Below are 51,343 nucleotides of genomic sequence, written 5' to 3'. Positions count from 1 at the left end.
GGCCAGCTGCCGCAGGCCCTGCGCCGCAGCCTCACCTGGGACCAGGGCAAGGAGATGGCCGAGCACGCGCGCTTCACCATCGACACCGACGTCCAAGTCTATTTCTGCGACCCCCACAGCCCGTGGCAACGCGGCAGCAACGAGAACACCAACGGACTACTGCGCCAGTACTTCCCCAAGGGCCTGGACTTGAGCGGCCTGTCGCGCGCCCAACTCGACGCCGTCGCCCATCAACTCAACACCCGCCCCCGCCAGACACTCGACTGGCGTACCCCCGCAGAGGTATTCGCTCAAAGTGTTGCGATGACCGGCTGAAACCGCCGAGCGAAGGAGCGCTGCTGCCCGTCGGCGAGGGGGTACCGGCCGGTTTCTTCGGAGAAGAGGGTGATGGCCAGGTACGAATAGGTGGCCTGAACCCAGCCGTCGTCAGCTTGTTGTACACGCCTTGGGCGATGGTCTGGTGAAGCTGTTCGATGCCGGGCGTCACGTCTAGAGTCTGGGGTTGGCGAGCAAACGGCTCTTCGTGGTCGTGCCGATCGTCCCGTTAATCCGAAGCTTGCTGGCGCGAAGTATAGGATGGATGGGAGCCCTGTTTGTTGGAGTGGGTCATCGGTACAACGAGCCGTGGACGAGTTTGCTCTCTCGACGCCTGGAGCCAAGACTTCACTGACTCCCATGACTGACTTTGACAACCCAGGACGATGGCTCATCGCGCAGGCGGTCCGGATGCTGATGGCCGACTGGTCGTCACGTGATGAGCGGAGGCGTCCTTGGGGGACCTGGGTTCTGCTGTGGGGGGCTATCGAGAGTGATGAGGAACTTGAACGCCTCAGGATTGCTGTGCCGCTGCTAGGGGCTTGGTTCCTCAGCGACTCCTGTTTCGTTCGTCATGACGTGTGGCGCTATCTGCGCCACCGCTCCATGCAGCATTCTTCCTTGTACTCCCCACTGGCGACAAGGGTCGGAGTGCTTGAAGTCGCTCCGTATCGTCGCGAGCCTGCGGTGTACGCGGCAAGTCACTGCGGACCACGGGATGCGTACGGAGTGCGACTGGAGAGGGATTCATCCGGCCAGTTGACCGAGCATCGCATCTGGGTGGCGTGACCTTTCGCGGACTCCATCAGATCGCTGTTAGAACGCCGCCGCGCGGGTCTGGTAATGGACCTACCCCGCCAAATCAGGCACGACTCGGATTGGCTCACCCTCTTACGCGACAACTTCCCTGACACAGGGGGAAGGTGCTGTGTCCTGGTACGAAGACCAGCGTGCGAGGCCATTGCGGCAGCGTTGAAGCACCGTAAGCGTCCGCCCAACGACGTGCTGAGAGCCCGTACAGGCTCCCCGATTAGAATGGGGACTTCCGCAGGTCCGTGTTGTCTTCAATGAGCATCTGGAATCGCTCCAGCTCCTTGGGACGCTGCATGCCCACGCGAAGGTTGAAGTGGGGGCTGTCAGGAGGGCGGTACAGTCGTGCTGCGGCCCCCTCCCGCTCGAAGAGTAGGCTGTAGCGGGGATAGGGGAGCCGGGCGAAGCCCATCTTCTCGATGAGACGCGCGAGGTCCTCGGCGCTGGGAGTCGAGTGTCCCTCCCTACGTACATAGCTGGCTTGATGAGGGAGGGCGGGCAGGTGGACGTGCTCCACGGCCCAGAGGAAGAGCAGCTCCCGGATGCTGATGGCCTCCCGGTGCAGCTTCGTCTTCCATGCGTCAGCACCAAAGGGCATGCGCACGACCTGACAGTCTCCTTCTTCGGAAGGGGACTCCAGGTCGAGCCAGTAATGATGGGGGCCAGTGGGTCGGGGTCTCCGAAGATGAAGAGAAAACGCCTAGGGGGCATCTCTCCCTTGGGCACGACCCGATAGAGTTCGGCGACATCGAGGATGGGGTCGAAGGAGCGCACATGGGCCAGGAGCGGCCCTCCACGCAACCCGAAGACCTCGGCGAAGAGACGGTAGACGGCTGGGAGCGGACGACCGAAGACGTCCTCCAATTCATCCACGAGAAAGTCTGGGTAGCCTTCGATTTGACCGCTGGAGCCGGGAGCGTAGCGCCCGAGCAGTGCAAGTAGTTCATCCATGGTTCAGGCGCATTCCTTGCCGTTGTCTCACTGCATTTCGGGGGTCAGGACCTGGAATTTCCTGCAAGAAGGAACGGATTCTCCCCTGCTGAACGCCTGCTTGATCTTGCAGGGCTCCGCGTCGCCCTCATCTTGGCGCCTGTGCTCCACGCTCACGGTGAAGTTTCCCCGGTTCCGCAGCCCCGCCTCGCTGCCGTCTTTACCAGCCGCTCGTACTCCTGCGGCTCGTAGAACTCCAGGTGGTGGGGCCACCTCTAACAGTCCGAGGGTGGCGGACATCTGCTCGATATCTCGCACTCCTATACGAGGATCGAGTGCCTGAGGGCGGAGAACAGTTCCAAGAAGGGGAACGACCAAGTGCATGGGTGGCGATTGGTGACCCCGAACCTTGCCAGGGCGCCTGTTCGTCCTTTGCTTCCGCCTTGAGTGGCGGCAGCGGAGGGGGCGCTCGCCAGATGATTTCCCGGCGGTGGGCCTCTACACGCGCTAGGTACGCGCGCCTGGTTGCATCGTTTCGGTTCCCGTGGCCACGGTGCCACATCTGGATGGCCGCACCCTCGCTTCCGTAGCTGCGCGGTGGCGGTGCCCGGAAGCGCTCCTCGACCGTGGGCACCTGTCGTGCCACCCTTCCGGCCGCTCTCAATCCACCGCCCGTCGAGGTGCTCCCCATGCCGAAAACAATGTCGTTGTCCCAGGTAATGAAGCTGCTCGAGAGCCATGGTGACGAGAAGGTGCGCCAGCGCTACGTGCGCGACGGGGTGGTCGATAACGTCTTCGGTGTGCTGCTCGGCAAGATCCGTAGCCTGGCAGCGACGTTGGGGACGAACCACGGGCTCGGACTGGAACTGTGGGGGACCGGCAATCACGATGCGCGCATCCTCGCGTGCATGCTCCTCGACCCCGCGGCGCTCACTGAGAAGGAGGCACGCGGGCTCCTCGAGCCACTCTCGAACCCGAACCTGGTCGACGAACTCGTCGGTCGCGTGCTCGTGCATGCGCCCGTCGCCTCGAGGCTTCAGGAGAAGTGGATGGACGGCAGCAAGGAACTCCCTCGCCGCGCCGGATGGAAGCTTCTTGCCGGGCGCATTGCGCGCGGCCTTGAGAAGGAACTCGACGTAGGCGCGACGCTCGAGCGCATCGAGCGTGAGCTTCCGGATGCACCGTACCGGGTGAAGGAGGGCATCAACTTCTGCCTGGTCTGGATCGGCCTCCACCTGCCCGCGTACACCTCGGAGGCCATCGCTATCGGCGAGCGCCTCGGTCGCTGGGACCCGCGACCGATTCCGAAGGGATGCACTTCGAGCTACGCACCGGAGTGGATCGCCGCGGCGCTCGCGCTGCGGAAAGGTGAGAAGACCGAAGCCCGAAAAGCGATGGAGGCGGCCGCAAAGGCGAAGGCACCGCGCGGCGAAGGGAAGCCGGCAGTCGCGAAGGCGAAGGTCGCTTCGGCCAGGAAGAAGAGCGCCGCGAAGAAGCCCTCCGCCAGAACGCGGGCGCGCTGACGTCCCTGGCCGCCTTGCTTGAGGAGGGCGTTGTGGGGCGTGGCTGCACCAGGCTCGGCACCACGCCTGCTTCACCCGGAGCGCGGCGCTTGGGGATTGCGCCCCTCGGTGAAGAGGTCGGCATGGGCGGCGAGCGGCTCACCGCCCTCGGCGGCCCCCAGTGCTCGCGAAGGTGAGCCCGGTGGCCAGCGCGCTCACGCCCACGCGGCTTTTCGCCTGTGCGATGCGCAGTCGCGGCATCGCCAGCACGGTGGGCGTGGGCTTGGCGAAGTCCAGGAGCCCAGCTCCGCCTGGCCGCGCACGGTGCCCTCCTCGTTGAGCCACAACCCGAAGCGGCTCTGCTTCACCTGGAGGATGAAGCGCTCCTGGTCCGGCTTGTGATTGCCCGCCGCTACTACGGCCACAGGGGGCTGCTGGGAGAAGGACTCCACCGTGGCAGCACTTCCTGAGCAAGGCAGGTCAGCGGCACACGGGAGCGCGTCGCGGCGACTGCGCGATGGACGCGCTATCGTCGCGCCAATGATGAGCTCTCTCGACTTCACTTCCTGGCGTGGCCTCGCGGCGACGCTGGCCAGCCTCGTGCTGGTGTCGCTGGTCGTCGTCAGCATCCGACTGCTCGTGATGCAGACCGTGCAGCGCCGGCGCGAACGCGAGAACCGCCAGATCAACGAGCGGCTGAAGACGCTGATCTCCGCATACAAGACACTCGGCGGCTCATTCACCGGTGAGCTCGTCGTGGACCCGACCCATCTGCGCGACATGCGCCGTCGGCTCGCGGCAGGCGAGCCACTCGAACAGGAGCCCGACCAGGGCCTCGTGCTGGCGTCGTCGCTCGACCACCCGGCGCTCGAACGCCGTCGGCGCACGCGCGACGCGGTCGAGGCGGCGCTGTCGGATGTGATGCTGCTCGGCACCGAGGAGCAGGTGCGGCTCGCCGCGGAGGCTGCCGCGGACATGGTCGCCGGGCGCAAGGTCGGCACCGCGCGGCTGGTCGTATCGCTGCGCGATTTCATCCGCCGGGCGCTCGACCTCGAGCCCATCCCCCACGGACTCGCGATTCCCGACCAGGGCCCATTGCGTCCCAGCGGCGGAGGAGGGGGCAAGGGCGGCGACAAGGGGGGCGGAAGAGGGGGCGGCGGCGGAGGTGCCGGCGGTGGTGGCGCTGGAGGCGTCGGAATGGGCGGAGCAGGCGCCCATGCGGACACCGACGACACAGAAGACGGCCATCGCGTTTGAACCCGGAATCGAGTTTCAATTCTATCCGTAAGGCGTTTCTTCGTGCCGTCGGAACGGATAGGCGAGCTGACCCAGGTAGGTCTCTGGAGGCTGGAACTTCGTCGTTCCATACCGCGACGGCCAGTGCTCGGGCAGATGCGCGGTGCCGAAAATCGCATCAATGAAGGACAGGAAGACAGCGAAGTTCTTGTCGATGCCTTCCTCGTCAGACGTGTGGTGCCAGTGGTGGAATTCAGGCGTCGCGAACACCCAACGGAGATAGGGCCAGCGGTGGCTCACGTTGGCGTGGATGTAGACGGCGTGGAAGGACACGAAAACGAGGTAGCCATAGATGGCGGCTGGGCTGAAGCCCAGCAGGAACACCGGTATGAACCCCGCGAACCGGTTGACGAGCACGTCCACCAGGTGAGAACGCGAGCTGGCCAGCCAGTCCATCTGCTGACTGGAGTGGTGGATGGCGTGGAACTTCCACATCCACGGCACCTGGTGGAAGGCGCGGTGCACCCAGTAACTCACCAGGTCCACCACCAGGAGGACTTCGAAGAATTGCAGCCACACGGGCTGCGCGGCCACATGGGCCTGGAAGTCCATGCGCACCGCCCAGGAGAAGAAGACCTGCACCGGAATCATCACCGCGAAGGAGATGAGCTGTACGCCCACGTGGCTGACAAAGAAGTGCTTGAGGTCTGTCTGCCAGCCTTCGCGGAAGATGCGCTGCGGGTGGAGCCCCCACAGCCGCTCCATGGGGATGAACAGGAGCCCCAACACGAGGAGCTCCAGCGCGAAATAGTCCAGGCCCGCGCTCAGCGCCCGCGGCTGGTGGGTGAGTGGCTCCGCCTGGCTGCCGCCCAGCAGCATGGCCACCAGCGCGAGCAGCATGGCGATGCCGCCATGCGCCTTGGAGCGCAAGGTGAGCACGCTGAATGCGCCCAGCGCGAAGGTGGCGACGATGGCGGCCTGGAGGATGCCCCGGAACACGCCCAGGTGCTCCACGTAGAAGGCCCGGCCGTCGTTGGACACCAGCAAGTGGGGAAACAGAAAACAGAATTCGACGCACACGCACAGCACGCCCAGGAGGCCGCCGGTGACACCAGCGCGCTTGCCCAGGTTGATGCGCAGGGCAGGAGTCAAGGGGAGGTCCAAGAGGAGTCTTCCTGAGGGAGATTGCCTTGGGGCAAGCCTATTCCACTTCCTGTCCGAGGCCAGCATCGGCCTCGTTGGCTCCGGCGGTCGCCTGTACCTTCCACCCGAGGCCAGGCCCCATCACCTGCAACGCACCACTCCATCCAGACAGGAACGAATGTTCCAGGAGATGGCTGAATGTCGCGTGTCGCGCGCCACATCGCGTTGCTGATTCCGGGCGCCTGCAGTTAAAGCCCGCCATGTTCGCCGAGCGCATCGACATCGGGTCGGGGCCCGGCTCTGGCGACAGGGAGCGCACATGCGAGTCGCGGTAGTAGGGTGGACGAGTCTGTGGTGCATCGCGCTGTTCGCCTGTGGTGGTGCCTCCGGAAGCGCGGACAGCGCGGAGCGGGGCGAGGACACGGCCGTCCTCGCGGCTACCCGGACCTTGACGTGCACCAGTCTCCAGGTCGAAAGCGGCTCCATCGGCTCGGGGCAGACCGTCCAGGGGCTGCACACGCAGACGTTGTCGGGCACGCAGGACCGCTGGGCGGAGTACGTCGAGTTCTTCCCCGGCACCTCCGCCACGTGCACGTACGCGCTCCCCGCGGACGTGGGCGCCGCCGACGTCGTCGCCGCCGAGGTGGGCATCAACTATCGAGGGCCCCTCAAGTCGCAGATGCGCTGGCTGTTCGAGGCGTGGGACTACACGGCGGGCGCCTGGGTGCTGGTGGGCGACAACACCTTCGCGCAGTCCTGGAGGTGGACCGCCACGTCGCTCGCGCTGACGTCTCCCCAGCGCTTCGTCAGCGGAGGCCCGGTGCAGCTGCGCTACCGCACGACGTCCACGGCGGATGCGTCGCTGCTGGACCTGCTCGTGGTGCGCATCCAGGTCGCCGCATCGGACGCGGGGACTCCCACGGACGCGGGGACTCCCACGGACGCGGGCACCCCTGGCGACGCGGGCACCTCCTCCGACGCGGGAACGGGGACCGACGCCGGCACGCCCGTGTCGTGGGAGGGCGTCCAAAGCTTCACCTACCAGCTCACGAACTATCCCCAGGGGAAGCTCGACACCATTGCCGACTCGAAGTTCGACCTCGCCATCGTCGAGCTGTCGCGCGACGGCTCCGATGGCTGGTTCACCGCTGCCGAAATCAGCGCGCTCAAGGCCAAGGGCAAGCAGGTGCTCGCGTACTTCGAGATTGGCGCCATCGAGGAGTATCGCCCCGAGTGGCCCCAGGTGCCCGATGACTTGAAGCTCGGCCCCGTGGCCGGCTGGCCCGACGAACAGTACGTGAAGTACTGGGACGAGCGCTGGTGGCCCATCGTCCAGGGCCGCATCGACCAGGCGCTCGCCGCGGGCTTCACCGGGTGCTACCTGGACATGGTGGTGACGTATGAGGAGATTCCCGCGAACGCCGCGGGCACCAACCGCGCCGACCTCGCGCGGAAGATGGTGGCCCTCATCGCGCGCATCAACCAGTACGCCAAGGCACGCAACCCGGCCTTCAAGGTGATGCCCCAGAACTCCCCCGAGCTGGTGGATGACCCCGCCTACCTGCCCGCCATCGACGGACTGGGCATGGAGGACATGTACTGGTCCGACGACAACGCCTGCGACGAGGGCTGGTGCGAGGAGAACCGGACGAACGCCGCCCGGGTCCGCGCGGCTGGCAAGCTGGTGCTCTCCACCGACTACGCCATTCAAGCCGAGCACGTCGCGGACGCCTATACCCGCTCACGCGCGGCGGGCTTCGTCCCCTACGTCTCCGTGCGCGCGCTGGACCGGATGACGGTGAACGCGGGGTGGGATCCGCAGTAGCGGCTCAGGCCGTCCGGCGCTCCTCCGCGAGTGGGAGGGGCGCCGGTGGCGGCTGCGTCTTCACTGCTTGCGTGAGCCGTCCGCCCGCCAGCCCCGCGAGTTCCGTCCTGCTGACTCCATCGACGGCTCAGCTCCGGAACCGCTCCTGGATGTATGCCTGCATTCTCGCCCCTGACAGGTCTTGGGAGGAGGGACCCGCACGAACGTAGAAGCGCTCCACGTTGCCGTCCTTGACGAAGATGGGAGACCTCCCCGGCAGGCAATCCACGGCCAGCACGCGGCCCCCCTGGTAGTCATCGAACCGGGGATGGATGTACATCATGTGGCTGGTCCCCATGCGGTCCTTGATGAGTTCCACCAGGCGCAGGCTCATCTTGTCCTCGCTCTCGAACTTGTCGGGTCCGAGCCCCACCAGCGTGCCGTCATCAGCCACACCGATGAGCAGAGTACCCCCGCCCGTGTTGATGAAGGCCGCCAGTGTCTTCAACACGCTGAGCACCATCTTCGGGTCTTCCTGGCCCGTGTGCAGGTTCACGCGCAGGGTGGACTTGAACTCGACGCTGGAGGACTCCCCGCCCTTGATGAGCTCCCCGGTGCTCAGCACCGGTTCCGGCTTGGCGCCGTCCTTCCCCGCCAGTAGGGAGTAGGCGTCGCGAATCACCTTCGCCATCAGCTCCCTGCGCTGCTGGAGAAACTCGCGGTACTCCATGCGCTCCCACCCATCCGGCAGCGCATGCCAGTAGTGCATCCGCTCCAACTCCTTGGAGGAGAAGGGCTTGCGCAGGACCTGCACGTACTCCTCCGGTGCCCTCTTCGCGAGCTGCGCATTCTCCCCCCACTCCACCACCGTGAAATTGGCGATCTGGGACGTCTCCCGGGGATCTCCGATGCCCTGGCTCTCCAGGAGCCGCTTGGAGAAGAGGGGCTGGCGCTCCAGGGACGTGGTGCCGGACTGGGCCACCACCGCGTCCATCCACTCGCTGACCTTTTGTCTCGAGAAGAGCACCTCTGCGGCATGGAGGTTCAAGGATGCGAAGTAGGCGAACATCGACGGACTGCGCGCTGCCGAGGTGGCGAGGTCCGTCGGCAGGGTGATGGTCCAGTAGTCACTCGTCAGCGTGGCATTGCAGGTGGCCGCCAGCACGGCAACAAACGCGTCCGAGTCTTTCACTTGGCGCAGCCGGGCCAGGTCGAACTCCATCGCTGACTCTGGCGAGCCGGAGTACCGCCCCGTCAGCGCGCTCATGAAGAACCACTGTGCTATCGAGCGCCGCAGCCGCTCCTCTTCGACGCCGTACTCCGTCTTCCCGAGCAGGTACAGGGTGTAGGCGAAGAGCAGGGCATTCTCGGAGCTGATCATCCCCTTGTTGAGGAAGCCCGCCTGCTGGATGGCGCGCAGGAAACCATGCCAGTGCTCCAGGCTCAGGACCTGGGCCTGGGCCTGCCGCAGCACCTGGAACTGGGCGTCACGGCGCTCCGCGCTGATCTCTCCCGTCTCCAGGTCCTTGCCCCGCAGGATGGAGTACACATGCTTCAGCCGGGCGCGCCGGAAGCCGAGCCCCACGCTGGCGCGCAGCAGTTGGTCGGGGTCCGGCTGGATGTATGGGTTGAACGGCGAGGGCTTGCCCGCGGTCTGCGTTCGGGCCTCGCGGCAGAACGTCTCCAATTGGCTACGGCCCTCATCCCAGAAGACGGACATCAAAGTCAGGATGAAGTCCGCCTGGTTGAGCTTCTTTCCCTCGCTGTTGATGCGGACGAACACCTCGGAGACCTGCTCCTCGTCGAGGCTCGAGGACAACTCCAGCGTGGTGAAAGGGAAGCTCAGCAGGTTCTGCAGCTTGGAGAAGGTACTGCCAATCTGTCTCCGCTCCTGCGCCGTCACCTCCCGTACCGTCGCGAGGTCCTTCAGGTAGGTCTCGACCAGTTCGAAGAAGTCGGTCGACTTGTCCCAGAGGATGGAGATGTTGGGGATGAATGCCTTGTCCTGGCGGATGGCCGCATCCGCCACCTCGAACTTCTCCACCAATGGGTTGAAGGCAATCTCGATCTTCTCCGGCTTGTAGTTCTCCCGCACCACCGGGACGCCCTTCACCACGGCGTAGAGCGAGGTCAGTCGCTGCTGCCCATCCACGATGAGCAAGCGGGGAACCTTCTGCTTCTCGTCGGTGCCAATGGCCTTGCTTCCCGCCGCCTCGTTCTCCCAGAACAGGAGGTGGCCTACGGGATAGCCCCGGTACATGGAGTCGAACAGGTTGCGAACCTTGGCGTTCTTCCACACGAAGGGACGCTGGATGTCCGGAAGCCCGATTCTACCCAGTGCAATCGACTCCATGAGACTGCCCAGGGTGTTGTCAACCTTGGTGAAGACGGTCCTGCTCACTTGCCCCCCTCTGTGATCGACCTGCTGAGGATCGTGGTGTCTCTTAGTTTCGCCAAGCTGCCCAGCGAAGTATAGGACGGATGACAGGGCGATTGAGGGGGCGGTGTGGGCTGACGAGACGCCGCCGCACGTACTGGACGTGAAGAAGGCGAAGCTGGGTTACTCCCATTCCAGCCATGGGCCCGCTTCAGGAGCTCTTCACCCTCAGGCCCAGCTCCTTGATGCGCCTGTTGAGCGCCACGCTGATGAAGGGCTCGAGCGGCTGGCGGTCTTCCAGGAGAACGCTCGTCCCCTGGACCCTCCATGCGCCTCGTACTTCTGGGAGGTTCGGACTCTCGGAAAGGGAGCTCAGCTCTCGCTCCAGTGGCCCCGCCTCGACCTCCAAGTGGCGGGCCTCATTGGCGTCGCGGGCTCGGGCGAGACGACGTCGACGAGCAACATCAAGGACGCGAAGGACGAGTGAGAAGCGTCGATGGTTGGAGTGGTGATGAGCGACTTCTGCGCACCGGTCCATGCTTGGGCCGTGCTCGTCGGTAGTGGGCCCGAGCCTCTTCCTCCACTGCGCTCATCGTTCCTGCCTGGGTCGACCCGCACATTGAACTGCTGAGTACGAACTGCCTCCCGAACAGGCCCTGACCTGTACACGATGCGGGTGTGTGATGGGGTTGGTTGGCTCACCAGGCATGGTGGGGGGCAGGGGCGCGAACGCGTCTCCGACGCTTCTCCAGGCCGCGCGCACGCGAGCGCTGGGATGCCCTGCCCGAGCTGCTGTCGGAGCGAGGATGGGGATTTGTGTGATTGCTTTCAATTCTCGATTTGCAGCTTTATGTCTGGTTTGGCTTCATTGTAGGGTGGCGGGCGTGGACAGGACGCGTCCACATGGCAACGCCCTCCTCAGGCGTTTCAATTTCCAAGGAAGAGAGAACAGCAATGAAGAAGCTGCTCCTGGGGTTCATGCTGGCCGTGGTTCCTGCCGTGGGCTGTGGTGTGGGCGCGGAGGATGCGCCGACGGACACTGTGGAGACGGTGACGACCGAGTCCGGTGAGAGCATCAACCTCGACTACAGCCCCCTGACCTCGGAAGAGGAGCCGCTGGCGTCGATGGGTGACGCGGACGGTGAGGTCTCCGCGATGGGCCCGAACTGTTGGGTCACGCTCCTGTACTGCAAGGACCCTCGCTACAATGGCTGGGCGACCTGTAAGCAGAACGGCAAGTGCACAACCAAGCAGTTCGTCGACAACTGCCTCGCGCTCTACAAGAAGACCTGCTAGGCCTTTTCGGAGCCGCGAGCGCGGTGTGAAGAGCCCGGCACCCGCGAGGGGTTGTCGGGCTTTTCCATTTTCGAGGGGCAGGGTGGTGCAAGGGGTTGAATAGGCCGCTGGAGGGGGGCGCCTGGCGCGACGGCGCATGCCCTGACCCTCTGTCTCTTGACCATTATTACCATCCAGTAATAACACCGCCTCCATGGACGCGGATGAAGGGCTCGTGGCCCTTGGGTTCACGGAGGTGGAGGCGCGGGTGTACTGCGAGCTGCTCAAGGGGGCGCCCGCCACCGGCTACCGGCTCGCGCAGGCACTGGGGAAGGCGCCTCCGAGCATCTACCAGGCGCTCGCCTCGCTCGAGCACAAGGGGGCGGTGCTCGTCGATGAGGGGGAGCCCCGCTCCTTCCGGCCCGTTCCTCCGGACGAAGTGCTCACGGCGCTCCAGCGTGGCTTCGAGACGCGCAGGCGCGAGGCCGCGGACGCGCTGCGCAAGCTCCACGCCCCGGTGCAAGACGACCGCATCTACCACCTCAAGAGCCACGCACAGGTGATGGAGCGCGCGCGGGCGATGATTGCCGGCGCCACCGAGCGACTGCTCTTCGACCTCTTCCCGCCGCCCCTCGCGACGCTCACTCCGGCGCTCACGGAAGCGAGCGTCAGGCGCGTGTCCATCGTGGGCCTTGTCTATGACCAACCCCCCAAGGCTCCCTTCGCCTGCGTGCGCTCGTCCAGCGCGGACTTCGTTCGGGAGCGCTGGCCGGGGGCGCAACTCACGCTCGTGGTGGACGCCCGCGAGTTCCTGGTGGCGCTGCTCACGCCGGATGGCACCGGCGTCAAGCAGGCCATCTGGAGTGACAGCGTCTATCTCTCCTGTCTGCAACACAGTGGGCTGGCCGCGGAGATCCAGTTGAGCGCTCCTCCGTCCGCGCGCACGCGGCTGGCGCGGTCCTTCTCCCTCATCAACTCGAGCCCTCCGGGGCTGCGCCAGCTCGTCGGGCGACAGCCCCGTTCCTCTTCCAAGCGCGGAGACACCCCATGAGAGCCCTCATCGCGGTTCTGCTGACCCTGCCCGTCCTGTTTGGCCCCTCTGAAGCCTGGGCAGAGGCGCTGCAGCCGCTCCTCGCGCGTCACCTCGCGTGGCGTGGCGGGGACGCCTTCACGCAGTTGGAGAGTATCCACGCGAAAGGGAAGTCCGTGACAGGCGGGCTCCAGGGTCGGATGGAGTCCTGGAGCCACCGGGACGGGAGGGCACGCCGGGATGAGGACTACGGAGTGATGCGTCAGTCGATGACCATCACCCCAGATGGTGGCTGGAAGCTGAACGCCAGCGGACAGGTCGAAGATGCCTCGTCCACGGACGCGCGCGATGTCCGGCACCAGGTGGCGCTCGACTTCGGGGCGGCGCTGCGGGGGCGCGCCGGCGCGACGCTCGCGCTGCAACCCGACGCGCAGCGCGACGGCCGCTCCTGGAAGGTGGTGCGCGTCACCTTTGGCGATGAAGACCTCTACGACTTGTTCCTCAGTGAGGCCGACGGAGCCCTCCACGGCCTGCGCATCCGCGAGAACAACGTCACCCGTTTCGTGCGACTGGGAGACTGGCGTCAGGTCCAGGGCGTGCGAATCCCCTTCCTGGAGGAGGTGTTCACCGACAACCCGGACTCCGACTCACGAACGGTGGTGGAGGCGCTGGAGCTGAACGTCCCCATTCCGTCCGCGGTCTTCGAACGCCCCCAGGATGTCCGCAAGGCGATCTTCGCGAAAGGTCACCACAGCACCGGCTTCATCCCCTTCGAATTCTTCGACGAGAACCGCGTCTACATTCCAGCGCGGGTGAATGGTCATGCGACGCAGGTGCTCCTGGACAGCGGCGCCGAGATGACGGTGGTCGACACGGCCTATGCGCGTGAACTGGGGCTGAAGACGCAGGGGCAGCTCGCGGCGGTCGGCAGCGGAGGACATGCACAGGCCCAGCTCGCGGGCGGCGTGGACATCACCTTGGGCAACCTGCGACTGACGGGGCTGACGGTCGCCGTCATCGACCTGTCCGAGGTCGCACGGATGATAGGTCACCCGCTGCCCGTCGTCCTGGGCAAGGAGTCCTTCAACCAGCTCGTCGTGGACGTGGACTTCCCCAACCGGCGTGTCGCCTTCCATGAGGCGTCCCGCTTCAAGGCTCCGCCGCGAGCGGTTCGGCTCCCGCTGGTCGAATCCGCGGGCGGGCAGCGCGCCGTCCACATCTCCATTGAGGGCCGTCCCCCCATCCCAGTGCTCTTCGACGTGGGCAATGGCGGAGCACTCTCGCTCTTCCCCGCCTACTGGCAGCAAGCGGGGCTTCTCACGGGAAGGCGCAGCTCCAGGACGCTGTCCGGAGCCGTGGGCGGACTCCGGGAGCGCGATGTGGCGACGCTGAAGGACATTCAACTCGCGGGCATCACCCTGAAAGACGTGCCCACGGTGTTCGACGACGCGGGCAAGAGTATCTCCGCCTCGGACCGGCTCCTCGGCAACTTGGGGCTCGCCGTCCTCGGCCGCTTCCGGATGATAACTGACTATGCGACGGACACGCTGATGCTGGTCCCCGATGCCCGCGCGCTGCGGCAGCCCTTCCGCAAGGACCGGTCCGGCCTGATTGCCCTCCCGGCGGAGGGGCGGCTCGTGGTGAAGCTGGTGGCCCCTGGGAGCCCCGCCGCCGGCTCGGGCTGGAAGGTGGGGGACGAAATCACTGCCATTGATGGCAAGCCCATTGGCCCCGATTACGCGGGCACGGAACTCGCGCGTTGGCGATATCGCGCAGCAGGTCAGACGGTGGTGCTCACTTTGAAAGACGGCAGCGAGCGCCGGCTCACCCTACGCGACTACTACTGAGCCGCAGTCGAGCACGTCACTGCTCCTGGGCGCCGCCCCGCCCAGGACGGCCCCGGGTCCTGCTGGCACTGACCGACCGGCTGAAAAAGCGTCTGACGGGGCTCTTGGGCTGTGCGCCAGGCCGGTGGAGTGGCCTGACAGCCCCCGCTGGGCACACGCCGAAGGCGGCTCATCCATCCATCAAGGGGGCAGCGCGACTGCTTGTGGCGCAACACCCCGCCAGCTTCGCTGGCCCCTGAACCGCGGCCAGCGAAGCGGACTCCCGTGGCTTACTGCTCGGTGATGAGCTCCACGTACTCGTCAGCAGAGATGGAGTTCCTCCACTTGGAAGAGAACCCCAGCGCGTGCTGCGGGTTCACCACGCGGGGCGCGGCCGTCTTCGCCACGTCCAGGCGGGTGATTTCGTTCTGGAATAGATCCAGGACGAGGCCGAACTGCTTCGCGGTGAGGAAGGCTCGGTTCATCACCTTCTCCACCATCTCCTCTCGCGTCAGCTCGTTGCGGGTGCTCTTGAGGGACTGCATGAAGCCGTGGAAGGTCTCCGCGTCCATCGCGAAATGGCCGTTGCGCTGCATGGTGCAGCCCGGGTCCTGGTTCGTCCCACAGTCGCGGAACGCGGGTTCGGAGTGGTGCCGCACATGTCGGACGGGCGTCTCGCGCGGCGCGACTTCCTCGCGATGCTCACGGCGCTCATGTCGCCCCGACGGCGGCGGAGTTCCGGTTCCCGACACGTTCACCTCCATGCGAGCGCCGCCGCCACGAATCTCCATGTTGACGCCCGCTGCGTTGCCATCCGGGGACATGCCCTCCACGGAAATGCTGGTCGACGGCATGCCCATGTCATCGGCATGGATGTTCATCTCGACGTCCTGGGCGAAGGCGGAGGAAGCGGCGAACATGGATGAGGCAAGCACTGCGCGAGCAATCGAGTTCATCGAGCTTTTTCTTTCTATATGAGAAGCCGGTGGGCCGCGTTGGGGCGCGGGGAGTCATTCACCGACTGGCCCACCTGGACGCACCTCAGGGTGGATTATTCACGGCTCATTTGTCGACGAAAAAGCCTCGCTTGCTCGTGATGTCGTGCCCGGCGTAGGGCGCCCCGAGCCATGCGTCCCGGACCTCGATTTTTGCCGACGATTCAATGCAACGGTGCCGCCCGGCTTGTCTCATTCATTCGAGAGGAGGCATTTGAGGTGGTCGGCTCGCTGCGCGCTACGACTTCAGCCACGAGTGTGTCCTCGGTCGTCGCGTTTGAGTGAAGCGCAAGCGCTGGCGTGAACCACAGGCGACCTCGCCCATGAGTCACTGCTCGCGGCACGGCTCGAAGGGAACGAGTTCTACCGGATCCTCGCAGACGGAGTCCCAGCTCCCTGCCAGGTCTTTGAACGTGAACGTCATGGTGCAGATGACTCCACCCCCAGCCCGGCCTCGGGCTCGGAGAGGTAAACCGTTACTTTCGCGTTATCGACGAGTGGAACCGGAAGGTCCTTGGACGAATGCCTGCACCTGCTCAGAAGCTTGTCCATCCACCCGGGTTGCTACATCCCCGGTGGGCGCTGGCGAGGAGCGCGCGTCAGCAAGGCGTTGCGAGGGGACTGGTGCTCAGGGAGACATGGGCATCAGGCGGCCTGCGCCTCCGGCGCTCCGTTGCAGGGCCCTGACGCCGCCGATGTGTATACATTGAACGAGAGGCCGGACTCTCGTGACTCTTGGCCCGAAGAATGAGGGGAGCGCTCTCAATCGACGGGCGCGTGCTGCTGGAGAAACCGACCCACCTGCGCCCGGGCGAGCTGACGACCGAAGCCGCCATCCCAGATGTCGAAGCCGTGCTCCGCGTACGGCAGCGTGAAGAGGGCATGGGAAACGCCAGCCTGGGCCAGTCGAGCGGCCATCGCTTGCGAGGCGTTGAGTGGCACGACGCTGTCGGCCCCGCCATGGAGCAGGAGTGTGGGAGGGGAGCGTGGCCCGACGTGGTTGATGGGGGAGAGCAGCGCGTACAGCTCGCGGTGGCCTTCCCGCGGCACACCCGTGAAGCCCTCGAGCGGAGCAGGGGCGCTCGCGGCGTAGGCCACCAAGTCGCTGGGCGCGTAGAAGCTGATGATGGCCGCCACCGACGTGTCCCCGGGGGCGCAGGAGGACGGAAGGCGTGCATCTCCCTCGGTGTACCCGGCCAGGGTCGCGAGGTGCCCGCCTGCGGACTCTCCGAAGAGGACGAGCCGGTCCGGGTCGATACCGTAGGTGGCCGCGTGGTCCTTGACCCAGCGGATGCCACACTTGACGTCCCCTGGGGCCTTCAGGCCGGTGGCAGGAGGAAAGAGCCGGTAGTCGAAGGAGATGAGCGCATATCCCCGCGCGGTGAGGAAGTCGGCCCAGGCGCGGGCATAGCCGCGCTCTCCGCCACGCCAGCCGCCCCCGTGAAAGTAGAGCACGGCGGGGCGGGCCCGGGAGGCGGAGGCATCGGGAAGGAAGACGTCGGCGTGCAACTCGTGTCCCTCGACCACGGCGAAACGAACGGTGTGGCTCGGGAGGGGGCGGGCTCCGACGAGGGGACGGAAATACTCACGGAGGTGGAGTGGAATGTCGGCCGCCCTGGCCATCCGCCACGCGGAGGTGGCGGGCCACACCGCGAGGATGCCGACGAGCAGTGCGGATGCCGCCGTCCCCCAGCGCAGCCACCTCCCTGCGTCCACGTGGGAAATCCAGACGGCCACCAGCGCGGTGAGGAGCGTCGGCAACAGCATCACCAGGCTGTATTCCCGCACGATGCCCTTGAGCAGGTGGACGAGCGTGGGCACTCCAGCGGGAGCGAAGAAGACGGCCGCGAGCAGCACGCAGCCTGCGATGTGAAGTATCGCCAGGAGGGTCGGCATGGACGGGAGAGGGCAGGGCGCTGACGTCATCCGGCAAGAGGGGCAGACCGTCACATTCCAAGGGACCTGCCCCCGCTGCAACGCGAAACGCGCACGGATGACGGCGGCGCACCGGCTCAGTCGAGGCCCGGCGACGACACGAGCGCTTCGAGCTGCTCCATCGTTTCGCGCAAGCCGTGCTCCATGCCGGACGCGAGGACGGCCTCCCGCACTTCCTTTGACGGATACAGTTCGCGGGAGACCATGTGTGTCTTGCCGTCGCGCTCGTCGAAGGTGACGGTGACGGTGACCGAACCCGCGTCCGCCATCGGTTCGAAGACCTGCGTGTACACGAGCCGCGAGGGCGGAGTGATTTCAGCGTACTGGCCGGAGAAGGCCACTTCACTGCCGTCCGGATTGCGCAGCACATAGCGGTAGCCGCCGCCAACGCGCACGTCCGCCTCGCAGCTCACCATGGTGACACAGTGGGCTTTCGGCGCCCACCAGCGCTTCACCAGGTCCGCGCGAGTCCACGCGTCGAACACGATGCGCGCGGGCGCATTGAACTTGCGAGAAATGACGATGGTGCGGTCCGACTCCAACTCCACTGACGTAAGGCTCATCACTTCATCCCTTCTTCTTTCGAGCATGTCGCTGCGCTGCTTCCATGTCCTGCGTCTTGAGTTCTTCGATGAGCGAGTCGAGCTGTCCCAGCCGCTCGTCCCAGATGTCGCGGTAGCGCTCCAACCACGCGTTCAGCTCGCGCAGTGGCTCGGGCCGAAGGCCGTAGAGACGCTGCTGGGCGCGCGCCTCCACATCCACCAGCCGGGCCTCCTTCAGCACGCGCAGGTGCTTCGACACTTGCGGCTGGTTCAGGTTCAGCGCTTCTCCGATGGCACCCACCGAGCGCGCGCCCCCCAGCAGGTATTCCACGATGCGAAAGCGGTTCGGGTCGGCGAGCGCCGTGAAGGTCTCAATCACGAGGACGTATATTCCTTACGGGGTATATTCCCGTCAAGGAATATTGTGCGGACAGGCCGAGTCGAGCGTTCGAACCGCGGGCCATGAGCTCCGGAGGAGCGGCCGCGTACTCAGAGCGTGTAGCCGCCGTCGCTCAGCAAGGTCGTGCCTGTCATCAGCGCGCAGTCATCCGACAGCAGGAAGCCAATCTGGCGCGCGACCTCCTCCGGCCTGGCATAGCGGCCCAGGGGCGTCGCCAGGGCGGCGAGCTCGGCGAACGCCGCATCGCGCCCGACCTGCGCCACGCGTTCCGCGAACATGGGGACGGCATCCCATACCGGGGTCTCGACGCCCGCGGGCGCAATGGCGTTGACACGGATTCGATCAGCCGCGCCTTCCTTCGCCGCCACCTTCACCAGGTGAATCAACGCCGCCTTCGACGCGCCATACGCCGCGACGCCAGGCTCGGGCTTCACGCCCGCCGCGGACGCCGTCGCGACGATGGAGCCACCACGCCCCCGCATCGCGCGCATCGCAGCGCGCAGCGTCAGGAACGCACCGTCCAGATTGATGGACAGGATGCGCCGCCATTCGTCGAAGCCATGGTCGACGATGGTCGCTGCCCCCGCGACACCCGCGTTGACCACGGCATGGTCAAGCCCCGCCAGCCTTGGCGCCAGCGCCTCCCAGAATGCCTCGTCTCGCACATCCCCCACGGCCCGGTCGACCGCGCATGGAAGCGTCACCGCCTCCAATGCCTCCTGCGCGAGGTCGACCAGAATCAGCCGTGTGGCACCTTCCGCTGCCAGATGTCGCGCCGTCGCCAGCCCGATGCCAGAAGCAGCCCCCGTCACGAGCGCGGTTCGATGTGTGAATGTCCCCATCGCCTCTTCTAGCCGCGCTTTTCGAGCGAAGTCGAGTGACGCTGACCTTCGGCGTGGGCATCGCGGGGGCCGGCCAGTCAGGTGGAGCGCGGCGCCGGTGGAGGGGCCGCGCTCCGTTACCTCAGACGTCACTCTTTCCGCTGCCTCCTCCTGGCTCGCGAACGCGAGAGGGCGAAGAGTCCGCCGACCACCGCGAGAAACAGTTGCCCCGTTCCCCCGCCCTCACATCCCCCGCAGCCACCGCTCGCGCCATTCACCTGCCCGTCACCAAGGTCCTCCTCGGGAGGCTGCTCCCCTGGCGGCTGTTCCCCAGGTGGCGTCTCCACGATGCCCGGCTGCGGGGCCCCTGCCAGGATGCGGAAGGGCGCGCTCGTGCCCGATACCGTTCCATCCTCGGTGCTGGCGACGCGCAGCAGCGCCTCATGGCTCGGCACGTCGGGCACGCGCCAGATGAGGTGCCCCGTGTTCTCCACTGAAGTGGCTACCGGCACCCAACTGGCGCTCGCCTCCGTGGAGTACGCCACGTCCAGCGTCCGCACCTCGCCGAGCGTGGACCACCTCACCTCCACGTCCTGGCCCACGACGAAGTCTTCTCCGCCGGTCGGTGCGTCCAGCACCAGTCGCGCCGCGGGCGCCGTCGCATCCGCCAGCCCGAAGTCGTCCACCAGCGCCCATCCCACCCCTTCCAGGGCGACGCCCACGCTCAGTTCGAACGCGTCGGCCGGCAACGCGATGGGCAGCTCCCACGACGCCTCCGTCCAGGCCTCCGCGGGTGGCAGGCTCGGGCCGCGGTTCCACACCTTCCACGTCCCATCCGTCCCCTTCACGGCCGCCTCCAGGTGCAGCGGCGTACTGGAGCGGTACCAGACGCTCACCCGCGAACCGCCCCCAGGCGTCACGGCCGGTGCGCAGGTGCCGTCGTCGCGCAGCACCTGGAGCGAGGCGGCGCCCCCGGAGGCTTCCACGCGCTCGAGCCGGTAGGACCAGGCGCCGCTGTGCGCCTCGGCGGAGCGCTCGGCGCGCACGGCGCCACCGTGAGTGGGACCCAGCTGCCAGCAGTCGGGCACGCCGTCGGCGTTCGCGTCGTCCTCGAGCGAGGGATTCTTCAGCGTGGCCGTGGGCGGCAGGGACACGGGGTGCACCGCGGGCCGCGCCGCACCGCCCAGGATGTCCTGCATCGTGCGCACCTCTGTCCCCATCGGAGCCCGCTGCGAGAGCCAGCCCATGAACTCCCGGAGGACGTCGGGCTTCACGCAGTAGGTGTGCTTGGTGCAGTCCGGCTCCACGAAGTGGAAGACGACAACCACCCAGCCGCCCCCCGCGGCCTCCGTCGAGGTGACCCACGCCTGCAACTGCTCCAGTCCGTCGTCGCGCGTCACCGTCGCTGGCGTGCGGATTTCGTAGGGATCGAGCGGAGGAATTGTCTCGGCCGTGGGGCAGGAGCCACACGTGTCCACCAGGCCCCGCACGTCGCGCGCGGCGTTGTATCCGCACGCCGCTGCCGTCTGGTTCACCACCGCGTCGTTCGAGCCGAAGGGGAAGGCGAGGGATGTGGGCGAGAAGCCCCAACTGAGCAGCCGCAAGCGGTCCTCGCAAATCTCCTGTCGTTGGTTCTCGGGCGACAGCACCGCCAACTCCGAGTGTTGCAGCGTGTGTCCCCCGATGTCGTGTCCGGCCGCGGCCAGGCGGCGCAGGTCATCGAGGTTCAAGTATCCCGTCTGGCCGACCCGCCCGCTGATGATGAAGAAGGTCGCCTTCAGCCCCGAAGCCGAAAGCATATCCAGCACCTGGCGCTGCTCCTCGAGTCCGTCGTCGAAGGCCAGCGTGACGACCGTCCGCGCCCCTGGCGCCCCGGCCCACGCCCCTCCGCTCCACACTCCCAGCACCATTGCGAGGAGGCAGGTGCCCGCCCGCGCGTTGAGCCTTGCTCGCATGTTCCCCCCTGTCTCAGCCCACGACGCTCCCCTTCGCGATGGGCCCCCTGCGCCCCGTCCCCTCACGTTTTGAGGCTGGGCGGACCCAGGCGCAACCGGAGTGCTCCCTCGCGGACGAGGGGGATGGCGACAGCAGTGCTGCCACACACCCTCACGTCGCAACTGGAGGCAGGCAGGGGGAGGCGGGCATGGGCCCTGCCAGGGGAGGGCAGGGGGGCACGCGGGGAGGCGGCGGGAGCGTGGGCTCGCCCGGTGGACTGGTCGAGTCCATGCCGCCGTGACTCGGCAGCCCACCGACGCGCGTGCAACTGAAGCACGAACGTGGCCTCGTGCCTGAATCAGAAGCGAACGAGGAAGGCGTCGTAGCCGCCGGCGTTGGTGTTGCCGCCGAGGCTTCCGAAGGTGTTGCCAGCCACGTAGGCGTTGCCAGAGGCGTCCACGGCCACGCCGCGCGCGATGTCCTGGAATGGGGTGCCCAGGGTGCGGGTGCCCAGCTTGGTGCCCAGCGCGTCGTAGCGGGTGAGGAAGGCGTCGAGTGAGCCAGTGGCCGGGTTGCCGTCGAGCGCGTCGGAGGTGTAGCCGACGAGCTGCACGACGTTGTTCGCGGTGACGGAGACGCCGAACGCGGAGTCGGTCTGCGCGCCACCGAGCATGCGGCTCCACTGGCGGTTTCCGGCGCTGTCGTAGCGGGCGAGTAGCACGTCGACCGTGCCGTTATTGGCGTTGCCGTCGAGGCTGCCGAACGTCTCGCCAGCGAGGTAGACGCCGCCGTCGGGGCCCACGGCGACGCTCTTGGCATCATCGAGCTCGCCCGCGTCGATTTGCCGGACCCACTGCTGGGCGCCGAGGATGTTGAGCTTGAGCAGGAAGATGTCGCTGCTCACCGGCGTGGTGGCGCCGTCGAGGCTGCCGTAGGTGTTGCCGACGACGTAGACCTCGTGGGTGGGCGTGACGGCGATGCCGCGCGCCATGTCGCTCGCGGAAGTGCCGTACTGCTGGAGCCAGTACGGGTTGCCCGCGGTGTCGTAGAGGGCGACGACGATGTCGTAGTTGTTGGGGTTGCCGCCGTTGGCGAAGCTGCCGCCGGTGTAGCCGGTGAAGAAGAGCTTGTCGGGTGCGTTGACGGCGAGGCCGGTGGCGAAGTCGTCCATCTGCGTGCCGTTCTGGCGCAGCCACTGACGGTTGCCGGCGGCGTCGTACTTGGCGATGAAGTAATCGATGCCGCCCGCGTTGGTGTAGAAGTCGAGGCTGCCGAAGGTGGTGCCGGCCACGTACACGTTGCCGGCCTCGTCGGTGGCCACCGCGGTGGCGCGGTCCGTCCGCGCGGTGCCGAACTGGCGGACCCACTGGAGGTTGCCGGCGGTGTCGTACCGGGCGATGAAGGCGTCCTGGCCGCCCGCTTGCGGGTCGGCACCGAGCTGGCTGGTCGTCTGGCCTGCCACGTAGACGCTCGCGCCCGAGACGGCCACGGCGTGGGCCTGCTCGTCGTGGTGGGCGCCGAGCTGGCGCACCCAGGACGGAGGGGGGACCTGTGCCTCGGCGATGGAAGGCGCACCCGAGGCGCAGACAATGCCGACGAGCCCGAACATGCTCAAGAGAGGGTGTTTCATCACGAACTCCGTTGCTCAGTGGGGGAACTGAGCCGTGGCGCCGGGAGGACGCCTGTCGTCCGCTCCGGGGGGAGAAGTCTGTTGCCACGGCATCCCCGCAAGACCACGAGAGACGGGCGCGCGGAAGATGGGTAACGAAAGACACGCATGAGACAGTGTCTGACCCGGGTCTGAGGTGTCATGGACCCGGATGCCAATGGTGCACTGTGGCAGCTTCAACGCCGTTGCGGCTGTGACATGAGTGTTTCACCCAGGACGTGCGCCAGGCGAGGACGTTCAGAGCGCGTGTCCAGCTTCGCAGCACAGCTTTGGTCAGGGAATTCCTGCGGCAGTGCTTGTTACCCGCCAGCGGGCGCGCGACAATCTCCGGCAGCCGGACGTCCATCACGCGCAAGGGGGCCCAGGTGCCGGCGGCCTGCGGATGAACTGCCATGTACATTCCTTGCAGGGACCCTGTCGGCCACCGGGACGAATTTGACGCTTGCAGGCGCTGTGACGTCATTATCTGCACCGTCTGCAATGCCGAAGGCGAGTGCGGTGAGGGGTGTGGGGAGGACTTTGCGATGGAGCTGTCCTCCAACCACCCGCATGAGGTCCAGGTCTTCGAGGTGAACAACCACGGGGATCTCGACGCACTGGTTGTCTACGACGAATACCTGTACGGGTACATTCGCGACATCGAACGAGAGGACTCAAAGGGAGTTCCCTACTTCCATGTCATCTTCGAGTGCATCGATCAGCAGTGGTTCGCCCGGCTCCATGAGGATCTCCGCGACATGCCGCGCTGGAACACGGTGGGGCAGGACAGCAAGTTCTGCATCATGGACCTGACCGTTTCGGCCGACGTGCTGCAGGACATCGTCACCACGGTCGACGGCGACACGCCCTACTTCTTTCCAGGCAACTGGGTGGAGATGGTGGTCAATCGCAACGATGACCCTCGCGACAATCGCCCCCTGGCGGCAGTCGACATCCATTTCGTGCCGCGAGGCGCCACCAACCCGGCCCTGGCTGGGTTGTCCGGCGTCATCGACTCCCGGTGGTTCATGCGCGGCATCGGCCGGGTTCCCGACACGCCCTGGGCGCTGCGGAAGCTGAAGCGCTTGAGCCGAATCTGGCAGGAGGGCTGAACCGTGCCGCTCATCAATCTCAATCAAGGGACCGCCGACGCCCTGCTCCAGCACTGGTTCCCCGTCGGGGCAGCAACCAGACCGCGCTTCGTGGTGGTCGTCGATGTGGGCCAGGGCAACTGCAACGTCGTCTTCAACGACAACTGGCGCCCGTTCATCTACTACGACCTGGGGGGCGGGATGAGCGGTAGTCAGTTCACCTATCCCCGCCCAGCGCCCACGTACTGCGTCGACGTCGCCTACTCCCGCGTGATCCAGTCGCACTGGGACGAGGACCACTACCGCGCGCTGCTCGAGCTGTCGAACGCGAATGCCATCAACAACCTTCACATCCTGGCGCCAGCGCAAGAACGGTCGAACATCGCCTGGCGCGCCGCCATCCAGAAGAGCATGACCGCGGACGCGCTGGAGCAGACGCTCGATGGTGCTGGGTGCACCATCCACAAGTGGCCCGACGAGGACTGGCGCAATGCCCCGGTCATGCGCAGGTCCACGCATTCTCACTTCCAAGTCATCAAGTGCTCGGGCAGAGACCCGAACAACGTGGGGCTCGCGCTGCGGATCGAGAACCCCGGGGTGGCTGGGCAATACATGCTGCTCACGGGAGATGCGACGTTCGAGCAATTACCCCACATGGCCAATCAGCGGGTCTTCCGCCACGGAGTGGACCAGCGGTGCGTGGGACTCGTCGCTGGACACCACGGTTCGCCCGTGGGCCATCCCCCGTACGTTCCGCGTCCCAATCGCGCGGCGGAGTACCTGATTGTCTATTCGTTCGGCTGGGGCAATGCGTTCGGCCACCCGAACATCGACGATGGCGTGACGGCGTACGAGAGCCGCGAGTGGGACGACGACCACCGGATGGACACCGGGGGGGCGGAGTTCGCAGCGAAGTACGCGGGGCCTCGGGGCAACGTGGGCATCCTGTGGCCGGGCGCGGCCCGTGGGCCGTGCTACGCGGACGTCGCCAATACGCCGGAGGAGATCAACGGCGCGGCCGTGTCACTCCTCGCCACGGCCGCAGCGGAAATCGATGTCTACCAGAACGTGCTGGGCACGCGGGCCCAGGTCGCGGTAGGCGCTGCATACCAGGCGGCAATCGAGAGCAACATTCCGCTCGTGGCCAACGCCATGCTTGTCCCCGTGGCGCAGGTGCCTCCGCGCACGCTCGCGCAGCGGGCGGCCGACATGGCGGGAATGGCGGCCACGCATGCCTCGCTCACTGGGGCCCTGGCGACCGTCGTGGCGACGGCGACCGTCGCGTCGCATCCCAATGTCCAGGCCCTGGCCGCCGCGGTCGTTCATTGCGTGATGCACGCCGCCGCGAAGTGCGCCCAGGAGGTCACGAACTTCGTCGAAATCGTGATCGCGGACATGCTGAGTGACCCGTTGAACATTCCGACGCTGCCGAGCCAGGCGAAAGAGGCAGCGGCGCAGGCGCACGCCTGTGCGGCGCACGCCTACACCATCGAACTGGTACACGACGCCATCCCCACCGACTTCGCGATGCGCGTCGTTCTCGCGGCCCACGCGCGCAACGGGGCCAACGTGCCGACCGCCGCGGAAATCAAGACGGCGGTGACCGCGGCCGTGTGCGCCGCGTCCCAGGCGCGAATCGGCCAGCCGGGTGGCAATTGCTCACAAGGGCCGGCGGAGGCAGCGGCGACCGCGGTGGCCGCGATGGCGGCCATCCGTGCTGACGTCCGCGTGGCAATCGCGGCGGCCGCCGCGCTGGCACCCGCGATTCCCATCAACCCACGGGCGTTCGCACCCGCGATGCTCATCGACAACGTGAACGCCAAGCTCCTGCCGCGCATCGCCGCCGTGGCCGCCATTTGTGGCACGCCCAGCCCGGCGCTGGCGGAGGTCGCGCGCGCCGCCGTGGCGGCCGCCCGCGTCGCGTTCGCCGGTGCTTGCGGTGCCCCGCAGATTGGGTGCCATCGTCACCCGCGCGTCTGTCCGAACGGGCCTTGCTCGCTCTCCATCCACTACTTCTTCGGCATGTTCCCGGCGTCTGTCTCGACCTTCGCGGGCACGGGCGTGAACGGCGACGTGGGCGACGCAGGACAGGCGGCCGCCGCGCAGTTCAACACGCCGACGCACCTGGAGTACGACGCGGATTGGAACGTGTACGTCTCGGACCCCGGACATCACCGTGTGCGCGTCATCGACGCTTCGGGGGTCATTCGCGCGTTCGCAGGAGACGGCAACCAGGGGTACTTGGGCGACTCTGACGCGCTGGCCATGAACGCCCGGCTCCGCACGCCGGCGGGCCTCGCGGTGGACCCATCACGCAACCGCCTCTTCATCGCGGATTCGGCGTCGCACCGGGTCCGCGAAGTCAACCTGTCCACGGGAATCATCACCACCATCGCGGGGACTGGAGCCCCAGGCTACGGGGGCGACAGGGCGCTCGCCACCGCGGCCCTTCTCAACGCCCCCAGCGGCCTGGCGCTCGCGGTGGCAGACAACCTGCTTTACATCGCGGATACAGGCAACCACCGTATCCGCTGCGTCAACCTGACGACGGGGAAGATCCGGACCTTCGCGGGCACGGGGGTCGCGGGCAATACGGGCGACGACGGCCCACCTGCCGCCGCGACACTGAACGCGCCGACCGCGGTGGCGGTGGACGCGCGTGGTGGGCTCTACATCGCGGATACAGGAAACCACTGCGTGCGCCTGGTTTCGGCGGGACTCATCACGGCCTTCGCTGGCGATGGGACGCAAGGATTCTTGGGGGACGGCGCAGATGCGGACTCAGCCCATCTCAACGCCCCTTGTGGCGTGGCGGTCGACTCCGCGGGCAACGTGTACATCGCCGACCGGGGCAACCGCCGCGTGCGGAGAGTGAACGAGGCGGACGGCACGATCAGCACGTTCGCGGGGACCGGCGCCAACGGTAACGGGGGCGACGGCGGGCTCGCCACCGCGGCGACGTTCAACACCGTCTGTGCCGTCGCGGTCGACTCCACGGGCGATGTCTACATCGTCGACAGGGGGCACCACCGGGTTCGCAAGGCCACGGTGGCCGATGGCACCATCGACGCGTTCGCGGGGAACGGCACGCAAGGGTTCGATGGCGACGACTTTGATGCCAGCGGTGCTGAACTCGACACCCCGCTGGCGGTTGCCTGTGGGCGTGAGGACGTCTTCATCGCGGACTCCGTCAATCACCGCGTCCGGAGGGTGGACGGCGCGGTCGACATCCACACGTGTGCGGGTGATGGCAACAACGCGCACGCGGGCGACGCGAATCATCCCGCTGCGGCGGCGCAGTTGGACACTCCGGGCGGGCTGTCTTACGACCGCGACAACCATGTCCTCTACGTGGCGGACAGCGGGAATCACCGAGTGCGCCGCGTCGACCTCAGGTCCCGCAACATCTCGCTCGTCGCGGGCAATGGGACCCAGGGGTTCGGCGGTGACAATGGTGACGCCCTGCTCGCGCAGCTCGACACCCCCACTGACGTGGCCTATGACTTCAAGGGCGACGTGCTGTACATCTGCGACGAAGGCAACAACTGCATCCGCGCGCTCTCCATCGCTACCGGGACAATCACTACCTTCGCGGGTGACGGCAACGCGGCGTTCGCGGGCGATGGTGGGGCGCCCGCCGCGGCATCGCTCCACAGACCGGTCGCTGTCGCAGTCGACAACTCACGCAACGTCTACGTGGCAACCGTCGGCGACCACCGTGTCCGCATGATTGAGTATGACGACACCACGGACACCTTCACGGTGAGCACGCTGGCGGGCACGGGCGTGCAGGGCAACACGGGGGATGGTGCCGCGGCGAACGCGGCGCAGCTCGACACCCCGCAGGGGCTCGCCGTGGATGGCGCGGGCGTGGTCTACATCACATGCACGCCGCAAGCGCGTGTGCGCAAGGTGGAGGAAGGCATCATCACCACGCTGGTGGGTACGGGCGCAGCCGGCTTCGCGGGTGACGGCGGTCTGCCGGGGGCCGCTCAGCTGGATGGGCCTCGCGGCCTGGCGGTGGACCAGGCCGGGCGCAGCCTATTTATCGCGGACACCGGGAACCGGCGGATTCGCCGTGCGATCCTTTGAGCGCTTGAAACGCTTGCCTGGTTTCGGACGCCAGATGCCCTCGAGTGAGGGCGCCTCCTGGCGCGACCGGTAGACGGCGTCGATGCGCGACCGGGTACCGTCGTCAATCTCGCCACTGGGCTCAAGGCCGAAGTCCGCTTGGAAGGCCATGAGGGCCTGCCGCGTTTCGGCGCCCGCGTCGCCGTCAACGGGGCCCTGTTCGAACCCGAGGTTGCTCAATCGTGCCTGTACGCCTTGGACGGTGGACGGGGGCTTGAGCTTGCCCAGCTCCAGGTTCCACGTACGCGGCGGGAGCCCTTCGGTGAGCCACACCTTGAGGGCCGCCTTGCGCGCCTCCTTGGGGACCAGCTGGTCGACCATGCCGCGGTCGCCCGTGTTTCCGTCGACGGATACCGAGTCGATGGTCAGCCGGTACTTCTTGTGGGTGTACACGCCAAAGTCGTGATTCCGCACCACCAGGCGGATTCGCACCTTTTGTTGGAGAGGGCAGGGCTCCACCGCCGAGTCCACGGGGCGGTCCGGGAAGGACTGCGTCTGGGCTTGGAGGCGGGAATAGTTCTCTCGAGCGCTCATCGCAGGGCTCCGGCGGTGAGTTCGCAGAGTTGGTCAACGCGTGTGGACGCGGGGACGCCAGAGGCCTTGAGCACGTCGGCGGCCCAAGCATAGCGGGGATTGGTGTCGAACCCGGCGCCGAGCGCGAACTGGACGTTGACGAAGCGCGCGAGGTCTCTCTCAGAGGTGAGGCCGTAGTTCCGGCCGCGCGCGATGCCTTCCTCTACGAACTTGTGGAGGTCGGACGGCGACATCGCCTCGCACGTCTCCCGCCAGTGCTGGCGCACAAGGTCGCAGAGCCGCGATTCGAACCGATGGAGAGAAGCCTCTCCGAAGGTTGCCAACTGCGCCTGGCGGATGACGAGCGTCATGGAAGAGAGGATACCCATGCGCTGCCCGGAGGATCCATAGGTCGGATGGATGCGCCGCCGCGGGGGAGGGCCGGTGCTGCGCGGCGCGAGGCAGGTCGCCCTCTCGAGGGCACCAGGCGGGGGCGAGGCGGACCGCGGGCTTGGAGGCCCGCGGTCCTTCGCCGCGGCTCGCTAGTCCTTCGTGCAGACGACGTCGTCGACCTGGAGGTGGTCGCGGTCGGCTTCGCTGCGGCTCGGATAGAAGAACAGGCGCCAGTCACGCACGTTGCCCGTGACACGGAAGAACACCGGCTGCCACTCGTCGCTGTCGACGGTGAGGAAGTCGGTGGCCGGGCTCCAGCCGGCGCTCGAGTAGCTGCGATGCCGGAGGGTGCCGTGGCCCCGCACCCGGTACGAGCAGGAGTAGTTGCCGCTCGGGATGTTGAACTTCTCGAGCGTGAAGCGCTCGGCGACCTGGATGGGGACCACGAACTGCAGCGCCGACGAACCGCCATGCACCGCCGTCGTGTAGCGCACGAGTCGCGACGGCCTGATCTCCGTGCCCGGGTCGGCGACGCCGTTGTCGAGCCCGTACCAGTAGTCCGGGAGGAGATGGTTGCCGTGGTAGGGGATGTAGGTGGTGCTCCAGCTTTCGAATCCACCGTTGAGGATGATGTTCGCGGGGTGGTCGGCGGACACGCAGCGTCCGGTCGCCGTGTCGCAGGCCGGCAGCTCACCCACGCAGTCGTACGTGGTGAAGCAGGCTCCCGCGGACAGCTCGCACACGCCGCTCGTGGGGTTGCAGCTCGTCGCCGGGTGGTTGCACACGACGCCGGCGCAAGGGTCGCCCTCGACGCAGAGGTGGCTGGCCGTATCGCAGACCGGCGTCTCCGGCGTCCCCGCGCAATCCGCGTGGCGGGTGCAGCGGCCGGCGGCGACCACGCACGTGTTCGTCTCGTCGCAGGCTTGCCACTCGCTGCAGTCCTCGGCGGCGTTGCACCGGCCGGCGAGCGGCTCGCAGGTCGCGGTGGCATTCACGCAGCGCTCCCAGGACTCGCAGCTGACCGCGTCACACGGCTCGGCGGCCCGCGTGCAGCGCACGTCATCGATGCTCAGGTGCTCGCCGCTGGTGTTGCGGATGCTGAAGATGAGCTCGAAGGTGTCGAAGACGTCGTTGGCGAGGTTGAAGCTGTACGCCACCTGCGTCCACGTCGCGCTGTCGACGGCCGTGTAGGACGAGTAGCTGGAGTAGTCGTCGTCGAAGAAGGCGTTTCGAACTTCGCCGGTGCCCCGCGCCTGGAAGGTGCAGGCGTAACGGCCCGCGGGCATCGACTTCGCTCCGGTGGTGAAGCGCCGGTGCGTCCCCGAGGTGTTGGTCAGGCGGACCGCGTTCACGCCCTCGTAGGCGTTCGTGGTCACCTTCTGCACGCTGTCCGACGTGATGTTCGACTTGCTCCCGAGCCACATCTCCGGAAGCGCACCGGGCCACTCTTCGAAGCCCCAGTTGTCGATGACGCTCACCTCGGGCTCCACACCCGCGTCAGGTGTCTCACTCCCGGCGTCGGGCGTCTCGCTGCCGCCGTCCGGGATTTCCTCACCCGCGTCCGGCGTCTCGCTGCCGGCGTCCGGGATTTCCTCGCCCGCGTCCGGCGTCTCGCTGCCGGCGTCCGGGGCTTCCTCGCCCGCGTCCGGCGCTTCTTCACCCGCGTCCGGCGTTTCCTCACCGGCGTCAGGCGTCTCCTCGCCCGCGTCCGGCGTTCCGCCGCCCGCGTCTGGTCGCGTCTGGCCGGCGTCAGGAGTCACTACGGGATCCGAATCCCCCCCGCAGGCGGCCACGAAGACCAGCAGCGAAGTCAGACACACTCGAAACAACGTCAAAGCAATCCTCCGGTTCGCGGGAACTGGCTTCTCGTACCACACTTCCCGCAAGCGGGACCGAGCCGGCCCCCACGGAGGCACTGTGTCTGCCTCATGGCGTGGAAGAATTCTGAGAGTCCGATGCTTTCTTGGTTATTCCGCGCTGCGTGGGCGCGTGCTTCCCCGGAAAGCCCCACATGGCGCAGCTGGAGACCAAGGTGCGCGCGACCGCGAGCGGGCTGCGCGCGCGACTTCAGCAGCTTCGGCGACACGCGATGTTCACGCCGTGTTTCCACAGGATGGGCTGGAGTTCCTTGTGGATGTCCGCCGCATCGCTGACCAGATTCACCTTCGCCTATCTGGTCATGCAACGGGTCGACGAGGGCGTGGCATGCGCGGAGAGGTCCTGTCGCGAGCAGGCGGCACCCGCTCCGCCCCGGCGCAAGTGAGCTTCGCGCCGGAGACCGGGCGCACCTGAACGGCGCGCGCCCGGCCCCGCGTGAAATCAGCGTGTGCCTACTCCACGGTCTCCACGGTCAGGCACTTCGCCGGGCCGAACGTGGCCGCGTAGTACGGCGTGTAGAGGTCGGGCCCGAGCGTGAAGTTGCAGGTGTTCACCGCGTCCGGCGACAGCCCCTGGTTCTCCTGCAGGTAGCGCGCGACGTAGTCCCGCACGCCATCCGCGGACGTCCACAGCACGCGGCCTTCCTTGAACATGCTGTACCCGCCACCACCACCCGCGCGGTAGTTGTTGATGGCGACGATGAAGACCTGGTCGTCAGTGACTTCATTGCCCTTGAAGCGCAGGTGCGTGGTCCGCGAACCCGCGGGCTTCGTCAAGTCATAGCCGTATTCGATGTGCGAGTAGAGGTCCCAGTTGTAGTCCGCGATGGAGGGCGAGGTGGCCTTCGCCTCCGCGGGCGTCGGGGGCAGGTTGGCCGGGTCAATGGTGGTGAAGTAGTTGGCGTTCATCTCCACCGCGCGCCGGAGGATGGAGCCGTTGATTTCCATGACGTACAGCGTGTTGTCGTAGATGTAGACGCTGTAGGCGTCGCGCAGGGTGACGTCTCCCTCGGGCAGCGAGACATCGTTGGTGAAGATGGCGCCCAGGGACAGGTCCACGGCGAAACCGGCTTCGAGCGCGGCCTGCTCCTGCACGATGTTGATGAGGTCCCCCAGCGGGCCGTCCACGTAGCGCCCGGCGAAGCCGCCCGGGAACACGCCGGTGGTGGTGCCAATCTTCTGGTTCACGTAGGCGACCGTCGTGTCGTGGTGGACCTGGGTGCTCTGGGTGACGGCGGCATCCGCCGCCACCGTGTCGTCCACGACGTGGAGTTGGGCGTCATGGGTGTTCACGCCCCATCGCTCGCCATCCCAGGTGACCTGGAGCTGGACGTCGGCCAGGTGGCTGCCCCAGCGGTTGGGCTGCGTGAGGAGGACCTCGCTACCGTCCACGTTTCGCAGCAGCATCTTCGGAATGGGCTGGTGCGTGTGGCCCGTGAGGAGGACATCCACGCCGGGGACCTGCTGGGCAATCTGGACGGCCTGGTTCTCTCCAGGGAGGTTGCCTCGGTCCGCCCACTTTGAATCATCCGCGTAGTCGGCCAGCCAGGACTCGGGGTTGCTCGCGCTGCCGGTCGGCTGCCGGTCGGGACCGCTGTGGATGGCCACCACCACCACGTCCGCGCCGGCTTCCTTCATCCGCGGCACGTAGTCCTTCGCCGTCTGCAGCGGGTCATCGAAGCGCAGGCCGGCGATGTTCTCCGCGCGCTCCCACGTCGTCACGCCAGGCGTCACCAGGCCGAGGATGCCGACCTTCACGTCACACACCGTCTTGATGACGTAGGGCGTGAAGGCCTCGGAGCCGTCCGCGCTGTTGCGCACGTTGGCGCCGAGCAGCGGGAAGTTGACCTCGTTCTTGAACTTGTTGAGGACGTCCAGGCCGAAGTTGAACTCGTGGTTGCCCAGGGCCATGGCGGCATAGCCCATCTCGTTCATGGCGGCGGCCATGGGATGCTGGGGCGTGTTGTCCACCAGGGCATAGTAGGTGCCCAGCGGCGAGCCCTGGATGGTGTCGCCCGTGTCGACGAGCAGCGTGCAGTCCGGGTTCTTCTCCCGCTCCTGCTTGACGAGCGTGGCCACCTTGGCGACGCCGCGCTTCGCGTCGGGCTTCCCGGAGAAGTAGTCCCACGGGAAGATGTTCGTGTGCAGGTCGCTCGTCTGCAGCAGCGTCAGCGTACGAGGGGTGGTGTCGGGCGGGGGCTCGTTGCCGGGCCCTGGATCTTCGCTGGAATCGCAAGCCGTCAACAGCGAGCAGGCACCCACGAGGCAGAATGAAGTCGTGCGCAACGCGCGCGCCCAGGCAGGAAAACGCATCAGGAAACCTCTACAAAGTTGAATGCCGGGAAGAATCTCCCAGCAGGGTGAGACCCTAACTCATGGCTCTGTCATTCCCGGTGTGTCCCGCCCGTGTCTCTGTGATTCTCGGGATTCGGGAGCGCGACGTTGCAGAATGCCATGCCCGATGAGTTGGAGTCTCACGGAGTGAGAATTGACGCAGGCCGTCCTTGGAGCAGTCGAACACGAGCCGGGCACCCCATGCCTCACCTCAGGCGAGGGCCGTCCCACTCACGCGGACACGCACTGGGGTTCGCGCCAGCGGTCGACGTCCGTGAATTCCATTCGGATTCATAGAACGCTGTTAGCCATTGTCTCAGGCACTCTGTAGGAGCCGGCTGACGACTTGTCGGCGTGTCATGTCGCGCCTGAAATGACATTGTTCCTGGGGGCGCCGAGAAGCGCCCCTTGAATCGCGCTGCTGTCAGGGAGAGACGTTCGGTCCTGGAGGGGCTGGTCGTTCCGGGTGGGGCGTTCGTAGACTCTTGCTGCCTGAGGCTGACATGGCGGGGGACTGACATGGCCGACGAGGTGCGCACCACGCAGTGTTGTGTCGTGGGAGGAGGCCCGGCGGGGATGATGCTGGGCTTGTTGCTGGCGCGGGCGGGGGTGGAGGTGACGGTGTTGGAGAAGCACGCGGACTTCCTGCGTGACTTCCGCGGCGACACCATCCACCCCTCCACCCTGGAGCTGATGCACGAGCTGGGGTGGCTGGATGAGCTCCTGGCCCTGCCGCATCAAAAGGCGCCGGTGTTGCGCTTCCAGCGCGGTGCCCATGACGTGGTCGTCGGAGACTTCTCTCACCTGCCCACGCGCGCGCGTTACATCGCGTTCATGCCGCAGTGGGACCTGCTCGACTTCCTCGCGCGGAAGGCCGCCGAGTACCCGGGCTTCCACCTGCGCCGGTGTGCTGAAGTGACGGATGTGTTGCGTGAGAAGGGGTGTGTCGTCGGCGTCCAGGCCCGGACGCCGGAGGGCTCATTGGAGGTTCGTGCGTCGCTGGTGGTGGCGGCGGATGGCCGGACCTCCGTCATGCGTCAGCGCGCCGGCCTGGAGGTGGAGGTCCTGGGCGCGCCCATGGACGTCCTCTGGTTCCGTGTCTCGCGCAAGCCCGAAGACCCCGAGGACCCCATGGGCCGCTTCGAGAAGGGACAGATTTTCGTCCTCATCAACCGGGGCGACTCGTGGCAGTGCGGGCGTGTCATCGCGAAGGGCAGCTTCGACGCCTTGCGCGAGGCCGGGCTGGCGGCCTTCCGCGAGGACTTCGCCCGGATGGCGCCCTTTCTGGCGGACCGGACCCACGAACTGGCGACGTGGGACGACGTGAAGCTGCTCACCGTGCGAGTGGATCGGCTGCGCACCTGGTACCAGGCGGGCCTGCTCTGCATTGGCGACGCGGCGCATGCCATGTCACCGGTGGGCGGGGTCGGCATCAACCTGGCGGTGCAGGACGCGGTGGCCGCCGCCAACATCCTCGCGGGGCCACTGCTCGCCCGGCACGTGACGCCCATGGACCTGCGGCGTGTCCAGGAGCGCCGGGAGTGGCCCACGCGTGTCACCCAGCGGGCTCAGGTCCTCATCCAGAATCGCGTGCTCGGGCCCGCGCTGCGAGGCCCGGCGGCGTCCACCGCGCTTCCCTTGCCGCTGTGGCTGGTCCAGCACGTCCCGTTCCTGCGGCGCATTCCGGCGCGCCTGGTGGGCATGGGTGTACGGCCCGAACACGTGCGCACGCCAGCGGCGCCTCCCAGGGCTTGAGCGATTCAGGCGGGCGTCAAGCCTTGCCCGCCACCTTCGCGGCCCACCACCGCAGGCCCACGAAGAGGAAGCGCCAGTCCTTGAGGAACTCAGGGGGCTTGCGCTCGAAGGCATGGCCCACGAACTGGAAGCTCCACCCGGCGACGAAGAGGGCGGCGGGCACCTTCCAGAGGCGAGGGACGAACGGGGATGCGGCGGCCAGGGGGACCGAGGCCGCAATCATCGGAATGCCTACCGTATGACACAGACGGTTGACAGCATGGGTGTGGCTTTTCGAGTACTCCGAAATCCACTCCTCCCAGGAACGGTCGCCGAGCATGACGCCACGGTATGCATCTTGCGCCTCAGGTGGAAGGTGTCGGGTGCGTGCTCGCCTGGCCAGGGAGGCGCCACGGGCGTGTGATGCTGGAAGTCACAAGCTTTGCATGACCGCTTCGACTGACGCCGAGCGGAGGGCGCTCATCGAGGCCGCGAACCGGGCCCAGGTTCCCATCCGCTTCGAGCAGATTGTGACGGCAATGTCCGACAACGTCGCAGCCGTCGCCCGGCTGCCGTCGGATATTGAGCCCACGTCGCTGCGGGTTCGACGCCTGCCAGGACCACTTTTTCAACTCAGTCATGACGCATGGTTGGCCACGTCCTCTGCCTGTGTCGCACGCGGGCGCAAGCGAGAGGTCCAGCACTCGCACCGCGTGACGACGCGTGTCGGGACTGAGGTGGGCATACCGCTCCGTCATGTCGATGGTGGCGCGCCCCATCAGCTCTTTGATGGCCTTCAGGGAACGCCCTTCATCGCGAGATGGCTCCCGTAGGTGTGGCGCAGGTCATGCCAGCCGATGATGCCTTCCTCTCGCGTGATGCCAACTCGGCGGAGTGAGCGCACGAGGGCAGGTCCATCTTGCCCGGCGTGAGCGGCTTCCCATTCTCCTGGCAGTACACGTAGCGCCCACGAAGGAGTCGATGCTCCTCCAGAGCGTCCACCGCAGAGGAGGGCAGCTCCAACGTTCACTCGCGTCCGCCCTTGGGGAGGTCCGTCACTCCACGCGAGATGGTGGTGCGACGGACGTGGAGAAGACCGCGCTTCAAGTCCACGTCAGGCTACTGGCGCCCGCAAGCGCCCCCCTGACGCAGGACCGTCTTGATGGCGACCAGCAGCACCGGCCTCCACTCCGGATCGGCCCTGGAGACAAGCCGCTCGGCCTCCTCGAACGTGAGGAAGTCGAACGACGGCTTGGGGAGGTTCTGAAGCGCTGCACGTGCGGAGCCTGCGGAATCACCTCTTGCTCCGCGGCGACGTGCCGCATCTTGCTTCGCACCGTGAGGACGTTGTTGATGGTCTTCACGCTCAACACCTTGGGGCCGTCTGATTTGACGGGGGCAAGTCCAGGTGCGGCGCGCCGCGTGTTCAGGATGGGAGCGAGCCCCTGGGCCGTGTGCTAAGCCCCTGGCGCGCCAGCGCAGGTTTTCGGTGACGAAAAAGTCACGCTCTAGGACAACGCGGCATGAAGATGACTTCGGAAAAAATCTCCCGGTGGGCAATCAATGCTCTCTCGCTACGGGGCCCTATGTTCGTGGCGTTTTTCGCCGTGCTCATCGTGCAAGCCGTATGGACGAACACGTTCCTCGGAATCGACCTGGATTTCCTGGTGCAGAACGAGGGGCTTTTCCTACTCGTTCTAGTCGGAGTGCTCTTCGTCCTGGAGGGCGTCAGGATAGGCCTCCGCAAGTTCCTCTCGTCACGCGCCCAGGGGAGCGACAGCGATGCGAAGGACGAGCAGGAACATGTCACCGCGATATTCTCTCTTGATAAAGCTGACCCGGCGAAGCCAGGGGCGCTCGCGGCCATGGAACACCTGCAAGAGAAGCACAACTTCGACGCGCTGGACTGCCCGGAGTGCGACGGAGAGGGGTGCAAAGGCTGCGACGACGGTGGCCTCATCCTCGTCTGGGAGAGGGAGCCCTGCGGCCCAGACTGTCCCATCCTGGCTACCAAGCAGTGATACGGGGCGCGGGTCCGCCGAGGGGGGAGCTGGAGTTGCCTCCGTCAATTCGGACAGCTCAGGGTTGGGAATCCGCAGTACGGAATTCGCGGGATGCCATCCTGAAGCGCGTCGCTAATGTCTTGTGCGCGATGTGCTCGTGCGCGAGCGCGAGCTGTCCGACGATCTCCCCGAAGGCTGGCCGACCGTGCTGGACGACGAAACCCGCATGGATGTTGCCCCCATCTCCACGTGGGTTGAAGACCGTCTCCGCCTGACCCCCGCCATGTTGCACGTACGTCGCATGACCCTGCGGAACGCGCTGGAACATGGCGGGACGTCGAGGACCCTGACGGGAGTCGAATCTGGGGTTTCCAGAGCGGATGCGAGGTGAGGGCGCGACGCGGCTGGGTCTACGCACCGCCCGGCCGCAGGTTCCCAACCCGCGGACGCTGGTGGATGCCTCTGGATTCCAAGCGTCTGACGCTGACGTGGACCCTCCGCGTTCGCTTCCAAGGGCATGCGCCCGGGGCGGGAGGCCAGCCACTGGGGCCTCCCGCCGCGTGGCGGCTACGACTGCGCGGACGGCTCGTCCCACGGGAAGTGGGTGGCGCCCATCGCGGGCTTGAGGTCGAACAGCCAGGAGGCCTTCTCGTCGTACTTCGCGAAGAAGGGCCGGCCAACGAGCTCCGGGTCGCGCGCCTGGATGAAGTGGAGGACGAAGACCTTCTCGCCGGCAATCTCCGCCACACCGTCCACGCACACCTTGCCGGGCGTGGCGGACATCGACGGGCCGCGCACCGTGCGCGCCAGTCCGGACACGCTCTGGTAGGCGTTGCGGAAGATGTCGTAGGCCTCGGCGAGCGGTACCGCGAAGTAGTCCTGCGGACCCGTATCCCGCTCGACGAACATGTAATACGGCACCATGCCGTGGCGCAGGTGCGTGCGCCACATGCTCTCCCAGGTGCCCGGCGTGTCGTTGATGGTGCGGATGAGCGGCGCCTGGGTGCGGATGACCGCGCCGGTGCTCCGGATGCGGCGCACCGCCTCCTGGACAATCTCGGGGACCATCTCGTTGGGATGAGAGAAATGCGCCATGAAGGCCAGGCTCTTGCCGGAGGCGACCACCTTCTCGAACAGGCGCAGGATGTCGTCCGCGTCCGAATCCGTGACGAAGCGCTGCGGCCAGTAGGCCAGCGCCTTGGTGCCGATGCGGATGGCCTCCAGGTGCTCGATGTCGAGCAGCGGCTCGATATACTTGGCCAGCACGGCCTCGGTCATGATCATCGGGTCGCCACCGGTGAACAGCACGTTGGTGACCTCGGGGTGCGCGCGGATGTAGTTCACCAGCGGCTCGATTTCCCGCGAGGCGAACTTCAGGTCCGCGTCCCCGACGAACTGCGCCCAGCGGAAGCAGTACGTGCAGTAGGCGTGGCACGTCTGTCCCTGCTTGGGGAAGATGAGCACCGTCTCCTTGTACTTGTGCTGGAGGCCCGGGACGGGCTCTTCGTTGGCCTGCTTGGGAACGTTGAGCTGCATCTGCCCGGCGGGGTGCGGATTGAGCCGCGCGCGAATCTCGTTGGCGGCGGCGTTCAGCTCCAGGGGGGATGCACCGGAGCTCAGCAGGTCCGCCATGCGAGCCACGTCGTCCGTGGGCAGCATGTCCGCCTGCGGGAAGACGAGCCGGTAGATGGGGTCGGCGGGCGCGGCGGCCCAGTCAATCAGCTCGTCCACGACGTAGCTGTTGGTCCGGAAGGGCAGCACGTGCGCCACCGCTTGCACCGCCAGCCGTTCATCCGCTGAGAGCCCGGCCCGAGTCGTCAGCTCGTCCAGGTGTCGCGTGGTGTAGGCACGGTACCGGCGACCCGTGGACAGAGCCAGTGCTGCGTTTGACATAACGCTCATGTCTCGTTTCTCCTGCGGTAGTCAGGGCGGCCACGAGGTCCACAGCGGCCACTCTGGCTGGTGGCCGGGCGTGAGCGCACACCGTTTGACCACCAACGAGGGAGAGTCCGGTTACCACGCCGAGGGGCGAAGTGTCATCTCTCAGGGGCGAGCGGGCAGGCTAGATTCCACCTTGCGTTGCAATTTCCAGTGACTTTGCGTCTGAAGTGGCATGACGCAAGGTGTCGAAGGTCGGGGATTCTGCTGTCTCCTGGTTCCGGGCCGGGGAGTCCCTGCCGCCGCAGCGGGCCGGAAGATACCTGACATACCCCTGTCATGCGGGCTGCCTAAGTCATGGGCGTCGTTTCGCTCGTTCGAGGAGATTCCGTCATGTCGAAGGACAGCAAGCTGAAGCAGTACACCGGAGGATGTCTTTGCGGAGCGGTGCGTTTCGAGGCCGAGATGGATCTGTCGGAGCCCGTGAGCCGCTGCAATTGCAGCATCTGCACCAAGGTCGGCGGCACGCAGGCCTACCCGAAGCCGAGCGCCTTCCGCGTCACCGCGGGCGCGGAGCACCTGGGTGAGTTCCGGAAGGGCTCGAGCCCGAACTTCCGCTCGTTCTGCAAGCACTGCGGCATCCATTGCTTCTCCGCCGGGTTCGTCGAGGAGCTCGGTGGAGAGTTCCGGTCCGTCAATATCCAGTGCCTGGACGACGTCGACCCCGGTGAGCTGAAGGTCGTGTACTGGGACGGCCGCCATGACAACTGGGAGGCCGGGACGCGCGACAGGCCCTGGCCCATCCGGAGCTGAGCCCTCGCTCACGTCCCGCGCGGCTTGCGCCGGCGCGCGAGCCGCTCCGCCTGCTCCGGGTTGAGCATCTTCACGTAGGCCAGGAGGCCGTCGAGGCGCGCGCGGTGTGCCTCGCCGTCCTCCGACCGCCCCTCCTGGTGCAGCATCGCCCGGAGCCGCCGCCGCTCCTCGCGTGACAAGCCCAGCGTCGTATTCACGGTGACGCCAGTGACGCGCTGGGCGCCGCCCCGGCGTTGCACGCGGGTCTTCTCGCGGTTGACCTCGAAGCCTTCCTCCTGCACGTACCGCGCGGCCAGCGCGCGGACTCGCTCCAGCGCCGTGACGTCGTCGCCGGAGAAGGTGAGGTCATCCGCGTAGCGCGTGTACGTGTAGCCGTACCGACGCGCCAGTCCCGCCAGCCGCCGGTCCAGTCGCAGCAGCACCGCGTTGCACAGGGCGGGGCTCGTGGGGGCGCCCTGCACGCAGACGCGCGGGCCCACTGGAACGTGGAAGAGGGTGCCCTCCAGCTCCACGGGCTGGCGCTCGGACTCCGTCATCAGCACCGCGAGCGTGGCCGCCACGGGATAGCCATAGCCCAGGGCGATGAGCAGCCCTCGCACCCGCGCGAAGGTGACGGAGGGGAAGAAGTCCTTCAGGTCCAGCTTCAGGACCACCCGCCGGCCCACGTGCGGCGCGGCGCCCGTCTTGATGGAGCGGCCGGGCACGAAGCCATGGGCCTGTGGACTCACGGGGAGCTTCGACACCAGGAGCGCCAGCATCCGGCGTTGCAGGGCCTTCAGGCGCCGCTTGGGCGCATGCAGCAGCCGGACGCCGCCGGAGCGCTTGGGCACGGCGAAGGTCACATAGTGTCGCACCCGCTCGCGTGGACGGTGGATGCTGTAGTGGCGGAGCACGCCCACCGAGACGCCCAGGGCCGCTGCCACGTCCTCCTCCGTGCGCCAGACCGGCAGGCCGTAGCGCGCCAGCTGGGCCTCATCGGGCAGCAAGTCCCTCAGGTTCCGGTTCCGCGTGCGCAGCGTGGCGGAGAACAGCCGCCGGGCCTCGGCGGCCTCCATCCACTTCTTCCGGCCCGGGGTGTAGCGGCGGACGCCCTTGGGGAGCAGCCGTGCATCCCGGCGGATCTGTCGCAGGTGCCCGGGCTTCAGGGGGCCCGACGTGGAGACCGTCTCCGTCACGACGTCCTGGGGACGGCCGTGGGCATCCAGCGGCACGTCCAGCCCGGTGGTGCTTCGCGTGACGGGACGGCTGAACAACCCCTTGAGCCAGGAGAGGGTGGTGTCGAACCAGCTCATGGTGCTCCGGAAGAGGCCAGGGGACGACCTGCGAGGCGTTGGACCCGGGGCTCCCTGCGTTGCGTACGCTGGGACCCTGGCGAAGAGATGGGGACAGAACACCCCCGCGGCGAAACACCGCGGTACTCATGGCTCATCTGCGAGCCCTGGCCTCTCCCGAGAGCACCTGCCGTTATCGTCATTCGTCGTCTCCCGGGTCAAGCGTCTCCGTGGGCCGCCGCCGCGCGTCCGCCTCCGCCGCCCGGGCCGCGAGTGCGTCCGCGGAGGCGGGCTCGGAGCTGCGGAGTTCGCGGCGCTGCGCTCGCGCCAGGCGGCTGAGCGCGAGCAGGTGTGCGCAGGGGCCCTGGTTCAGCAGGTGCTCGCTGAAGTACTCGCAGCCGCACCGGCCGAAGAGGAGACGGTCCTCGTCGTTCATCACCAGCTCGACGCCCGACTGCGGGCCCGCGCGGCCATGGACCACCCAGTCCCGGTGAACCACCTCGCGCGTAACGGGCCCCTCCGGCGTGGACAGCGTGCGTATGCTGCGCTTCTCTCGCGGCGCCGCGGAGGTCACCTCCACCTCGCCCGCGGCCTCCAGGCGCTCTGCTTCCTCACGGCGGGCGTCAGGCGGGTACAGACGGCCCAGGTCCACCGGCGTGGCGAACAGCTCGCGGTGGCGCCAGCGCCGCGCCTCCACGTCGAAGATGGCGCGCCCGGCCGCGCATTGCGCCGCCAGGGCGCCCGCGGCCCGCGCCGTGTCCACGCCCAGGGCGGTGGCCACATCCTCGGTCGAGGCATGAACGCGCTCGCGCAGCACGCCGAGCACCCGCTCCGCCAGCGCGCTGTCACGCGCCGGCTCCAGCAGCAGGTCCATGCCCGCGGTGTTCGTCCAATGATTCGCCGTCCACCCGGACAGGCCCAGCAGGAAGCGCACGCCGCCGGGCAGGTGCGCGACGTAGAAGTGCGGCAGCGCGCGGCCCTTCAGGTAGATGTCCACCCGCTCCGCGTAGGGCAGCAGCGGCTCCAGCAGCCGCAGCCGCCGGCGGCCCCAGGCCCGGATGATGCGAGGCGCCGTGTACCCGTGGGCCGCGCCCTTCAAGGGCACGGGGTGCTCCCAAGGCTCCAGCATCAGCCGCGCGTCCTCGCCCGGGTGGAGTTCGTAACGCAGCGCGCGCGGTGACACCTTGGCCTTGGTGTGGCTGAGGAAGCGCACCGCGGCGAGCAGGTCCACCGGCCGCGCGGTCAGGCGGGTGCCGGGCATCGCCATGCCGCCCTGGAGTTGGAGCAGGCCCCGCACCCAGGGCTCCGGGACGTCCACCTTCTGCTCGAAGCGACCGCCCGCGCCGGTGGTGCGCACGTCGAGTCCCTCCGGGCCGATGCGGAGGTGTGTCTCCCGGGTGGAGCGCATCTCGGCCAGCGCCGCCCACAGCCAGGCGGTGAAGTCCACGTTGGTGGTGCCGCAGCGCACCTCGCCCTCGGGCTCGAAGAGGCCGCGGTCCACGGTGACGAGCCCGTAGGCGCTCTGGTCCTGGCTGAAGGCCTCGAAGAAGACGCGGTCGGGGTGCACGGTGATGAGCGGGTCCAGCAGCCCGCCGCCCCACGTCTCGTTCCACGCGTCCGATTGCCAGATGAGCCCGCCGAGCGCCTGGAGCGCCATCCGGAGAGACAGGACGTCCCGGGCCACGCGCGCGTGGAAACGCACGGGGCGGTGCGCGTCCGCGGACAGGCTGAGCTGCGCGCGCTCCCGGGTGGACTCGAACACGGAGGGCGTGGCGTAGAGGAAGCTGGAGGCCGTCACGCGCCGTCTCCTTTCGCGGGCAGGCCGAAGACGTGGGGGACTTCGGTGGCGTCTCGCAGCTCGGGCCAGCGCGCCAGCATGCGGGCCAGCAGCGCCATCAGCGACTCCTTGGGATAGCGCGAGTCCGGCAGCGCGAAGGCGTCACGCACGCGCGGCACCAGCACGCGGGCGGCCTCCACACCGTGGGCGGCGGCGTTGGCCAGCGCGTCGAAGGCGGCGTGACGCGTGCGCCGGTGCAGGGGTCTCAGCAGGGTGGCCTGGAGCAGGTCCAGGTTCTGTGCGGCCACCTCGCGGGCGTTCGCGGAGTCGCGGCCGAGCAGCCGGAAGGCCAGCGCCTGGACGTGAATCTGCGGCGCCTCCAGCAGGTCGCGCACGGCGCGGGGCTCGGCCAGGTAGAAGTCATCCGAGCGGAGGAAGAACAGCCGCGCCAGCCGGTTCTTCTCCATCAGCGCGTCGAAGGTCCACATGGAGTAGGCGGGCAGGGCGCCCAGCGCGTTGGCGGCGCGGCGGGCGAAGACGCCGCCCTCCTTCGGCAGGGCCTCGTAGTGCGCGGCCATCGCGTTGAGCACCTTCTCCCACTCCTTCGCGCTCCCCGTCGCCGGGAGGTGCATGGCGGCGCGGCTGGCGAGGTAGTCCAGCAGGTCCTCGTCGTTCGCTTCCAGCGCGCGCATCACCAGCTTGGGGTACGCGGCGTGCCAGCTCAAAGCGACGTGCATGCGGAAGGGGCCGCGTACCAGCTCCGGAAAGCGCGCGTACAGGGCGGTGGCGGTGGCGTCCGTCAGCGGCTGCACCCGGGCCAGGCCCAGGCCGGGGAGATTCCATTCGCCGCCCGCGCCCGCCAGTTGGAGCAGCCGGCGCCGAGTCCGGGCCGGGAGCGATGCGTCGTCCTGCACCAGCCGCAGCACCTCCGCGTCATACGTCTCCGCCATGGCCGAGGTGCGCAGGAGCGCGCCCCAGACATCATCCCAGTCCCGCGCCCGCGCGAGCGCCAGCAGCTCCGGGAAGCCCTTCGCGTCCTTTCGTCCCAGCGCGCCCCAGCGAGGTGCCACCGCTTGCAGGTGGCCGAGGAGGTAGGGCACCACGTCACGTCCGCGCGCCTCCGCCAGCTCCACGAAGAGCTGCGCCGCGCCGGGCATGGGCATCTCCGGGTGGTGCGCCTTCAGCGCGGCGACCAGCTCGGCCGGGGACTGGACGGTGCGTGCGAGCGCCAGGGCATCACGGCACCAGGTGGGCTCATCCACGCATCGCCGGTAGAGCGCGGAGGCCAGGGCCGCGTCCCCCCGCGCCTGGGCCCGCTCGCGCAGCGTGTTCCACATGGGCTGGCGCTCGCGGTGCCCTCTCCATGGCAGATGCTCCAGGATGAAGGGCCGGGCGGCCTCCGCGTCCAGCGCGTCCAGGGCCAGGGCGGTGGGCTCGTCCAGCCGGCCCCAGCCGATGTCCATCTTGGCGAGCTCGGTGTGCCGCGCCGCGCGCGTGGGCGCTTTCTGGACACGCCGCACCACCTCGGTCCGCCAGAACTCCGTCTGCCGGGGGGCGCGCAGGCCCGCGAGCTTCCAGTCCAGGAGGCGGCGGAACATCTCCACGTCGTCGGCGCGGTCCGCGTCGAAGAGCCAGACCTCCAGCGCGGAGGCATTCTCCCCGAGCCAGGGGTTCCCCCACTTCCCGTCGGCGGTGACGCTGCCGGGCGAGAAGCAGGACAGCATGAGGGGGCGGAAGCGGACGCGGTCCCTGGCGTGGAGGGCGGGCCCCCACAGCCAGGTGAAGGACCGGAAGGCGGGGCGGCGTGCCAGTTCCTCGAGGGCGGCACGGAGTTCTTCGTCAGACTGTGTCCGGGACAGGACGCCACGCAGGGCGGCGTCCATCTCTTTGACCTCTCGGCGGAAGCGCCGCTCCCAGCTTTCGTTCACGCTCTCCGGTTTACACCGGCCGCTCCGGGAGACCCAGCGGCGAAGCGGTCAACCCATGTAGGAAGGCGGGTCGCTGGCGGGAAACGAAGACATGGAGCCTTCGGCGACGATGTCGCGATTGCCCGCCGCGTCGCGTGACTCGCCAGGGAGGATGTTCCACCGTCCGTGCTCGCCCGCGCCGTACCGCGACGGGTCGCGAAGGCTGGAGGCGCGTGCGTCGATGACCACCGGCATGCGGCTGTGCGCGCGCCACTGCGCCGCGAGCAGCGCGGCCTGAACGGCGGCGTCGGCCAGGAAGACGGCGGAGCGCCGCTTCCGGTTCGTGGCGTACGTGGAGACGTCGACCACCAGGAGCGTGAGCGCGCTCCAGATGCCCAGCTTCCTGAGCTCCGGTGTGACGCGGCCATGGCGGTGCGCGGACAGGAGCGTCGCGCCCACCGTGCCGGCGAGTCCGCCCACCGTCATCATCAGCCAGCCTTCGCGGATGGGCCCGGTGAGCCGGGTGACCCGCTTCGACTGGAGCCAGGGCAACAGGCCCTTGAGCAGGTAATACGCGCCCTGGACTTCTGCCGGGTCTCTTCGGAAAAACGAAGCGAGTCGTCTGTTCATCCGCTCTCTGCCTCCCGCGCTCAAGGTGCTTCCTGGCGCGGGGAAGGGCACCTGGACCGGGAGGGCGGGCAGGCGTCACCCTGGAGGACAGGCGGGCGGGCGGCGGCGCTCAGGCAGTTCGGGCCAGGGACATCAGTCCAACTGCGTGGAGACGATGGGGTCCTGCGCCGCCGTGTTCCACGGCAGCGAGGGCCACCAGCGTTCGAGGGAGGACGGCGCACCGGGTTCGACACGCTCACCCGGCTTCGGGACGATGACGCTCACACCCGTGGCCTCGCCCGCCGCGAGCACGCGTTCAATGGGCTCCGTCCAACCGTGGAGCGCGAGGGTGAACAGGCCCCAATGTACCGGCAGCAACACGCGCCCCCGAACCCACTGGTGCGCGGTGACGGCCTGCTCGGGGCCGATGTGCCAGTCGGGCCACGCGCTGTGGTACTGGCCCACCTCAATCATCGTCAGGTCGAAGGGCCCCAGCCGCTCGCCAATGTCCTTCATGGCGGGGAACAGGCCCGTGTCGCCCGAGTAGTACACGCGGTGCTTGGGGCCCAGGAACGCGAAGCCCGCCCACAGCGTCGCGTCCTTGTCGATGCCCGTTCGGCCCGAGGCATGCCGGGCGGGGGTGCAGACGACCTCCAGCGCTCCCACGCGCGCACGCTCCCACCAGTCGAGCTCGATGATGCGCGACTCGGGGATACCCCAGCCCACCAGGTGTGCGCCGACGCCGAGCGGCACGATGAAGGAGGTGTCCCAGTCCTTCATCGCCAACAGCGTGCGATGGTCCAGGTGGTCGTAGTGGTCATGGGAGATGGCGACCGCGTCGACGGCGGGTAGCTCCGTCAGCGCCAGGGGTGGGGCGTACCAGCGGCGCGGTCCTATCCAGCTCAGGGGCGACGCGCGCTCACTCCATACCGGGTCGACGAGAATCCGCTGGCCGTCCAGCTCCACGAGCGACGTCGAGTGCCCGAACCATGTGACGCGAAGGCCCGTGGCGGGTGGTGCTCCGAACGCGCTCCCGTCCAGCGTCACCGAGGGCAGCGCTCCCTGGGCAGGGCTCACGTCGGGGCTGGCGCTGAACATGCTCGCGATGGAGCCCCAGGTGTCGTTGCGCAGGGGCTGCGGGTTGTCGAAGTGCCCGTCCTGCCACTGGGGCGAGCGCTCCATGCGTGCCCGCCGCGCGCCGTCCGCGGCCTGACCCAGCGCCGGCCAGGCCTGGATGGCGACCACTGTCAGCAGCAGGGCCAGCAGCGCCGCCGTTCCCATTGCCGCATACGCCAGCCTCCTGCGCCACGTCATGCCGTCCACCCGCGCTCGTCGTGATGAAGTTCAAGAACAAGGAGGACATCTTCGCGGCCGGGCGCCGCGGGCGACAAACTGCTCCAGGTGTACGAAATCATCCTCCTGGAGCCGTGGGAGTTGATGGCCGGGGCGCGCATGGCCTCCGAGTTCTACACCGCCTGCGAGCGGCTGTTGCCGGAGGTGGAGGCGAAACACCGCCGACGCTGGCTCAAGTACACGCAGGCCGTTCTGGAGTCGCGGCCGCTCGCCGAGGTGTTCATGCTGGCCGTCGACGGGCTCCAGTCCGACCTGCCCACGACGCGGGTGTTGCGTCAGCGGCTGGCGTTGCTCGTCGAGCGCTTCACGGATTGAGGGGGGCATCACCCCGCTACCGCTGGCCGGACGCCCCCGGTCTCTCCCCAGGGGCGTTCCCGACGTGGCGCCGTGCCAGCCTTCATGCCGGCGCGGTGCCAGGTTTCTGGCTACGCCCGTGCGGGGGCCAGCGCCGCGCGCTTGCTGTAGGTATCGCAGAGCTCCAGGTATTCGTCGCTGTCGATGTCGAGCGCCGCCACCCGCATCTTCTTCGTCTTGGGCTTGTCCAGCGTGGTCTTGATTTGAATCATCTTGAGCGTGGGGATGCCCATGTAGGACTGGCTGTAATACATATTCTCGGTCATGTCGGCCCATTCAATCAGCAGGCCATCCTCGAAGCGGATGCCGTCCCGACCGATAATCAGCGCGGGCTTGTCCAGGTTGCCCAGCGGCCTGATGCAGTTGTAGAGCATCCAGACCATGCAGAGGTTGACCGCCCCGCAGAGCGCCATCACGCCGGGACTGTTCGCCAGCCGGAAGGTGAGGATGCCACAGAGGCCCGAGGCCACCGTCCAGATGACTGCACCGATGATGAGCTTCGTGCGCGAGTAGTAGACCTCGCGCGGCTTCAGCGTCTTCTGCTTGTTCTGCGAGGAACTGTAGATTTCCATGACGTGTGACCTGTGAGGGGAATGGGAGTCAGGTGGCCAGCCGTTGCGACAGGTAGGCCAGGAGGACGGGCGCGTTGATGATGCGGGCCTCGTCAATCTTGAGCGGCTTGCCCTGGGCGGCGATGATCAGTTCGCGGGTGGAGACACCGTCGCCGAACTCGTCCTGGAAGCGGATGCTCTCGATGTCGTCCCAGCGCATCAGCCGCTTCTTGTGTGTCAGCCCGGCGCCACTGAGCGTGAGGGGCCCGAACTGCACCGCCTTGCCGGCGTTGACCTGCCGGTGCACGCCGTCAATCAGCGCATCGACGACATGGTCCGTTACGTGGGCGTACAGCTCGTCCGCGTCGCTCCACAGGTTCAGCCTCAGCCGGTAGGTGCCGCCGCGGTGGCGCAGGATGAGCCGGTCGTGGTTCTGCACCGTGATGATGGCGCTCACGTTCCGCCAGGCGATGCGCGTGTCACCCGCGCGCAGGCACTCTTCATCCACCACCAGCTTCGGCGGCGCGGCCAACCATGCGAACAAGTCGCTGGCCCGCCAGAAGATGAAATACAGGCCGCAGGGGATGCCCGCCAGCAGGACGATGGGCGCGGAGTTGTAGCGGAGGAGCCCTTTGATGAAGTCCTGCGGGAGCAGGTAAATCTTGCCGAACGAGAGAAACGCCGCGGCCACCACGTAAATCAGGGCGAAGCCAGCGGCGAGCCAGTACAGGACGTGCGTGGGGAATTCCCGGGTGTGCGAGCGCTTCAGTGAAGACTCCGGAGCCGTGTCGAAAAGTGCACGCATCTATAAACAATCGCGTGTGTCTTTTCGATGAGATTCGCCAGTGCGCTCAGGGTGAAGTCAGAGGGGCGTATTTTGCCGGTGTCTCATACTCCGTGTGGTGCTTCGGGGTTGCTCAGGTGCGGCGAATTCGAGAAACAATCCGCGTTCTCAGGGCGTGAGAAGTCATTGGATGAGGTTGCGTGAAACACAGCCTTTCCGTGTCTGGCGTGCCTGCGGCATGGCGGAGCGGGGGCCTCAGGTGGCACGGCGCCCTCCGCCGCGCGTGGTGTCCAGGCCTGCGTCGATGCGGGCGGTGAGCATCCGGTCGAAGCGGATGCCGCTGGCCGTGGGGCATACCCGTCAGGTCGTGCGACTCGTCAAGGCGAACCCGGCCACTCCCACCTCCGTGAACAGGATTGGGGGGACGAGCAGGCAGGTGCGGGGACGGGAACGCCGAGGCCCTTGGGGACCTGGACGCCGATGGCTCGGCCCCGCTTCGGTGAAGTCTCCTCCACCACCGGCGAGCAGGATGGGCTTTGGCGCCTGAGCGCGAAGAGGTGGCGCTGGCGCGTGCGGAACGGGTTGGCGCGAGTTCGTGAGCGTATTTTGAGAGTCTTTGGCTGGGATGTGAAAGCGATTGGCTCAAAATGCGCGTCTACAACCTGCGGCTGGGCACGGACCAGGAGCTGCTGGCGGTGGGCAAGAATGGCCGCCCCCTCTACGCGGGCGGCTTCCGGCCCCGGCCGTCACCCGACGGGAAGCGCGCTGGCCTCGTACTGCTTCGCGAAGTCCTCGCTCGGCGGAATGGGCTTGATGACATCGATGAGCACCCCGTTGGGGTCCGCGGTGATGAAGTGCCGCTGGCCGAAGGCTTCGTCCCTCAGCGGGAGGTGGATGGGCAGGCCGGCCGCCTGCAGGTCCCGGTAGACGGCGTCCGGGTCTTCCACTTCGAAGTTCAGGATGGTCCCCGCCACCGTGCCCCGGGCCACCGCCGGCACCGTTTCGTGCCGGCCGTCGAGGATGGCCAGCGCGACATGCTCTGCATCGTCCGACTGGAGGTGGACGTACCAGTCGCTGGTGAAGCGCGGGCTGAAGCCGAAGTGCGCCGTGTAGAACGCCGCCGTACCTGCGACGTCGTTCGTCATGATGACCGGGTAGTAACTGGTGATTTTCATGGGCTCCGCTCTCCTTCGAGCTTGTCTTTCGCTGAGGTAACATACAGGCTGCATGTATGCAATCGAGGGTGCGAAGAAGCAACGATGAGCGCAGCGCGACGACGCGGCAGGCGCTCGTGAGCGCGAGCCGGGCGCTGTTCGTGGAGAAGGGGTACGCGCAGACGTCGACGCCGGAGGTGGTGGCCGCCGCCGCCGTGACGCGCGGGGCGCTCTACCACCACTTCGAGGACAAGCAGGCGCTGCTGCGGGCGGTGCTCGAGCGGGAATTCGCTGAGCTGCGCAGGGCCATCGACCAGGCGACGCCGCCGGCTCTGGGCGCGCGGGAGGCGCTCATCGCTGGAAGCCTGGCCTACCTCGACGCGATGGCTGTCCCGGGCCGCACGCGCCTGCTCCTCGTGGATGGGCCGGCGGTGTTCGGCCATGCGGAGATGATGGCACTCGACGAGGCCTCCGCCGCGGGCTCGCTGCGAGAAGGGCTCGCCGCCTTGCTGGGAGACGGGCCGCTGGTGCCGGCGCTCGCCAGCCTGCTATCCGCCGCCTTCGACCGCGCGGCCCTGGCCATCAGCACCGGCGGCGATGCGAAGGCCTACCGCGCGGCGATGCTCGCGCTCATCGAGCGCGTCACCGCTGGCGCCGGTCGTTGAGCGGCAGCGGCTCCAGCGTGTTTGACTCCGTGTCGTCCGACAGGGCCGAGGCCACATGGACCAAGTTGGTGCCGATCAGATAGGAGGCCAGGATGACGGAGATGCGCAGCACGAGCAGCGTGGGCTCGAAGGGGAGGATGTCGCGTTCCTGGAGCCAGGCGAGCGTCTGCGGCGCGTAGGCGCCGTTGCAGGCCGCCACCACGCCCAGGAGCAGGGACATCTGGACGATGCCGAAGAAGGTGTTGGCCCGGGAGCGGACCAGGCCGGCGAGCCCGCCCAGCCGTTCCATGAGCAGCGGCTTGACGAACTTCATCACCAGGATGCCCTGGATGATGCCCACGGCCAGCGGAACGAAGATTTCGGCCAGGGCCATGACTGTCTGAGGTTGTTCGCTCGAACTCATGGCCGCGGACGATGCTCCGTCACGCAAAGCGAATCAACCCGGCCCGCCGGTTGACGGATGCGGCACGCGAGCGTTTCAGGCGGCACAGCGGGTCCATGCATTGCGCCTGAACCCGCCGTGTCACTTTCTGGAACGTCAGCCGCCAAGCTCCACGTTCTCCAGCACGCCCCTCGTTGAGCTCAGGGGGGGCGTTATCGTCAGGTGCTGAAATCTTATTCAGGTGTTTCTTGTATGAGAGATTCCCAGGTGAAGTCTCGACTTGCCTGCTGACGCACGGATTTAGCTCCATCCGTGCGCCGTTAGGCTTCCGCGATAAGTCGTGTTTTCATTCACCGGCAGTGCTGGTGATGAACTCCACGCGGCGGTTGGCGCTCCGTCCCTCGGGCGTATCATTGGACGCAATGGGTTGGGCGGGGCCGTAGCCCTTCGCAGTCAGACGCGAGCTCTCAACACCTTGCTGGATGAGATATTGCCGCACTGCGTCCGCGCGGTCCTGGCTCAGTGTGCGATTGAGCTCCTCGGGGCCGGTGTTGTCCGTGTGTCCTTCGATGCGCAGGGACACGCCCGGGTTGGCCTTCAGGTAGTCCGCGATGGCATCCAGGTTCCGACGCTCCGAGTCGGAGAGCGTCGACTGACCCACCGGGAACTGAACGTGGTGCTCGGTCGGCAGCCGCGCCGGCGCTTCGGTGGTGGGCGCCTGGGGCTCGGGAGCAGGCGCCTGGGGCGCGGGCTCGGGAGCGGGCGGCGGTGGCGTGGGCTCCTGCTTGGGTTCAGGGCAGCCACGGTGGGCGGCGACGCCCGCCTCGTTCGGGCATGCGTCCTCGCGGTCCACGACGCCGTCGCCATCCGCGTCGGTGTCCGGGCAGCCGTCGTTCTCTGGCGGGCCGGCTTCGAGCGGGCAGCGGTCCTGTCCGTTGGGAACCGTGTCGCCGTCGTCATCCAGCGCGGGGCACTGCTCCGGCGTGTGACTCCGGCCGCTCCGGCACACGTCTTCCCGGGCGGGCGGCTGATGGGCCCAGGCGATGCCCGCGGCCGCGCGGATGGACGGCGTGCCCGGGATGTCCGTGAAGCCATGTCCGGCGATGGCGAAGGCCTCGAAGCCGCCGCCCACGGGCAGCCGCACGCCGCCCAACAGCTCCAGCGCGAGGTCCGGCTCCACCAGTGACTCCGCGGCTTGCAGCGCGATTTCGCCGCGCAGGCCCTTGCCGCGCGTGGACACGACGA

The 51,343-nt window shown here is 67.4% G+C and carries 43 protein-coding genes (1 of these 43 running past the window's edge); 16 read left to right on the top strand and 27 right to left on the bottom strand.

Translation table 11 applies throughout. The features are described 5' to 3' along the window. Positions 1-315 (top strand): IS30 family transposase (locus tag BLU09_RS30235; RefSeq protein ID WP_143043224.1); only part of this gene is annotated, 315 nt, incomplete at its 5' end. A 1,030-nt stretch (positions 316-1,345) separates the two neighbouring features. On the opposite strand, the gene BLU09_RS30230 is transcribed toward BLU09_RS30235, so the two are convergent. After that, positions 1,346-1,723 (bottom strand): hypothetical protein, encoded by a 378-nt coding sequence (locus tag BLU09_RS30230; protein WP_090493610.1) that lies wholly within the window; start codon positions 1,721-1,723, stop codon positions 1,346-1,348. 1,051 nt (positions 1,724-2,774) lie between these two features. Here BLU09_RS30230 and BLU09_RS30220 point away from each other — a divergent pair. Continuing rightward, positions 2,775-3,578 (top strand): DNA alkylation repair protein, encoded by an 804-nt coding sequence (locus BLU09_RS30220; protein ID WP_244172142.1) that lies wholly within the window; start codon positions 2,775-2,777, stop codon positions 3,576-3,578. 194 nt (positions 3,579-3,772) lie between these two features. Here BLU09_RS30220 and BLU09_RS38935 read toward each other — a convergent pair whose 3' ends face one another. Further along, entirely contained in the window at positions 3,773-4,009 is a 237-nt protein-coding gene (locus BLU09_RS38935; protein WP_167371179.1) for a hypothetical protein, read from the bottom strand. 88 nt (positions 4,010-4,097) lie between these two features. Here BLU09_RS38935 and BLU09_RS39080 point away from each other — a divergent pair, with 88 nt between their 5' ends. Continuing rightward, on the top strand, positions 4,098-4,814 hold the full coding sequence (locus BLU09_RS39080) for a hypothetical protein (protein WP_090493586.1): 717 nt from the start codon (positions 4,098-4,100) through the stop codon (positions 4,812-4,814). A gap of 21 nt (positions 4,815-4,835) precedes the next feature. On the opposite strand, the gene BLU09_RS30210 is transcribed toward BLU09_RS39080, so the two are convergent. Further along, positions 4,836-5,957: a sterol desaturase family protein gene (locus BLU09_RS30210; RefSeq protein ID WP_244172141.1), complete on the bottom strand. Its 1,122-nt coding sequence runs from the start codon at positions 5,955-5,957 to the stop codon at positions 4,836-4,838. 298 nt (positions 5,958-6,255) lie between these two features. On the opposite strand from BLU09_RS30210, the gene BLU09_RS30205 reads away from it, so the two are divergent. Next, positions 6,256-7,761: an endo alpha-1,4 polygalactosaminidase gene (locus tag BLU09_RS30205; protein WP_090493582.1), complete on the top strand. Its 1,506-nt coding sequence runs from the start codon at positions 6,256-6,258 to the stop codon at positions 7,759-7,761. Positions 7,762-7,888: 127 nt separating this feature from the next. Here the strand turns inward: BLU09_RS30205 and BLU09_RS30200 are convergent, their stop codons facing one another. Beyond that, a complete protein-coding gene (locus tag BLU09_RS30200) occupies positions 7,889-10,141 on the bottom strand; it encodes a GmrSD restriction endonuclease domain-containing protein (RefSeq protein WP_090493580.1) in 2,253 nt (750 codons plus the stop codon). A gap of 103 nt (positions 10,142-10,244) precedes the next feature. Between BLU09_RS30200 and BLU09_RS30195 the strand changes: the two genes are divergently transcribed. From BLU09_RS30195 to BLU09_RS30180, 4 genes are all read left to right on the top strand, one after another. Further along, positions 10,245-10,604 (top strand): hypothetical protein, encoded by a 360-nt coding sequence (locus BLU09_RS30195; RefSeq protein WP_090493578.1) that lies wholly within the window; start codon positions 10,245-10,247, stop codon positions 10,602-10,604. A 467-nt stretch (positions 10,605-11,071) separates the two neighbouring features. Further along, a complete protein-coding gene (locus tag BLU09_RS30190; protein ID WP_090493576.1) occupies positions 11,072-11,413 on the top strand; it encodes a hypothetical protein in 342 nt (113 codons plus the stop codon). 214 nt (positions 11,414-11,627) lie between these two features. Further along, a complete protein-coding gene (locus BLU09_RS30185; protein ID WP_244172140.1) occupies positions 11,628-12,443 on the top strand; it encodes a TrmB family transcriptional regulator in 816 nt (271 codons plus the stop codon). Continuing rightward, positions 12,440-14,269, top strand: a complete 1,830-nt coding sequence (locus tag BLU09_RS30180) for an aspartyl protease family protein (RefSeq protein WP_090493572.1) — start codon at positions 12,440-12,442, stop codon at positions 14,267-14,269. The genes BLU09_RS30185 and BLU09_RS30180 overlap by 4 nt, the downstream gene beginning before the upstream one ends. A gap of 269 nt (positions 14,270-14,538) precedes the next feature. Here BLU09_RS30180 and BLU09_RS30175 read toward each other — a convergent pair whose 3' ends face one another. From BLU09_RS30175 to BLU09_RS30140, 7 genes are all read right to left on the bottom strand, one after another. After that, on the bottom strand, positions 14,539-15,204 hold the full coding sequence (locus BLU09_RS30175) for a DUF4476 domain-containing protein (RefSeq protein ID WP_244172139.1): 666 nt from the start codon (positions 15,202-15,204) through the stop codon (positions 14,539-14,541). A gap of 801 nt (positions 15,205-16,005) precedes the next feature. After that, positions 16,006-17,100, bottom strand: a complete 1,095-nt coding sequence (locus BLU09_RS30165) for an alpha/beta hydrolase (protein ID WP_244172138.1) — start codon at positions 17,098-17,100, stop codon at positions 16,006-16,008. A gap of 155 nt (positions 17,101-17,255) precedes the next feature. After that, positions 17,256-17,741 (bottom strand): SRPBCC family protein, encoded by a 486-nt coding sequence (locus tag BLU09_RS30160; protein ID WP_279627380.1) that lies wholly within the window; start codon positions 17,739-17,741, stop codon positions 17,256-17,258. A gap of 4 nt (positions 17,742-17,745) precedes the next feature. Then, entirely contained in the window at positions 17,746-18,099 is a 354-nt protein-coding gene (locus tag BLU09_RS30155) for an ArsR/SmtB family transcription factor (protein ID WP_011556213.1), read from the bottom strand. 110 nt (positions 18,100-18,209) lie between these two features. Then, the gene (locus BLU09_RS30150) at positions 18,210-18,962 is read right to left on the bottom strand and encodes an SDR family NAD(P)-dependent oxidoreductase (RefSeq protein WP_090493562.1); all 753 of its coding nucleotides are present in this window, start codon (positions 18,960-18,962) and stop codon (positions 18,210-18,212) included. A gap of 128 nt (positions 18,963-19,090) precedes the next feature. Next, on the bottom strand, positions 19,091-20,896 hold the full coding sequence (locus BLU09_RS30145; protein WP_090493560.1) for a polysaccharide deacetylase family protein: 1,806 nt from the start codon (positions 20,894-20,896) through the stop codon (positions 19,091-19,093). Positions 20,897-21,234: 338 nt separating this feature from the next. Next, positions 21,235-22,506, bottom strand: a complete 1,272-nt coding sequence (locus BLU09_RS30140; protein ID WP_244172137.1) for an SBBP repeat-containing protein — start codon at positions 22,504-22,506, stop codon at positions 21,235-21,237. A gap of 563 nt (positions 22,507-23,069) precedes the next feature. Between BLU09_RS30140 and BLU09_RS30135 the strand changes: the two genes are divergently transcribed. After that, positions 23,070-23,636 carry a hypothetical protein gene (locus tag BLU09_RS30135; protein WP_090493556.1) on the top strand — a complete coding sequence of 189 codons (567 nt, stop codon included), beginning with the start codon at positions 23,070-23,072 and terminating at the stop codon, positions 23,634-23,636. A 3-nt stretch (positions 23,637-23,639) separates the two neighbouring features. Then, positions 23,640-27,707 carry an NHL domain-containing protein gene (locus tag BLU09_RS30130; protein ID WP_090493554.1) on the top strand — a complete coding sequence of 1,356 codons (4,068 nt, stop codon included), beginning with the start codon at positions 23,640-23,642 and terminating at the stop codon, positions 27,705-27,707. Here the strand turns inward: BLU09_RS30130 and BLU09_RS30125 are convergent. From BLU09_RS30125 to BLU09_RS30115, 3 genes are all read right to left on the bottom strand, one after another. Continuing rightward, the gene (locus BLU09_RS30125; protein ID WP_090493552.1) at positions 27,657-28,280 is read right to left on the bottom strand and encodes a peptidoglycan-binding domain-containing protein; all 624 of its coding nucleotides are present in this window, start codon (positions 28,278-28,280) and stop codon (positions 27,657-27,659) included. The genes BLU09_RS30130 and BLU09_RS30125 overlap by 51 nt on opposite strands. Then, positions 28,277-28,630: a hypothetical protein gene (locus tag BLU09_RS30120; protein ID WP_143043223.1), complete on the bottom strand. Its 354-nt coding sequence runs from the start codon at positions 28,628-28,630 to the stop codon at positions 28,277-28,279. The genes BLU09_RS30125 and BLU09_RS30120 overlap by 4 nt, the downstream gene beginning before the upstream one ends. 171 nt (positions 28,631-28,801) lie before the next feature. Beyond that, on the bottom strand, positions 28,802-30,412 hold the full coding sequence (locus tag BLU09_RS30115) for an ICP22 family protein (protein WP_261771394.1): 1,611 nt from the start codon (positions 30,410-30,412) through the stop codon (positions 28,802-28,804). Between the two features lie 251 nt (positions 30,413-30,663). Here BLU09_RS30115 and BLU09_RS30110 point away from each other — a divergent pair, with 251 nt between their 5' ends. Beyond that, the gene (locus BLU09_RS30110) at positions 30,664-30,915 is read left to right on the top strand and encodes a hypothetical protein (protein ID WP_090493545.1); all 252 of its coding nucleotides are present in this window, start codon (positions 30,664-30,666) and stop codon (positions 30,913-30,915) included. 67 nt (positions 30,916-30,982) lie between these two features. Here the strand turns inward: BLU09_RS30110 and BLU09_RS30105 are convergent, their stop codons facing one another. Beyond that, positions 30,983-32,842 (bottom strand): bifunctional metallophosphatase/5'-nucleotidase, encoded by a 1,860-nt coding sequence (locus BLU09_RS30105; protein ID WP_090493543.1) that lies wholly within the window; start codon positions 32,840-32,842, stop codon positions 30,983-30,985. Positions 32,843-33,382: 540 nt separating this feature from the next. Between BLU09_RS30105 and BLU09_RS30100 the strand changes: the two genes are divergently transcribed. Next, positions 33,383-34,618, top strand: a complete 1,236-nt coding sequence (locus tag BLU09_RS30100) for an FAD-dependent oxidoreductase (RefSeq protein ID WP_090493541.1) — start codon at positions 33,383-33,385, stop codon at positions 34,616-34,618. Between the two features lie 16 nt (positions 34,619-34,634). Here the strand turns inward: BLU09_RS30100 and BLU09_RS30095 are convergent, their stop codons facing one another. After that, the gene (locus tag BLU09_RS30095; protein WP_090493539.1) at positions 34,635-34,937 is read right to left on the bottom strand and encodes an Mpo1-like protein; all 303 of its coding nucleotides are present in this window, start codon (positions 34,935-34,937) and stop codon (positions 34,635-34,637) included. Between the two features lie 1,183 nt (positions 34,938-36,120). Here BLU09_RS30095 and BLU09_RS30080 point away from each other — a divergent pair. Next, entirely contained in the window at positions 36,121-36,618 is a 498-nt protein-coding gene (locus BLU09_RS30080) for a hypothetical protein (RefSeq protein ID WP_090493535.1), read from the top strand. Positions 36,619-37,167: 549 nt separating this feature from the next. Here the strand turns inward: BLU09_RS30080 and BLU09_RS30070 are convergent. Next, positions 37,168-38,502: a KamA family radical SAM protein gene (locus BLU09_RS30070; protein WP_090493531.1), complete on the bottom strand. Its 1,335-nt coding sequence runs from the start codon at positions 38,500-38,502 to the stop codon at positions 37,168-37,170. A 369-nt stretch (positions 38,503-38,871) separates the two neighbouring features. On the opposite strand from BLU09_RS30070, the gene BLU09_RS30065 reads away from it, so the two are divergent. Beyond that, the gene (locus tag BLU09_RS30065) at positions 38,872-39,291 is read left to right on the top strand and encodes a GFA family protein (RefSeq protein WP_011556204.1); all 420 of its coding nucleotides are present in this window, start codon (positions 38,872-38,874) and stop codon (positions 39,289-39,291) included. A gap of 8 nt (positions 39,292-39,299) precedes the next feature. On the opposite strand, the gene BLU09_RS30060 is transcribed toward BLU09_RS30065, so the two are convergent. The 5 genes from BLU09_RS30060 to BLU09_RS30040 form a co-directional block, all read right to left on the bottom strand. Beyond that, positions 39,300-40,583 carry a reverse transcriptase family protein gene (locus BLU09_RS30060; RefSeq protein WP_090493529.1) on the bottom strand — a complete coding sequence of 428 codons (1,284 nt, stop codon included), beginning with the start codon at positions 40,581-40,583 and terminating at the stop codon, positions 39,300-39,302. A 178-nt stretch (positions 40,584-40,761) separates the two neighbouring features. Then, positions 40,762-42,360: a hypothetical protein gene (locus BLU09_RS30055; RefSeq protein ID WP_090493527.1), complete on the bottom strand. Its 1,599-nt coding sequence runs from the start codon at positions 42,358-42,360 to the stop codon at positions 40,762-40,764. Beyond that, positions 42,357-44,267, bottom strand: a complete 1,911-nt coding sequence (locus BLU09_RS30050) for a gliding motility protein (RefSeq protein ID WP_090493525.1) — start codon at positions 44,265-44,267, stop codon at positions 42,357-42,359. The genes BLU09_RS30055 and BLU09_RS30050 overlap by 4 nt, the downstream gene beginning before the upstream one ends. Positions 44,268-44,315: 48 nt before the next feature. Beyond that, complete coding sequence (locus tag BLU09_RS30045) at positions 44,316-44,876, bottom strand: hypothetical protein (RefSeq protein WP_090493523.1); 561 nt, start codon at positions 44,874-44,876, stop codon at positions 44,316-44,318. Between the two features lie 132 nt (positions 44,877-45,008). After that, the gene (locus tag BLU09_RS30040; RefSeq protein ID WP_090493520.1) at positions 45,009-46,169 is read right to left on the bottom strand and encodes an MBL fold metallo-hydrolase; all 1,161 of its coding nucleotides are present in this window, start codon (positions 46,167-46,169) and stop codon (positions 45,009-45,011) included. Positions 46,170-46,256: 87 nt separating this feature from the next. On the opposite strand from BLU09_RS30040, the gene BLU09_RS30035 reads away from it, so the two are divergent. Then, complete coding sequence (locus BLU09_RS30035) at positions 46,257-46,523, top strand: hypothetical protein (protein ID WP_244172136.1); 267 nt, start codon at positions 46,257-46,259, stop codon at positions 46,521-46,523. Positions 46,524-46,633: 110 nt separating this feature from the next. Here BLU09_RS30035 and BLU09_RS30030 read toward each other — a convergent pair whose 3' ends face one another. The 3 genes from BLU09_RS30030 to BLU09_RS30020 all read right to left on the bottom strand — a co-directional run bounded on the left by BLU09_RS30030 (position 46,634) and on the right by BLU09_RS30020 (position 49,072). After that, positions 46,634-47,134, bottom strand: coding sequence for a hypothetical protein (locus tag BLU09_RS30030; protein ID WP_090493518.1), 501 nt, complete (start codon positions 47,132-47,134; stop codon positions 46,634-46,636). A gap of 28 nt (positions 47,135-47,162) precedes the next feature. After that, complete coding sequence (locus BLU09_RS30025) at positions 47,163-47,918, bottom strand: DUF6585 family protein (RefSeq protein WP_090493517.1); 756 nt, start codon at positions 47,916-47,918, stop codon at positions 47,163-47,165. A gap of 725 nt (positions 47,919-48,643) precedes the next feature. Beyond that, entirely contained in the window at positions 48,644-49,072 is a 429-nt protein-coding gene (locus BLU09_RS30020) for a VOC family protein (RefSeq protein ID WP_090493515.1), read from the bottom strand. Between the two features lie 68 nt (positions 49,073-49,140). On the opposite strand from BLU09_RS30020, the gene BLU09_RS30015 reads away from it, so the two are divergent. Beyond that, entirely contained in the window at positions 49,141-49,716 is a 576-nt protein-coding gene (locus tag BLU09_RS30015) for a TetR/AcrR family transcriptional regulator (RefSeq protein ID WP_244172135.1), read from the top strand. Here the strand turns inward: BLU09_RS30015 and BLU09_RS30010 are convergent. Together BLU09_RS30010 and BLU09_RS30005 are read right to left on the bottom strand one after the other, a co-directional pair. Further along, positions 49,694-50,089: a hypothetical protein gene (locus BLU09_RS30010; protein WP_090493511.1), complete on the bottom strand. Its 396-nt coding sequence runs from the start codon at positions 50,087-50,089 to the stop codon at positions 49,694-49,696. The two genes, BLU09_RS30015 and BLU09_RS30010, sit on opposite strands and share 23 nt — an antisense overlap. A 355-nt stretch (positions 50,090-50,444) precedes the next feature. Beyond that, positions 50,445-51,343, bottom strand: the 3' portion of a protein-coding gene (locus BLU09_RS30005) for an OmpA family protein (protein WP_244172134.1). 679 nt of this gene lie beyond the right edge of the window; the window shows 899 of its 1,578 coding nt (coding positions 680-1,578); the start codon falls outside the window, past its right edge; it ends in the stop codon at positions 50,445-50,447.

Source organism: Myxococcus virescens (assembly GCF_900101905.1).
Lineage (GTDB): Bacteria > Myxococcota > Myxococcia > Myxococcales > Myxococcaceae > Myxococcus > Myxococcus virescens.
Note: the sequence above shows the minus strand (reverse complement) of the source record. Positions and strands in the feature narration are given on the sequence as shown.

What these genes read in the sequence shown, in the direction of transcription:
- BLU09_RS30060 (WP_090493529.1), bottom strand. Translation starts at nt 40,583, where the DNA reads ATGAGCTGGTTCGACACCACCCTCTCCTGGCTCAAGGGGTTGTTCAGC.
- BLU09_RS30020 (WP_090493515.1), bottom strand. Translation starts at nt 49,072, where the DNA reads ATGAAAATCACCAGTTACTACCCGGTCATCATGACGAACGACGTCGCA.
- BLU09_RS30110 (WP_090493545.1), top strand. Translation starts at nt 30,664, where the DNA reads ATGGCGCAGCTGGAGACCAAGGTGCGCGCGACCGCGAGCGGGCTGCGC.
- BLU09_RS39080 (WP_090493586.1), top strand. Translation starts at nt 4,098, where the DNA reads ATGATGAGCTCTCTCGACTTCACTTCCTGGCGTGGCCTCGCGGCGACG.
- BLU09_RS30140 (WP_244172137.1), bottom strand. Translation starts at nt 22,506, where the DNA reads ATGAAACACCCTCTCTTGAGCATGTTCGGGCTCGTCGGCATTGTCTGC.
- BLU09_RS30095 (WP_090493539.1), bottom strand. Translation starts at nt 34,937, where the DNA reads ATGCTCGGCGACCGTTCCTGGGAGGAGTGGATTTCGGAGTACTCGAAA.
- BLU09_RS30080 (WP_090493535.1), top strand. Translation starts at nt 36,121, where the DNA reads ATGAAGATGACTTCGGAAAAAATCTCCCGGTGGGCAATCAATGCTCTC.
- BLU09_RS30150 (WP_090493562.1), bottom strand. Translation starts at nt 18,962, where the DNA reads ATGGGGACATTCACACATCGAACCGCGCTCGTGACGGGGGCTGCTTCT.
- BLU09_RS30025 (WP_090493517.1), bottom strand. Translation starts at nt 47,918, where the DNA reads ATGCGTGCACTTTTCGACACGGCTCCGGAGTCTTCACTGAAGCGCTCG.
- BLU09_RS30030 (WP_090493518.1), bottom strand. Translation starts at nt 47,134, where the DNA reads ATGGAAATCTACAGTTCCTCGCAGAACAAGCAGAAGACGCTGAAGCCG.
- BLU09_RS30040 (WP_090493520.1), bottom strand. Translation starts at nt 46,169, where the DNA reads ATGACGTGGCGCAGGAGGCTGGCGTATGCGGCAATGGGAACGGCGGCG.
- BLU09_RS30190 (WP_090493576.1), top strand. Translation starts at nt 11,072, where the DNA reads ATGAAGAAGCTGCTCCTGGGGTTCATGCTGGCCGTGGTTCCTGCCGTG.
- BLU09_RS30105 (WP_090493543.1), bottom strand. Translation starts at nt 32,842, where the DNA reads ATGCGTTTTCCTGCCTGGGCGCGCGCGTTGCGCACGACTTCATTCTGC.
- BLU09_RS30160 (WP_279627380.1), bottom strand. Translation starts at nt 17,741, where the DNA reads ATGAGCCTTACGTCAGTGGAGTTGGAGTCGGACCGCACCATCGTCATT.
- BLU09_RS30175 (WP_244172139.1), bottom strand. Translation starts at nt 15,204, where the DNA reads ATGAACTCGATTGCTCGCGCAGTGCTTGCCTCATCCATGTTCGCCGCT.
- BLU09_RS30125 (WP_090493552.1), bottom strand. Translation starts at nt 28,280, where the DNA reads ATGAGCGCTCGAGAGAACTATTCCCGCCTCCAAGCCCAGACGCAGTCC.
- BLU09_RS30100 (WP_090493541.1), top strand. Translation starts at nt 33,383, where the DNA reads ATGGCCGACGAGGTGCGCACCACGCAGTGTTGTGTCGTGGGAGGAGGC.
- BLU09_RS30010 (WP_090493511.1), bottom strand. Translation starts at nt 50,089, where the DNA reads ATGGCCCTGGCCGAAATCTTCGTTCCGCTGGCCGTGGGCATCATCCAG.
- BLU09_RS30070 (WP_090493531.1), bottom strand. Translation starts at nt 38,502, where the DNA reads ATGAGCGTTATGTCAAACGCAGCACTGGCTCTGTCCACGGGTCGCCGG.
- BLU09_RS30220 (WP_244172142.1), top strand. Translation starts at nt 2,775, where the DNA reads ATGAAGCTGCTCGAGAGCCATGGTGACGAGAAGGTGCGCCAGCGCTAC.
- BLU09_RS30145 (WP_090493560.1), bottom strand. Translation starts at nt 20,896, where the DNA reads ATGCGAGCAAGGCTCAACGCGCGGGCGGGCACCTGCCTCCTCGCAATG.
- BLU09_RS30045 (WP_090493523.1), bottom strand. Translation starts at nt 44,876, where the DNA reads ATGAACAGACGACTCGCTTCGTTTTTCCGAAGAGACCCGGCAGAAGTC.
- BLU09_RS30065 (WP_011556204.1), top strand. Translation starts at nt 38,872, where the DNA reads ATGTCGAAGGACAGCAAGCTGAAGCAGTACACCGGAGGATGTCTTTGC.
- BLU09_RS30135 (WP_090493556.1), top strand. Translation starts at nt 23,070, where the DNA reads ATGGAGCTGTCCTCCAACCACCCGCATGAGGTCCAGGTCTTCGAGGTG.
- BLU09_RS30180 (WP_090493572.1), top strand. Translation starts at nt 12,440, where the DNA reads ATGAGAGCCCTCATCGCGGTTCTGCTGACCCTGCCCGTCCTGTTTGGC.
- BLU09_RS30230 (WP_090493610.1), bottom strand. Translation starts at nt 1,723, where the DNA reads ATGCCCTTTGGTGCTGACGCATGGAAGACGAAGCTGCACCGGGAGGCC.
- BLU09_RS30205 (WP_090493582.1), top strand. Translation starts at nt 6,256, where the DNA reads ATGCGAGTCGCGGTAGTAGGGTGGACGAGTCTGTGGTGCATCGCGCTG.
- BLU09_RS30120 (WP_143043223.1), bottom strand. Translation starts at nt 28,630, where the DNA reads ATGACGCTCGTCATCCGCCAGGCGCAGTTGGCAACCTTCGGAGAGGCT.